Genomic DNA, 57470 nt, shown 5'->3' with positions numbered 1-57470 from the left:
TTTTTGTGTCGCAGTTAATTTATTGTAAAATTGTCGATTGATATTATTATTTGTTAAATACAACAATGGATATGCATTATCAGAGTGAGTTATTGTTTGACCATTAATCGTTTTATTATTGTCAGCAATATAAGAATTAGGTGTTAATGTACCTGGATTTTCAAATCTATCGGCCACACCCAATAGGTTACTAAGCACGTTTCTAGAATCTAAATTACCAGTGATGTCGTTTGGGTTAGCAGTGCTAATATTTAAGGAAGCTAGCCCTTCGCCAACGGCACCATTTTGTAATGACCAATAACTTTCGATATTATTTAATGGACCATTGATGGGTAAATTTGTCGCAGGTGCAATACCAGTCATGTTATTTAGTTGATTATCTACATAAGATCTTGTGAATGAGCCTGGTTTATTCTTAGGATATTCTTTTTGCTGTGCTAGTAATTGTTTTACAGTATCATTTGATAATAAATCCGTTTTAGCAGGGTTAGTATTATTCGTATGATTTCTGGCGGTTATGAAAAAAATATTGATCAATACTAAAATAACTAACCATACTGGTCTAAATCCGGATACGGATTGGCTAAACCACAACATAATTAATGTGACAAAATAAATAGCAATAATCATACCGAACTGCATATTCAAGTTGAAGTTACTGGTGATAAGTAATGAAATAGTGGCAACAATACCAATTATGAAAAATGATAGATAATCATGAAGTGTTAATTCTGATAGGTGCTCAAGCATTTGAAAAAGCATGACACTAATTGGTAAGGATAACATAAATAGCCAACGATTAGATGGAGATGAACCACCATTTAAAATTGCTGCAAATAAAGGCGTACAGCATCCTAAAAAGGTAATAATCCATAAAATATTGAATAATTGATAACGGTGCCAGCGACGTAGTGAAAAAATAATGACCATAACACTAATAGCACTAAAACCACCAGTCAACCAAAATGACGGAGTAGTGAGGTTAGCAATTAAATTACCAGGTAATGCCAAATAATAATACAGTGGGTAAATTGTTAAGCCATTGGCTAGCCCAGAGTTCGTACGGGCCGAATTTAACACGGCATCAACACTAGGGAAAAATAATGGTGCTGCTAGCATAAGGGCAATGATTCCTGCCACAAGAATTTTGAGATGCGATTGCCAGGCTAGCCAAGTTTTGTGCTGATAATGATAGCCTATCCAGAATACAATAAGACCAATTATTAACATAAAAGCAAAATAAAAATTATTCCAAATCGTCCAAAAAGCCATCAAAATAAGAGGAGAGTATTTATTTTTAGTCAATGCATAATGCATTGACCAAATAAGTAATGGAAAAATGATCAATGGATTAATAAAAAAAGGATGCTCAAAAGCAGAAAAAGCAGTGTATCCAGAAAAAACATATGTTAATGCGGCTACTTGATATTGCCAAGTGTGGGATGGTTTAAACCAATGTTGGATAAACATTAAGCAAGCTAAACCGGCAAAATATAATCTAATAATAATCATTACATTATAGTAAGTTAATAAATGCTTTTCTGAAATAAAAGCAGTACCATATGTGAAGATGTCACCTAAGGTGTAGTAAGAAAAAGTTTGGTAGTAATCATTACCAAGACCTAATTGCCAAGACCAATTAATTGGGAATTTATGATTAAAAATAATGTTTTTAAGATCAGATTGCCATTGTACTAAGGCGGGATAATGTTGGGCAATTCCATCAGATTGCCAAATTAATGATGTATTGGTGAAATAATAAGGTGCAAATATACATATTGCTAAAATAAAAAATAAAAATGTGTAAGTCATAACAAGTTTAGATGACTGTTTAAGTTGCCTGGGCATGTTTGATACCTCCAAAAGACTATCAAAGTATTATATCATTTTCAGGTATTTTCTAACCAAAAAAAAAGGACTAAAAAAAATAACTGTCCCGATTTCTAAAGTACAACAAAAGGCATTACTGCAACCGTTTACAAGGACATACAATATAGTTTATAATAAAAGACGTACAAAACTTTTGTACGTTGAATTAAATATATATATATTAAGGAGCGTGGCAATTATGGTAAATTTCATTATTGCTAGTCATGGTGAATTTGCTGCGGGTATCCGACAATCTGGTCAAATGATCTTTGGAGAACAGGAAAATGTTCAAGTTGTAACATTTATGCCGAATGAAGGTCCAGAAGATTTGATGAAGAAGTTCGAAGATGCTTTAGCAACATTTGAACCGGAGGGACAAGTTTTGTTCCTTGTTGATTTATGGGGAGGTTCACCATTTAATGCTGCATCTCGTATTCAAGCCGTACAGGAGGACCGAATGGCCATTATTACGGGTCTAAATTTGCCAATGTTAGTAGAAGCTTATGGGGCTCGTTTCACAATGGAAACAGCTGCTGAAATTGCAAGTTACTTGATGCCAGTTGCACGAGATGGTGTTAAAACTCTACCCGAAACCAAGGACGCAGCAGTAGAAGTTTCAAAAAGTGCTGATGATGAGCCAGTTGTTGAGGCAGGCAATGTGGATGAAGTCATTCATACTGGATCGGCAACGATGGACATTCGCCTAGCACGAATTGACTCACGTTTGTTGCACGGACAAGTTGCAACAGCATGGACTAAGTCAGTATCGCCAAATAGAATTATTGTTGTGTCAGATAGTGTATCAAAGGATGAACTACGTAAGACTTTGTTAACACAAGCTGCACCAGTAGGGGTTAAGGTTAATGTTGTGCCGGTGCAAAAATTGGCTGATGTTTGGGATGACCCTCGTTTTGCTACTGTTAAAGCTTTACTTTTGTTTGAAACACCACAAGATGTTGCCAAAGCAGTTGAAAGTGGCGTTAAATTAGACAAAGTGAATATTGGTTCAATGTCTCATTCTGAAGGTAAGCGTATGCTAACAAATGCAGTTGCCGTTGATGAAGAAGATATTAAAACTTTAGAGTACCTACGTGATAATGGTATTACGTTTGATGTTCGAAAAGTTCCTGCTGATCAAGGCAAGGACGTTTTTGACTTATTGAAAAAGTCATAATTACTTTTTATAGAAAATTATTCGGGAGGATAACGCATGATTTCAGCGTTTTTCGTAGTTCTATTTGCATTCCTAGCAGGAATGGATGGGATTTTAGATCAATTTCAGTTTCACCAACCATTAGTAGCTGCCACATTAATTGGGTTAGCTAATGGTCATTTGACTGAAGGAATTATTCTTGGTGGAACATTACAAATGTTGGCGTTAGGTTGGATGAACATTGGAGCTGCTGTCGCACCCGATGCTGCCTTAGCATCAGCTGTTTCAGCTTACTTGGTTACTGGTCCAGCACAAGTTAGCGTTGATACTGGTATGGCAATTGCTATTCCCTTAGCTGTAGCTGGTCAAGTTTTGACAATTGGTGTTCGTACATTGACAGTTGCTTTGGCTCACGTTGCTGATAAGCAAGCTGAAAAGGGAAGTTTGCGTGGGGTTGAAACAGTTCACTGGACAGCCTTGAGTCTACAAGGATTGCGTATTGCAATTCCTGTTATTATCGTCATGGCTGTTGGTGCTGGTCCTGTTAATGATGCATTGAACGCAATTCCTGACGTGATTACTAAGGGATTGGCTGTAGCCGGTGGCTTTATTGTTGTTGTTGGATATGCAATGGTTATTAATATGATGGCTACTGCTGAACTTTGGCCATTTTTCTTCTTGGGATTTGCTTTGTCAGCAGTTTCAGAGTTGAACTTGATTGCCATGGGTATGATTGGTCTTGTGCTAGCTTTGATTTACCTACAATTATCACCACGATTTAATGGTGGTTCAGGTAAGGGCGGTTCAGGAAGCGGCTCAAACGGTGGCGATCCAATCGATACCATTTTAAATAATTACTAGGCTTGGAGGAAAGTACATCATGAGTGAAGAAACAAAGAATGAAGTTCACTTGACTAAAGGTGATCTTGTTAATACTTGGTGGCGTTCAACTTTCTTGCAAGCTGCATGGAATTATGAACGTATGCAAAACGTCGGATGGGCATTTTCAATGATCCCTGGTATTCGTCGTTTGTACAAAACAAAAGAAGATCGAGCTAGCGCTTTAAAGCGTCACTTGGAATTCTTTAATACGCACCCTTATGTTGCATCACCTATTTTAGGTGTCCAATTAGCAATGGAAGAACAACGTGCTAATGGTGCAGAAATTAACGATGAAGCCATCAACGGTGTGAAGGTTGGAATGATGGGACCTTTGGCTGGTGTTGGTGACCCAATTTTTTGGGGAACTATGCGTCCTGTTTTGGGGGCCTTTGCTGCTGGTATGGCTCAAGGTGGCTCAATTATGGGTCCAATTATTTTCTTCGTTGTTTGGAACCTTATTCGTATGTTGTTCTTATGGTATTCACAACAATTAGGATACCGTGAAGGAACTAACATTACGCAAGACTTGGCTGGTGGTGCCATGCAAAAAATTACCACTGGTGCCTCAATTCTAGGTATGTTTATCATGGGAGTGTTGGTTCCTCGTTGGACGACGATGAACTTCCCAATCGTCATGTCAAAGGTTAAGGTACAAGACGGTGCCGCAGCAGACATTCCAGGTTTGGCAACGGCGATTAATGGTGGTGATGTTTCAGCCTCAAAGATTGCCGATGTTGTTGGTAAAATTCAAAACGGTCAATCGTTAACAGCTTATCAAGTAACGACTTTGCAAGATACATTAGATCAATTATTGCCAGGTTTGGCACCATTATTGTTGATGTTTATTGTATTGTGGTTACTACGTAAGCGTGTATCAGCTATTACGATTATCTTTGGTTTGTTCTTTGTCGGTATTTTGGCATATGCTTTTGGTATCATGGCATAATAAACTAATTTTAAATAAATTTGTTAAAATAAAAGATGAGACAGTGAATGATAAGCTGTCCCATCTTTTTTTATTAAATGGGAGAAATAAAATGGTGCAAGGATTAAATTCAAATATTTCATTAACAGGTAATGCTAATGCCATGATGTCACCTGTCAACATTCAGCAAGGGCGAATATTTTATGGAGATCGTGGAATGGAATTTCGTGCTAACACTGGCGGTGGATACATTCAAATTCCATGGCGTAATGTGGAATCTATTAGCATGGAAATTATTTTAAATTTCTATTATCGTGGCTTTTTTGTAAAAACAACGGATGGTAAAACGTTTGAATTTGTTGGTGGAAAAGCAAAACAAGCCATTGGTTTGTTTAGAGAGCATTTACAAGCCAACCAAATATTGCGACGTAAAGGCATTATGGAACGTAAACGAAAGTGATTGTTGCAAAGTATAGGGGGGAAACATTATGAAGACGTTGCATTTATATGTTGTTCGTCATGGGAAGACATACTTTAATCGCTATAATAAATTACAAGGATGGGGTAATTCACCACTAATGGCAGAAGGTATTAAAGATGCTCAGATGGTTGCACAAGCCTTATCTAATGTGGACTTGAAAGCAGCGTATAGTTCAGATACCACGAGGGCAATGGATACAGCAAAAATAATTATTGATGGTAATAAAAATAAACAGCATTTACAATTAATTACAGCATCAAATTTTCGTGAAGAATTTTATGGCAGTTTTGAGGGCGTTAACATGGATGTCGCGTGGACAAGCGCAGGAGCTTCGGTGGGGTTAAAAACGTATAAAGAAATTGTTGATGTATATGGTGTAGATAAAACTAAAGACTTATTAAAAGAAGCTGATCCGTGGCATGATGCTGAAAATAGTGAAGAATATTGGCGACGCGTAAATCAAGGTTTTAAACGTATTTTAAATAATCCAATATTGGATGATGGTGATAGTGTTTTGTTAATTAGTCATGGCAATACTTTAATTTCTTTAGCTGATCGTTACGGAGAGGGTAAAATTCAAGTTCATGAGCGCCCATTAAATGGATCAATTGCACGTATGGAATTAAGTTTGGATGGTTTAACGATTCTGACGTATAACAATCAACCTGTTCAAAATTAAGTGAATTAAAATAGGAAGGACGTAATAACTTTTTATGACGTGATATACTTATTCAGGTTATAAAAAGGAGATTCATATGGCACGCAAGAAAAAACAACGAACAAAGACAGTATCAATTAGCACCGTTGTATTGGTTATTATCGTCGCTATTTTGCAACAGACAGGCGTTATTTCTGATCTTGATAATAAGCTACAGCCTTCGGAAAGTAAGAATAGCGTATCAAGTCATAAGATTAATCAGGCTACAGTTAATCTTAAAGATGGCATCAATTATGGTGCTGTTTCTGATAAATATCCAAGTGAATCGTTAAGCAAGACTGTTTTAACGAGTGACGTGGTTGCACAATTAAATGCGAATAAAGTAAGCTTTAATAACACTGGTTCATATATCATTGATGATGATAAAACAGATTTAAATGCCAATGTTAATGTGGCACCATATGTGCAATTATCAGTCCAAGATAGCCTAGGTCGCCCAGGGGTTGCGAATGCCTACTTAAACAAGAGTAGTCGCCAATATCGTTCAAGAGATGAAACGGGAAATTCAAAAACAATTAATCCAGTTGGCTGGCAGCAGGTAACGATTGGCGGAACTTATCACACTTTGTACAATCGCGGTCATTTAATCGGCTATGCTTTGGCAGGTAATATTAAAGCTTTCGATCCATCTGAGGCAAATCCACAAAATATAGCAACACAGACTGCTTGGGCTAATCAAGCGTCAAATGGTAATGCAGAAAACACTGGTCAAAATTATTACGAGACACAGGTTCGTCGGGCGCTAGATAGTAATAAAAGAGTTCGTTATCGCGTAACGCCGATTTATAGTAGTAATAATTTAGTGCCTTCTGGTAATCACATGGAAGCTAAGTCAAGTGATGGTCAACTACAGTTTAATGTGTTTGTCCCAAATGTCCAACAGGGTGTCAAAATTGATTATGAAACGGGCGCAAGTACACTGGTTGAATAAGCCGTTAATTAAATAATTCATTAAATTATGAAACAAATTAAAAAGCATCGATAGCAAAATATCGATGCTTTTTAAATGTAACACGGAGGACTAAAAACTGGCCAAATCAGTAAAGATTTAGTCAGTTAATAAGTTCGGCACTAATTCGGCACTAATATTAATTAAAATGCCCTTAAATCAACGTTTATAGCACTTACAATATGGACCTGGGGGGAATCGAACCCTCATCTCCGGAACCGGAATCCAACGTGATATCCATTACACTACAGGTCCACAACAAATAATAATTATAAACTAATAGATTCGTATTAGCAATAGAAATAAAATGCTTAACTAACTGTGGTTAGGTTAAACCTTGCAGTTGGTTAAGTTTACCTTTATAATATAAAATATAATAGTATAAATTAATAACAGAAAAGGTGAGTACAATGGCATCATCAGAAGGAAAGGCCACGATGGGCCGAAACATTAAACGTTATATTAAACAAAATGAGATAACGGCAGCACATTTGGCCGAAATAATTGGCGTATCAACAGCAACAATTTCGGATTGGTCAAATGGTAAAACATATCCAAGAATTGACAAGATCGAAGCGATGGCCGAATATTTTAAAATTGCAAAATCAGATCTTGTTGAAGAACCAAGTCAAGTTTCAAAAACGATGATGACAGATGAGCCAGTATTAATGGCAGCACATTGGGGAATAGATATTTCGGGTTTACCAGATGAAGAACGAGCACGTGTCATTGATCGTGCTAAATCATATATTGAGGGCCTGATTGCTAATTATGAGGATCGGAATGGGAACAGATAGTTATGATAATCTCTTAATAAGAGTGGAAAATGATTTATTAGATTTGGGGATGACGCCAGTTATTTTAGATACAATGCCTTTAAAAGAAAATTCGGGATTAGATGGCGTCGCCTATCTTAAGGAAGATAAAGCGTATATCTTTATTGATAAAACACTACCTATTTTTGAAAAGGCGCGTACTTTGGTAGAAGAATTTCATCATGCGATTTCAGATATTGGAAATCATTTAGATTACAATGCAAATTTAGCGCATAACGATGAAGTTGTTGCTCGTGAGGCGGTTATTAAGTATATGACTGGTGAAGAAACGATGATAACAATTGCAAAAGAATACGAAAATCAGCCATTTGAAGCTTGGATGTTATGTGAGTACTTAGGTTACCCTTTAGATTTTGCGCAAGAAACCGTAGATTTATATCGGCATAACGGACTGTTAAATTAAACCTAATAAAACTATTGATTTTAGTTTTAATCTAATATATACTTAGTTTATTCCTAAGGTAAGACACTTAGGACTTTAATTAGACATATTAGTTAAGTTTAAACTAACAGGAGGAGTGGCTATGGGTAATGCAATGATTGCGTTTTTAATTGTTTTGGGGATATTTATGTGTCTGTGGATTGTGGCATTAACAATTGTAACTATACTTGAAAATTTATTCATGGGAAAATTACACCGATATGTTAGGGGAATAAATTTATTAATGCGATATGGATTGATCAGGTTAGGTGGAGTAGATAATAAAGAAGCTCACCGACTTGTGCTTGAAAAATAGATTGTGAATTTTTTATTAATCAATGATAAATAATCGTTATATAACTAGCTAGAAGATTCAGGAAATTGTTGCTTGTGAGTGTTTATTTTGAAGCTTAAATCAGCTCGTAAACATAATAATATATTGTTAAATAAGCTTTTTGTAATCGATCTAATATATTTTTTTTGAAAATAAATTTGGAAAGTAAACATTAGTTCAAAGGTTTACTTTGTTTGCGAAAATATAAGTAAAGTCGTATAATATATCATGTAGGAACGTAACAAAAAAACAATTTTTTGGGAGGGATCTTAATAATATGACTGTTAAGATTGGTATCAACGGTTTTGGCCGTATTGGTCGTTTAGCATTTCGTCGCATCCTTGAATTGAAGGATACTGCAGATGACATTGAAGTTGTTGCAATTAACGATTTAACAAACCCTGCTATGTTGGCATACTTGTTGAAGTATGATTCAACACATGGTACTTTGGCAGCTGAAGTTTCAGCTGATGAAGAGGGCATTATCGTTGACGGTAAGAAGATCCGTGTATACGCTGAGCGTAACGCAGCTGACTTAAAGTGGGTTGCTAACGATGGTGTTGAAGTTGTTTTGGAGTCAACAGGATTCTACACTTCAGCAGAAAAGTCACAAGCTCACTTGGATGCTGGTGCTAAGAAGGTGTTGGTTTCAGCACCTGCTGGTAACATTCCAACAGTTGTGTACGGTGTTAACCAAGATACATTGACTGCAGATGATAACATTGTATCTGCTGGTTCATGTACTACACAATCACTTGCACCATTGGCAAACGCCTTGGACAAGGAATTTGGTATTGAACTTGGATTAATGACTACTGTTCACGCTTTCACTGGTACTCAAATGATTTTGGATGGTCCTAAGGGTAAGAAGATGCGCTCAAACCGTGCTGCTTCTGTAAATACTATTCCTCACTCAACTGGTGCTGCTAAGGCTATTGGTTTGGTTGTTCCTGAAGTTGCTGGTAAGTTGGATGGTCATGCACAACGTGTTGGTGTTGTTGACGGTTCAGTTACTGAATTGACAACGGTGTTGTCAAAGACTGTTTCAGCTGAAGAAATTAATGAAGCTGTTAAGAAGTATGGAAATGATTCATTTGGATACAATGCTGATGAAATTGTTTCATCAGATATCATTGGTGACACACATGGTGCTGTGTTTGATCCAACTTTGACTAAGGTTATCACTGTTGGTGATAAGCAATTAGTACAAACTGCTGCTTGGTATGACAATGAGTATGGTTTCACTTCAAACATGATCCGTACTTTGTTGCACTTGGCAACACTTTAATAGTGAGATAACTATTATTGAAAACGGGTGGTTTAGTAATAGTCTGAACCACCCGTTTTTTATATAAATTTCTTAGTTATTTTTAGTAGAGAAAAGAGGGATTTTATGACAAAATTAACAGTTGATGACTTAGAGTTAAAAGGTAAAAAAGTATTGATGCGTGTTGACTTCAACGTTCCACTAAAAGAGATTGATGGTCAACAAGAAGTTGCTAATGATAATCGTATTGTAGCAGCCTTGCCAACTATTAAGCATGTTTTGTCAGCAGGTGGACGTGCAGTTTTGTTTTCACACTTAGGTCGTGTTAAGAGTGAAGATGATAAGCCAGGTTTATCAATGAAGCCTGTTGCACAACGCCTGGCTGATTTACTGGGTCAACCTGTAACTTTTGTTCCTGCAATTGAAGGTCCTGAACTAGAAGCGGCCATTAACCAATTAGAAGATGGTCAAGTATTAATCTTTGAAAACACACGTTATGCCGATGTTGTTAATGGTGAAGAAGTTAAACGTGAGTCAAAGAATGATCCTGAATTAGGTGCTTACTGGGCTTCATTGGGTGATGTATTTGTAAATGACGCATTTGGAACAGCTCATCGTTCACATGCGTCTAATGCAGGTATTGCAGCTAATATTGAACAAACAGCAGCTGGGTACTTGATGGAAAAGGAAATTAAGTTCTTAGGTGGTGCAGTTGAAAAACCAGAACGTCCATTTGTTGCCATTATTGGTGGTGCAAAAGTTTCTGATAAAATTACAATTATCCAAAATCTATTAGCAAAAGCTGATAAGGTTATTGTTGGTGGTGGAATGGCTTATACTTTCGCTGCCGCTAAAGGTGAAAAAATTGGTAATTCATTATTTGAAGCTGATAAGGTTGAACTGGCAAAGCAATTGATTGCTGATGCTGGCGATAAGCTAGTGTTGCCTGTTGATGCTGTTGCAGCTGATAACTTTGCAAACAATGCAGAGTCATATGTTGCTGAAGGCGATATTAAAGATGGGTACATGGGACTAGATATTGGTCCTAAGTCAATTGAATTGTTTAAGTCAGTTCTTGCGGATGCAAAGACAGTTGTTTGGAATGGACCTATGGGTGTATTTGAAATGGAAAACTTTGCTAAAGGAACATTAGCTATTGGTGAAGAACTTGTTAAAGTGACTGAAAAGGGCGCAACAACCATTGTTGGTGGTGGTGATTCAACCGCAGCTGTACAACAATTAGGTGTTGCTGACCAATTAAGCCATATTTCAACCGGTGGTGGTGCTTCATTGGAATACTTAGAGGGTAAGACTTTGCCTGGAATTGCTGCTATTTCTGAAAAATAAATATCTCATATTTTAAAAAGTAGTAAGTTACCAAGTTTGGTGATTTACTACTTTTTTTAACGTGAATAAATTTGTTTATTTATTATAGATTTAAACAGGAATGCTAATTTAAATTAAGATATTTTAAACACTTTTAATATTATTGAAATGCCATACAGTCTATAATTGTGATAAACTATTCCAAATAGTAATGTATAAGGAAGCCTATTATGGATATTCATAAACTTAATGTGTTTTTAGACTTAGCTAAAACAGAAAATTATTCTGAGACAGCTAGAAGATTATATACGACACAAGGGAATATTTCTAAACAAATATTAGCCTTGGAAAAAGAATTAAAAACAAAATTATTTATACGTGGACACCGCCGTATTTCGTTAACTGAATCAGGCCGTATTACAGAAATGTATGCTAAAAAAATTATTCATGAATTTGATGCATTACAACAAACTTTAAATCAGCATAATATTGAGTCGGACAATGTCTTAACAATTCATACGATGGCAGCTTTTTCAAATTACGAAGGGTTTGCATTGATGAGTGCTTTTCATCAAAATTTTCCAGAAGTCACATTACATTTTTCTGAAACTAAAGATCTTGTGCTGGTTGACTCATTATCAGACAATCAAGCGGATATTATCTTTGGCCAATATACGCCAGGATTAAACAATAATCTTGAAACGTTGTTGACAGATCAAGATAATTTAGTTGCTGTGTTACCAGCGAATCATCCATTGTCAGCTAAAAATGTACTCTCAATAAATGATATGTTACAGGAAGATATTTTGGTGTTGTCGGGTGAAGAATCATTAGTATTTAATAAACTTAGTATGATGGTTGAAGGCCAGCAGCTAAAAACAGCTGTTGCTTATCGTGGAAAGCGCATTGATATAATATTGAACATGGTTTCGAATGGTATGGGAATTGCTTTGGTGATGGATAAGCGTGTTGATATTAGTAACGACAATCAACTTATTAAGCGCAAGGTGCGACTAAATACGACCAGTAATTTCGGCTTTATGCGGTTAAAACAAGAGCATGAGTCTAATGCTAGCAATTTATTTTGGGAATATATAACACAAGCTATTAATCAACACATGAATTAGCCAGTATTTTGATGATTGTTGTGTTATGATAGTAATATAATAGAATATTAATCACAAAGGGGAGCCGATTATGGCTGAGAAAGAGTATTACTCTAGACCCTTCGTACCTGTTTTAGTTATTTAAGCGTAGGAATTGTGAAAATACCAATATGAGTAATTGTATTTATAAAGGCTTTTTTGTAATTTTTTATTGCAAAAAGGTCTTTTTTGTTGCTTTGATTTAATAGGCTTTAAAAGTTTTTAGGAGAATTAAGATGAATTCAAAAGTTAGAAAGATAACTTACTTAGCAATGATGATTGCTTTGGATGTTGTATTGTCACCTATTTTACGTATTGAAGGTATGGCACCCATGTCTAGTGTTATTAACATTTTAGCTGGTGTTTTAATGGGACCATTATATGCAACCATTATGGCTGTATGCTGTGGTATTATTAGGATGCTTTTGATGGGCATTCCACCATTGGCACTAACCGGGGCTGTCTTCGGTGCATTGTTAGCGGGTGTTGGTGCACGTCTAACGCGAAATGTTTATGGTTCAATTATTGGTGAGATTATTGGGACAGGGATTATCGGCTCATTAGTTTCTTACCCGGTAATGGTATTATTTACAGGTACAAAAACAGATTTGTATTGGTTATTATATACACCAAGATTTTTAGGAGCAACATTAATGGGGGCAGTAGCTGCTTGGTTAATCTGGCAACAAGCTAAGAAAATTTCTTTGTTTAAAGATATGATGCAAGTGTTTAATGGGAGAAGGGTGATCCGATAATGCAAAAAGTAACAATACCATTAACTACTGCCCCGTTAGTTCATTGTATAACGAATACAATTTCCGTTGAAACGGTTGCCAATGCATTACTTTATGTTGGTGCAAAACCAATAATGACGGAAGATGTTCGTGCCTTTTCAGATTTGGCAAAACAAACAAATAGTATCTTGTTAAATTTGGGTAGCTTATCCTTAGCTAAAGAAGAAAGTTTGTTGGCTGCAAGTAAGCTGGCTTATCATGATAAACCGTTTGTTTTAGACGTAGTAGGTGTAGCAAGCGCTAGTACAGCGATGCATATAGCGCATGCTATTATGAATTATGAGCCAACTATTGTACGTGGTAATATTTCAGAAATGCGGGCTATTGCAGGTTTGAAGACTAACGGTCGTGGTGTAGACGGCAATTTAATCGATCAAACACCGGCAGCTTTTACAGAATTAATAACTGCGCTTAAAACATTACCAACTACTTCAATTTATGTTGCTACGGGAGCAAAAGATATTATTGTGGCACAAAATAATGTCTGGATTTTAGAGAATGGTGTTTTAGAATTAGATCGTTTTACCGGTTCAGGTGATGTATTAGGGGCCCTTTTGGCGGCTTTATTAGGTGAGCAAAAAGTACCCGAAACTGCTGCTGTTTTGGCCATTAGTTATTTAAATATTGCTGGTGAACAAGCTAAAATGATTGCACCAACAACAGGGATTGCTGATTTTAGACAACAATTCCTAAATCAATTATCAATATTGGGTGAAAAAAACCCAAACTGGATGGAGCAAATAAAGGGGACTATTAATGGCAAAAGAATTATATTTAGTGACAGCACGCTACGGTGAGGATGAGGAAACATTTTTGGAACGCGTTAACATAGCATGTGCAAATGGGGTAACCTTCGTACAATTACGTGAAAAAAATTTGACGACACGTGCGTACTATGAACTGGCTGTTAAGGTTAAAAACATAACAGATGAGTATCATTTACCGTTAATTATTGATGATCGTATTGATATTTGCTTGGCAATTGATGCTAGTGGCGCTCATATTGGTGATGATGAATTACCGGTTGATGTAGTGCGTAAATTATTGGGCCCAAATAAAATCTTGGGTGTATCAGCCAAAACGGTTGCACGTGCGATTGAAGCAGAACAACAAGGGGCTGATTATTTAGGAACAGGGGCAATGTTTCCAACGCAGACAAAAGTTATTACAAAGCCAACAAGTAAACAAACGCTAAAAGAGATTACGGAAACTGTTAATATACCAGTTTTTGCAATTGGTGGTATTAAAGAACACAATATCGATACCCTAACAGGTACTAATGTCGTTGGTGTGGCCGTTGTTAGTGAAATTATGCAAGCAGCAGATATTGCAGCTAAGGTAAAACAATTAAAAAAAGCAATTAGTTTGTTGTAATCAATTTGAGACTGGGGTTTTATTTGCCCAGTCTTTTTTATATACTATGGTAAGCAGTATTGAAATGAGTTAAAACATATAAAATGAAAGGAATATAACTATGATTGTATTTGAGGATGTTGTTAAAATGTATCAAAATAAACAAGTTGTTAATCATCTTAATTTAACGATTGCATCTGGTGAGTTTTTTGTGTTAGTTGGTCCAAGTGGTAGTGGTAAAACAACCATCCTTAAAATGATTAATCGATTAACACAGCAAACTCATGGGAAAATTTTGATAGATAATAAAGATATAGCAAGTGCTAGTACTGTAGTTTTAAGGCAACATATTGGTTATGTCTTACAAAATATTGCACTCTTTCCAAATCTTACGATTAGTCAAAATGCTGGTATTTTGTTAGAAGCCAATGGTGTTAAACGTGAAAAAAGGCAGCAATTGGTCAAAGCATTATTACATAAAGTTGGTATGCCATATGAACAATACGGATCACGCATGCCTAGTGAACTATCAGGTGGGGAGCAACAGCGTGTGGGAATTGTCCGTGCGCTGATTACTAAACCAGAAATTATTTTAATGGATGAGCCTTTTAGTGCATTGGACCCATTATCACGTAAACAATTACAAGATTTAATACTATCTTTATATGAAGAATTTAAACCAACAATTGTTTTTGTGACACATGATATGCAAGAAGCCTTACGCTTGGGATCAAAAATTGGTGTATTGGTCAATGGTGAGCTACAACAAGTCGGTAAGCCACAAACAATTATTAACCAACCGGCTAATGCGTTGGTATCATCATTATTTAACAATCAACGGATCACGTTAATTAAGGACTTATTGGAAGCTGGCTTAGGACAGAAAATTACGGCTGATATGTCTATTGAGGCACCACATCTAAAAAGTACACAAACTCTCCAAGAGCTAGCAGCTGAACTGTATAGTCAAGATAGTGTTATTATTGACCAACAATATATCATTAATCAGCGTCATTTATTAATGTATATTAGCAAATATTAAGGAGCGTAAAATGTTAAATGATTTATTGCATTTTGTGATGACACATGCAAACGACATTATTGTAGCCCTAGAAGAACATATACTACTTTCCTTGGCTGCCATCTTAATTGCGGCAGTGATCGCAATTCCGTTAGCAATCACCTTAATGAATTATCGACGAGCAGGTGAAGTTGTTTTACAAATTGCAGGTATTATTCAAACGATACCTAGTTTAGCTGTGCTGGGTGTTTTAATTCCCTTTGTTGGTATTGGAACATTTCCCGCCATTATAGCATTAGTGTTATATGCAATTATGCCAATTTTTCAAAATACGTATGCAGGATTAACACAAATTGATGCAAATTTATTGGAAGCAGCTGAAGCTTTCGGCTTTTCAAAATATTTTAAGTTATTTAAAATTCAGTTACCTTTAGCCATGCCATTGATTTTATCAGGATTGCGCATTGCAACGGTTATGATTATCGGAACAGCTACTTTAGCCGCATTAATTGGTGGTGGTGGATTAGGTTCATTTATTATGATTGGTATCCAGACAAACGATAACGCCCAGTTATTATTAGGTGCAATTTTATCTGCTGTTTTGGCGCTGGCTTTTTCATGGTTAATTAAAATAATCGGTAAATTATCTTTGAAAAAGATGGGTATCTTAGTGGGGGTTGCAATTATACTGCTTGGTGGTTATTTTACTGGTAAGGCATTAACACAGCCTAAAGGGCGCATAGCAATTGCTGGTAAATTAGGTGGTGAACCAGAAATTTTAATCAATATGTATAAAGAATTAATTGAATCAGATAATGCAGGTTTAGATGTACAGTTGAAACCTGATTTTGGTGGCACAACATTTATTTATAAAGCGATTAAGAGTGGTGATGTTGATATTTACCCGGAATTTACCGGCACGGTTTTACAAAATCTTATAAAGGGACAAACTGTCAGCCACCAACCAGAACAAGCCTATCTTGATGCAAGGGCAGCCTTACACGAACAAGCTGATTTAGAATATTTAGCGCCGATGCGTTATCAAAATACATACGCATTGGCAGTACGACAAAGTGATGCTAAGAAATATCATCTAAAAACAACTAGTGATTTAACTAAAATGTCATCACAATTAACAGCAGGATTTGACCATGATTTTTATGAATTAAAAGATTCCTATCCAGGCATGAAAAAGGCTTACGGCTTACAGTTTAAAGATGTGAAAAGTATGTCCTCTAGTTTACGTTATAATGCATTAGCTAATGGTCAAATTGATGTGACGGATGCTTATACAACAGATCCACAATTGAAAGCTGATAAATTAGTAACCTTAGTTGATGATAAAAAGTATTTTCCGCCTTTCCAAGGGGCTCCATTGGTCCGGGGAGATATTTTGAAAAAATATCCAAGTGTCAAAAAAAGTTTGGAACGCTTAAATAATAAAATAACAAATCAAGATATGATTAATATGAATTATCAAGTCACAGTCCAACACAAGGCTGCTGATAAAGTTGCACATTTGTATTTGAAAAAGCATAATTTATTAAAGTAACCTTTTAATTTTAATGTTTGATATATTGTTGGCATATAAACCTGATAGAATAAAGACTATCATTCAAAAGGAGATGGGTTATGGCTGAACATTGGTTGATGATATTAATTGAAATCATCTTCGTAGTTAATAGTTTTGCAGCTATTTTAACGGTATTTAGAGATCGTTATCGTGATATTACTTCTATTTGGGCGTGGATGCTTGTTTTATTGTTGTTTCCTGGAATCGGATTTTTAATTTATTTTTTGTTTGGTCGGAAATTATCAGGGCATCATATTTTTAATATGCAAACACAAGAAGTTTTAGGTATTGATAAAATTGCTGATAATCAGCAAAAAGAAGTGATCGCACTATCTGATCCAGAACGTTATGTGGAAGAACAAGCGTTTATTCGCTTATTTTTACAAAATGAGCAAGCTATATTTTCGAATCAAAATGAAGTAAACATTTTAACAGATGGTCATGAAAAATTTGAGCAATTATTTATTGATATTAAAGCAGCTAAGCATCATATTAACGTTGAATATTATACAATTTATGATGATAAGTTAGGGAATGAATTTGTTGACTTGTTGACTGAAAAAGCTAAAGAAGGCGTACGGATTCGTGTTATTTATGATAGCTGGGGATCTGGTGGTAAAAACAACAAATTATATCAACGATTGCGTGAAGCAGGCGGCCATGTAGAAGCATTTTTAATGCCAAAATGGCAAGTTATGTCTTTGCATGTTAATAATCACGATCACCGTAAGTTAGTCATTATTGATGGTGATATTGGTTACATTGGGGGCTTTAATATCGGTGATCAATATTTAGGTCGTTTAGACAAATTTGGTTATTGGCGTGATACGCATTTACGTGTTGTTGGTGATGCTGTCTTGGCTATGCAAAGTCGTTTCTTTATGGACTGGAATGCCACTAATAAATACCAAAAATTGAAGTTTGGTGAGGAATATTTTCCGTCACATGATACGGGTGGCGATGTTGCCATGCAAATTGTTTCTTCAGGTCCAGATTCAGATATGAATCAAATATATCAAGGGTACCTGCGTATGATTTCAATGGCTCATGAAAGTATTACGATTCAATCACCTTACTTTATCCCGAATCAAGCAATTATGGACTCGCTTGCAATTGCAGCTAAGTCGGGCGTACATGTTAGAATTATGATTCCATCAAAACCTGATCATATGTTTGTTTATCGGGCAACGGAATATTATGCAAGTGTTTTAGCTAATGAGGGAATCGAAGTTTACGCATATAACAAAGGGTTTTTACATGCTAAAACAATCGTAATTGATAATCGTATTGTCTCAGTTGGTAGTGCTAATATGGATATTCGTTCATTTTCTCTGAATTTTGAAGTTAATGCGTTTTTGTATAGTGAACGGGTAGCATTAGAAATGGAAGCTATCTTTGAAGAGGATTTGCTGGATTCACAGCTTTTAACGTCAGAGTATTTTGCAGCACAATCATCATGGAAACGATTTAAGCAATTTTTCTCAAGATTATTAACACCGATTTTGTGATTAATAATTGCTATAAAAAGGCAGCCTCACTGAGGCTGCCTTTTTGGTTGAAAATATTTATTTGTCATTGTTTAAGTTGTTTTTATGACTAAAAAAACTAACAAGCAAGAAGAAAATACCCAATAGGTCAGTATAAACACCTAAAATAATTTGCATATTGTGAGGTGTATAACCTGTAAATAATACTAAAAATAGTCCTAAAGCAAGACCAACAACACCAATAATCAAGCCAACTAAGCGTTGCCAACCAATTAATAGTTCGGGAACCCAAGTTTGGGCTAAATTACTGGTGGCATTAAATAGAATCCAAAAGCCGAATACCAAACCAATAAAATCTTGTGTGAAATCTTGACGGAATAACAAAACAAGGCCCATCACAGCACTTAGTAGGGCGCTCATTAAATGGGCCCCGCGCAGATAAACACTATTGCTAAATAGCATAAGATCAATAAAAGCAATAAAAATTGAAAAAAGGCCAAAAATAATCGACACTGCAAGTAACCATTCCGTATTAAAAACAAATGCAAAAATTCCTAAAATAATTGAAATGACACCGGCAGCGGCTAATAATTTACGAACAAAATAAGAAATAACAGGTTTTTGTGATTGTTGTGGTTGTTTGGAAAGTCTTGACGGTACCACGTCCTCGTCGTTGATCGTTTCATGTTTTATTTCTGGCAAATTAGCCATAAGAATGTCCCCCTAATAGGTTGTTTAAATTGAGTGTAATTGAAAAAGTTGTAAAATACAATTGAAGCGTGAATTAAAACAAAAAATATTAACTATTTAGCAAAGGAGAACAGGAAAAATGCTTAAATGGATTATTATCATTATTTTGTTGGTAGGTTTTATTTATACACAATATCGTCAAAAAAAATTCAATCAATCTGTCGATGAAAAAGCCAAAAAAATGACCGATAAGTTAAATAAAAAATAATGGATCAGGGAGTACTACCATGATATTAAGAATACTTGTATAATGGTATGGACAGAATAAATACAACACAGGAGCGCAAATAATGAATATAGAAGAAATGCAGGCGCGCCAAAACCATATACGTAATTTTAGTATTGTGGCTCATATTGATCATGGTAAATCAACAATATCAGATCGTATTTTGGAAGCAACACACACAGTTACTGAGCGTGAAATGCAAAATCAGTTACTAGATACGATGGATTTGGAACGTGAACGTGGTATTACAATTAAAATGAATGCCGTTGAGGTGCATTATAAGGCTAATGATGGTGGAACTTATATTTTCCATTTAGTTGATACACCAGGGCATGTGGATTTTTCATATGAAGTATCACGTTCATTAGCTGCCGCTGATGGCGCTATCTTGGTCGTTGATGCTGCTCAAGGAGTTGAAGCACAGACATTAGCGAATGTTTATTTAGCAATTGAAAATGATTTGGAAATTTTACCAGTTATTAATAAAATTGATTTACCAGCTGCTAATCCAGAAGCTGTGAAAACTGAAATTGAAGATGTCATCGGTATTGATGCGTCTAATGCTGTGTTGGCATCAGCCAAAAAAGGAATTGGTATTCCAGAATTATTAGAAAAAATAGTTACGGATATTCCAGCGCCAGAAGGTAGTTTGACAGATCCATTACAAGCACTAATCTTTGATTCGGCATATGACTCATATAAAGGAGTTATTTTAACGGTTCGTGTTAAAACAGGTATTTTAAAACCAGGTGAAAAAATTAAATTTATGAATTCTGGTGCCTCATATGAAGTAACAGAAGTCGGTGTGAATTCACCAGCGCCTATTAAACGTGATTATTTGATGGCAGGGGATATTGGATATGTAGCAGCATCTATTAAAAATATTCGCGATGCGCGACCGGGCGATACAATAACACATGTTAAGCAACCTGCAGAAAATCCATTGCCGGGATATCAGCCAATGACCCCAATGGTATACTCGGGACTATATCCAACGGATAATGCGAAGTATAACGACCTGCGTGATGCACTTGAAAAATTACAATTAAATGATGCTTCTTTGGAGTTTGAACCTGAAACTTCACAAGCATTAGGATTTGGCTTTCGAACTGGGTTCTTAGGTCTATTACACATGGACGTTATTCAAGAACGCCTTGAACGTGAATTTGACTTGGATTTGATTACAACAGCGCCATCAGTTACCTACCATGCGTTTACAACTGATGGTGAGATGGTTGACGTTGCTAATCCATCCGAACTACCAGATGTTGCTGAGATTAAAACAATTGAAGAACCATTTGTGCATGCCCAAATTATGGTACCAAATGATTATGTTGGTGCCGTTATGGAGCTGGCACAAGCTAAGCGTGGTGAATTTGATACGATGGATTATTTAGATGAGACCCGTGTGAATGTGAAGTATTACATGCCGCTATCTGAAATTATTTTTGATTTCTTTGATAAATTAAAATCAAATACGCGTGGTTATGCATCATTAGATTATGATATATCAGGGTATCGTCAATCTGATTTGGTGAAGATTGATATTTTGCTAAATGGAGACAAAGTTGATGCGCTTAGTTTCATTGTCCACCGTGATTTTGCGCAAGAACGCTCACGTGTGATTACGAAGAAATTAAAAGAGATTATTCCACGTCGTAATTTTGAAATCCCAGTGCAAGCTGCAATTGGTTCTAAAATTGTGGCACGGTCAACTATCAAGGCTTATCGTAAAGACGTTACGTCACGTATTCATACGGGTGATCCTGATCGTCGTGCGAAATTGTTGGACAAGCAAAAACGTGGTAAAAAACGGATGAAATCTGTTGGAACTGTTGAAGTTCCGCAGGAAGCTTTTATGGCGGTTTTGAAGGCTGATGAAGAATAAAATAAAATGATAGCTTTTAGTGAAAAACTATCATTTTATAAAATTTTATGTTAATATAGTTTAGTTAAATAAACTGACTCTGATTTTTATAAATTCAGGGCGATAAGGAGAAAATAATGAAGGCTGAAATTCATCCAGATTACCACCAAGTGGTTTTCGTTGACTCAACTACTGGTTACAAGTTTGTGTCAGGTTCTACTCGTACTTCTGACGAAACTATCGAATTTGAGGGTGCTACTTATCCAATGATTCGTGTTGAAATTACTTCAGATTCACACCCATTCTACACTGGTAAGCAAAAGTTTACTACTGTCGACGGTGCTGTTGATAAGTTTAACAAGAAATATGGACTTGCTTAATCACAAATCCTTACAAAAGCCGTTGTATAGCGCTAAATGCCTATATGACGGCTTTTTTGTGTGCTTTTTTAAGTGTTTTACAGTGTTGTTAAGTGTTGCAAAGTAGCATGTTTTATCCACCTTTTGTCCACTGCGAACCATATTCGAACCATTTTTCAAATTAAAAATCCGCATATTTTAAATTGCTAGTTGACACCTTACTAATAGGTGCGTACAATAATCCACATTGGTAGAACATTTCATTGTATGTCAGAGAAGCTACGGTAGCTGTGAGTAGCGCAGGTGGAATGATTGAACTATTTAAACATTGTAAATATCTTAAAGAGAGTTAGTTTTTGCGTACTAACTAATTTTTGGGTGGTACCGCGGAAACTTTTCGTCCCAGCAATGAGTCAATTGACTTGTTACTGGGGCTTTTTTATTGCTGAAAGGAGCAAAACATTGGGGTATTAAAACATATCAATCACGTTGGTGGACTTAGTCGTTATCTCTTTTGAGGATAATTGTTTAACAGGTAAGTAGCAATGAAGGAGAGAATAAATATGAATAAGTCAGTAACGTTTAAACAAAGTATGGTTTTATTAATTACGGTCATCTTAATTTTTAGTATTAGTATTTTAGGTTTTGGATTATCACCCAATGTACCGCTGGTGATAAGTCTTATTTTTGTCATGTTATACGCCAAAAAGCGTCAAACATCTTGGCAAGATATTCAAGGACAATTGTTAAAAGGGATTGAGCAAGCGTTAGCACCGTTATTTTTGTTCTTGCTAATTGGTATGTTAATTGGTCTTTGGATGGAAACCAATACAATTCCCACGCTACTATGGACAGGCTTGAAGTTAGCTAATGTAGAATGGTTTTTACCTAGCACTGTTTTGATTATGGCAATTATGGGTACGATGGTTGGCTCTGCTTTTACTACTTTAGCGACCGTGGGGGTGGCGTTGATGGGTGTTGGGACAGCCATTGGATTTGATCCCGGGATTGTTGCTGGAGCTGCCTTGTCTGGTGCGATTTTTGGAGATAAGAGTTCACCACTATCGGACTCAACTAATTTAGCATCATCAATTGCTGGTACGGATTTGTTTACTCATATTAAAAACCTGATGTGGACGACTATTCCAGCATTACTTGTCTCATTATTGCTTTTTACGTTTCTAAGCAAACAAATAAAAGTTGCTAGTGATGTGCACGAATTACAACACTTAGCGTCATTATTATCACCAAATTGGTGGTCAATGGTGCCGTTAATTTTGTTGGTTGTTATGGCCTGGCGTCATGTGCCAGCAATTCCAACATTGTTAATGAACATTGCAGTAACGGGCATCATATTTATGTTTAATCATTCAATACAGCAGTTTTCGGATGTAATTATGAATGGTTCAACAACAACAATCAAAAATGAAATGCTCGCTAGTTTGTTAAATCGTGGTGGCATGTTATCAATGATGCCAACAGTAATTATTATTATGTTGGCCTTAGCTTTAGGTGGACTGTTAACGCAGCAAGGAATTCTTAGTGCTTTTATGACCCCGTTGGTAACGCGCATTAAGACACAAGCGGGCGTGATTACAGGCACGGTCATTACAGGAATTTCAGCTAATTTTTTGATTGGTGAGCAATACTTAGCTACTATTTTGCCTGGTCAATTGTGGAAGGAAAGTTTTGTACGCTTAAAAATTAACCCATTAACTTTAGGGCGATCATTAGAAGATTCAGGAACAGTTATTAATTACTTGGTACCTTGGGGTGTTGCAGGGAGTTTTGCAGCACAAACGTTAGGTGTTTCAGTAACTTCGTTTGCGCCATTTACTTTCTTTGCCTTGTTGTCACCGATTTGCTCGTTAATTAGTGCTTGGACAGGCATTGGACAGATTAAGCGTGATGAATAGCCTGCCAAGCGAGTTGGTGAGCACCATGATTTTGTTTTTCTGGAATCCAGTTGGCAATTAAAAGTTGGTAATAATCTTGTTGTATTAACAACTGAGTTAATTGTTCACTAAAATGTTTGGCGTAACGTTTCTTAATACTATCGATAACTAATTTAGAATCTGCATAGTACATGATAGTGTCATCATAATTAGCAATTTTGGCTAATTCTTCAAATGTCCAGATAGCTGCTGCAAACTCAGCTTCGTGATTAGACATAATACCAAGATAGTGATGTTTTTGAATTTGTTGACCGTTGTATAAAATAACAAGGCCAGCGCCACTACGACCAGGATTACCTTGACTAGCAGCATCAGAATATATTTTGATTAACATGACAAGCACCTCTAAGTTTATTATACTAAAAGACAGAGATATTATGAGATGATTGGTCGATAATGCACAAATCAGAAAGGATTTCAGAATGAAAGGGTACTATCAACCAGCTGGTTTATTAGGATTAATTAATTGGCTATGGATTATCATGATTGCAATGTTTGCTCTGATTATGCAACTTGAAGTAACACATTTAAATAGTTGGACGATTGTGGCAATGATTGTGTTCTTATTCATTGCGTTATTAACGTACTTCAGACGGCGGGTTAGATTGTCAGCAAATGCTATTTTAATCATACCCATGTTTGGTGTCCATACAGAAAAAATTCGTTTTAAGGAGATGCAACATGTTCAATTTACTAAAAGAACAGTCATCTTTAGTTACGAAGACGAAAGATATAGTTATTGGATGAATAAAAAATTCTTAAATCAACTACAAAAGGAAATTGAAGGTAAGTAAATGACTGAGGAAACATTGACGATTGCAGATCAGACTGGTCGTCTGGATAAAGTAGTAGCAGATACCTTTGCTGACTATACACGTACGCAAATTTCAAAATGGATTGATGATGGTGTGCTAAAAGTTAATGGGGATGAAAAGAAGGCAAAGTACAAGGTTCATGAAGGTGATGTTATTACATTTACTGTTCCAGAACCAGTTGTATTAGATGTTAAGCCAGAAAATATTCCTTTAGATATTGTCTATGAAGACGATGATTTATTAGTAATCAATAAGCCACAGGGGATGGTTGTTCATCCAGCTGCAGGTCATCCAGATGGTACGTTAGTAAATGCTTTAATGTACCATACACATCTTTCAACTATTAATGGGGTTATCCGTCCAGGAATTGTGCATCGTATTGATAAAGACACATCTGGTCTTTTGATGGTTGCTAAAAACGATAAAGCGCATGAAGCATTGTCAGCCGATTTAAAAGCTAAGAAAAACTTACGTCAATATTATGCACTGGTACATGGTGAATTTACGGAAAATAGAGGGACAATTACTGCACCTTTAGGTCGGTCAAAAGCCGATCGTAAAAAACAAGCAGTTGTGTCTGGCGGCCGTGATGCCGTAACTCATTTTGAAGTGGTTAAACGTTTTGTTGGGTATACCTTGTTGAAAGTGACCCTAGAAACGGGACGGACCCATCAAATTCGCGTGCATATGGATTATATTGGTCATCCTGTTGCAGGTGATCCTTTATATGGCCCTAAAAAAACACTTGCGGGAAATGGTCAATATTTGCATGCAGCCACCCTTGGTTTGACACAACCAACGACACAAGAAGCATTGCAATTTGAAGCACCATTACCGGATGATTTTGAATACATGTTAAGCCAACTACAACCGTATGCAGAATAAGTAAATCATTTGTTCGCAAATAGTGCTTAACATGATAAAATGAGATATACAAAAATTGAAACTTTCTTAAGGTAGTTCAGCGAGATTGCTAGAAGGTAATGTGATAAATAAAGCTAACGAGACGTTACCCTTTTAGATTAGGAGAGTAGTGTCTCTTTTTTATTAGGTGTGAATAATGAGAGAAAAGGAATAAATTATGGCAAAAGAGATTGTTGATGCAATGGCGATGCAACGAGCACTTACAAGAATTACTTATGAAATCATTGAAAAAAATAAGGGTATCACAAATCTGGCAATTGTTGGTATTAAAACACGAGGTGTCTTTATTGCGCAACGAATTGCTGAACGTCTACAACAATTAGAAGGTGCAACAATTCCGGTTATTCCATTAGATATCACTCATTGTCGTGATGATGATAATCAAAGTACAGGAGAAAAAATATCATTTGAGGAAAATATTGATAATAAACGCATTATTTTAGTTGATGATGTTTTGTTTACTGGTCGTACAATTAGAGCAGCTTTAGATGCCATCATGGATAATGGTCGTCCAGCAGCCGTTAATTTAGCCGTATTGGTTGATCGAGGTCATCGTGAATTACCAATTAGAGCAGATTTTGTCGGCAAAAATATTCCGACAGCAACTTCTGAAAGTATTCGAGTAAAAATGAAGGAATTTGATGGCATGGATGGTATTGAAATTCAGTAATTTTGACCGTTAACCGGGAAGGAGGAATCGTTTAGTATTCTGACTAAACGATACCAACGTCATGACAACACGTTATTTAATTTTACAAGATGGTACTGTGTATGCAGGTGAAGCTTTCGGGGCGCCTGCAACGACTTTTGGGGAATTAGTATTTAATACAGCTATGACCGGGTATCAAGAAATTATCACGAATCCAATTTATTACAATCAAATTATAATGTTTACAACACCAACTATTGGTGCTGCAGGGATTAATCACTATGCGGATGAGTCAATTGTACCTTCTGTAAAGGGGGTTGTAGTTCGTGAAATAGCCGAAATATCAACTAATCGTTTACGAACACTAAGTTTAAATGATTATTTGAAACGGCATAATGTACCTGGTATTTCGCAAATTGATACCCGCGCTTTAACACGTCATTTACGTGAAACTGGTATACAAAAGGCATCAATTGTTGATCAACCTGATGATCATGCTTTTGACCAATTGCGAGCAATGGTGTTAACAAATCAACAAGTGGCGCAACTTTCAACACCAAAGGCTTACGCTAATCCAGGGCGAGGCGCCAATGTTGTTGTGGTTGATTTTGGGCTGAAAAGCGGAATTTTAAGAATGTTAAGTGATTTTGATGCAAATGTCACTGTTTTGCCTTATTTGGCAACAATTGATGAAGTTGCTAATCTTGATCCAGATGGCATTGTGATTTCATCTGGACCAGGTGATCCAAATCAAGTACCAGAAACTGCTCTTGAGATTATCCGTGAGTTTGAGCAGCGAATTCCTTTATTTGGAATTGGATTGGGTCATGAATTATTTGCTATTGCTAATGGGGCCAAAGTTGCTGAACTAGCATCAGCACATCATGGGATGAATCACCCGATTCGGGAACAAATTACAAGTGATATTATCTTTGCAACGCAGGGGCAAGCGTATTATGTTGATCATACTTCTATTAAAGATACGCCCCTGTTTGTTACACATATTGATATTACGGATAATCAAATTCAAGGGTTACGACATCGCGATTATCCAGCTTTCAGTGTGCAATTCTTCCCAGATGCTGCCCCAGGCCCATTAGAAGAAACACAGGCATTTGCTGAGTTTATGGAAATGGTGATGGCTCGACGTGGAGGAGGTGGCATATGACAGAACGAGTGCTTATTATAGGTGGATCAGCTAATGATTTTGGTCGTGAAACTGAAGGTGATGTTGCAACGTTTCAAGTTGTTGATGTTATCAAAAAATATGGTCATGAAGTAGTTATTGTTGATGACAATCCGTATGCGTTTACGACTAGTCGCCACGATATTCAAGTCATTGAAAAAGCATTAACGATTGATAATCTGATGGCGGTTATTGCCAAAGAACATATCACAGCCATGGTAACGTCAGTGGGTGGTTCAACAGCAACGCGGCTAGGGGCTGATATTTTAAAGTTAATGGGCAACGGTGCACCTAAAGTTTTAGGTTTGTCACTACCAGTGATGCAAGCCACACAAAATACAAAATATTTACATGAGCGATTGCAACAGCTAAATATTCCAACGGTTCAATCACGTTTAGCTAGTAATGTTAGCGAAGCTTTTGATGCCGTTAGAGACTTCGAGTTGCCAGTTGTTATTCGACCAATTGCGCCAATGGGACAGACACTGCGGTTGCAAGTCACTGATATTGATGATTTAGAAGAAGCTGTTGAAACAGGGCTTAACCGGTCAATTACGCATCAAGTTAATATTGATAAAAGCATTCGTGGCCATCAAGAAATATCGATGCTAGTAATCCGTGATAAAAGAGATACCACTGTCTTGATTGGTGGCGTCGAAGACATGGATCCAGTCGGTATTCATTCTGCAGATTCAATTGCGATTACGCCTATTCAAACTTTGCCAGATCCGGTCTATCAAAAATTACGGTCAGCAGCGTTTAAAGTTATCCGTGGTTTTGATGTTATTGGGTTATTAGAAGTTAGATTTGCAGTTGATCCTAAAGTTGATGATTATGTTATTACCCGTGTCACACCATATTTTGATCGAACTGCGGCTTTATTAGTTGCAGCGACAGGGTATCCATTAATTCCAGTGGTCACGCGATTGATTTTAGGCGAGACGTTAGAAGCAGTTCAAACACCGGTGATTGGGGCTAATCATACAGCATTATTGGAACCAACAATGGATCATATTGTTATTCGCTTTCCAATCTTTTCATTTGGTGATTTTGAATCTAATGGTGTTAAAACAGAGCACCGGTTAAATACAGTGCAAAAATCAGTTGGTACGACAATTGGGGTGGGACGTAGTGTTGAAGAAGCGTTGGAAAAAGCCATTCGAGCAGCTCATTTCAATAATCGTAACTTCTCACCAACCGTGATGAACGCTCTGACAGATAATGGAATTATTGAACAACTTATTCATCCTCGTGATAATCGCATTTTTGTTCTCTTGGAGGCATTAAGGAGAGGTTATACAGTTGATGAATTGGCTGAAATGACTAAAATTAATGCGTTTTATTTTTATAAGTTAAGACAAATTAACAAATTAGAAGAAACAGTAAAAAATAAGCCTTGGCAAATGGATGTGGTTAAGTTAGCAAAGTATTATGGTTTGTCAGACGGGTTAATTGCGCGTTTGTGGCATGCAAAATATGAAGAAGTTCGTCGTTATCGATGGGATAATGGTATTTTGCCAACTTATAAAGCGTTTGAGCCATCCGCAGGTGAATTTGAAGAAGCTGCTAATCAGTATTATTCAACTTTTGAATCAGAAAATGAAAGTATACGGTTAGGAAAGTATACTGCCTTAGTAATTGGGGCAGGTGGTTTTCGTTTAGGGGATGGTGCGGCCGCTTCTTACGTTATGGCAATGGTAGCTGCAGAATTGCAAGCACAAGGTATTCAAACGGTGTTAATGAACAATAGTCCAACTGACTTAATGTTTATGCCACAGTTAGGAAACAAGAAGTATTATGAACCATTAGAGATTTCTGATGTTATGAATGTTATCGAAATTGAACAGCCTATGCAAGTTTTTGTGCCAGGTAACCGTATTAAATTAATTAATAGTTTGCGACAAAATGGTATTGATGTAAAAGTTATTGCAAAAGAAAAATATTTGCCAAGTAGTATTGTAGATGATACATCACGAACAGTCGTTAATTACTTTTATGATGGTCAAACTATTTACTTAATTGGCATGGGTAGCCAAAGTAATGATGGTATTATTTTGGATCAATCTGTGATGACAGAAGCACTTTGGGATAAAATACCACGTCCACAAATGAGTTCGGAAACACCGGGTTTATATCAAATGTTGATTAAACATCAACCTAGTCATAATGATGAACCATTGATGGTCGTTCGACCAATGCCATTTACAATGGTGGCTTTTTTGGATAAAGTGACAGGGATTGACTGGATGCGTTTGGTAATTCGTTATATGTTGAATCGTCAAACCCATGTTGAACAACAGTTTTTGGCACAATTAAAATCATTACAATGGCGTATTCCTAAAGCGCAATTGACCTATTGGCATGCAGATTTTGAGGAACATATGGAAATTGATCAGATGTTAGATAATGGGCGCTATGCGATTGGTGCAACGTACCATTTAATTTAAGTATCGGTCGTATTTATATGATAAACTAGAAAAGTTGTATTATTAATATTAAGAAAGAGGGCACTACCCATGTGGAAAAAAGTATTAGGTGTGCTAGTAGCAGTTGCTGTAGCAGTTGGTCTAGCAGCCTGGGGAATCGGTCCCAAATCAATCGTAACGACTGATGCGGGTAACGTTTCACAAGCTGAGTATTACAAAAATCTGAAGAAGTCTCCAGCAGGACAACAAGAACTAGCCAACATGATTATTCAAAAAGTTTTGAATGATAAGTATGGTGATAAAGTTTCAAAGAAGTCTGTTGAAAACCAATTCAAGGATGCCAAAAAGCAATATGGTGAGCAATTCTCACAAACATTGTCACAAAATGGTATGGATGAAGATAGTTTCAGACAATCATTAGAAATTCAAGCATTAGAAAAGCAAGCGGTTATTGCCAATGAAAACTATTCAACAAAGCAATTACGTAAAACTTATAATGATTACCAACCTAAAACAAATGTTTCTGTTATTTTAACAGAGTCAGAAGATGATGCTAAAAAGGTCATTAATGATTTGAATAAGGGTGGCGATTTTGCTAAGTTAGCAAAAGACAAGTCAATTGATACTAATACCAAGAAAAATGGTGGTAAGATGACTGCCTTTGATTCAACTGATGCTAATTTAGAGGATGATTTTAAGTCAGCTGCCTTTAAGCTTAAGAATGGTGAGTACACGAAGACGCCAGTACAATCACAATCATCACAAGGATATTTTATTATCAAGAAGAATTCTCAAGCTTCAAAGAAGTCATTTAAGACCCTTAAGCCAAAGATGAAGATGATTTTGGTTGATCAAACAATGTCTGATACTAATAAAGTCCAAGCAATTGTGGGAGAAGAATTAGGTAAGGCGGATGTTAACATTAAGGATTCAACCTTGCAAAATGTTTTGTCAACTTATACGCAAGCTGCCGCAACAGCAAAAGCAGCCAATAGTAGTAGTTCACAAGATAATAAATAGTGAAATTATAAAAACTGCAGTCAATAATGATTGCAGTTTTTATTTGGAAAACAGCTGAAAATAATTCGTATTTACGGTACAATAATTAGTATAAATAATAATTCGTTCGCGTTTTAAAAAGGCATAAGGGGATAAAAAATGATTGATCGTTATACTCGTTCTGAAATGGGACGTATTTGGTCGCTTGAAAATCAATACCAATCATGGTTAGATGTTGAAATTGCAGTTACGGCAGGCTGGGTGTCAGTGGGGCACGTACCAGCAGAAGATTTAGAAGCAATCCGTCAAAATGCAAAATTTGATGTTGATCGCATAGCTGAAATTGAAAAAACAACACGTCATGATGTTGTCGCGTTTACAAGAAATGTCTCTGAATCACTTGGTGATGAGCGAAAGTGGATTCATTATGGATTAACGTCTACTGATGTTGTTGATACAGCGCAGGGATTACGGTTACAACAAGCAAACCAAGTAATTAAGGCTGATTTACAAACGTTAAAAGAAACGTTAGCACAATTAGCATTAAAGTATAAAGAAACTGTTATGATGGGGCGTACGCACGGTGTACATGCCGAGCCAACAACGTTTGGTCTAAAAATGGCACGTTTTTATCAAGCAACGGTACGTAATATTGAACGTTTTGATAATGTTGCCAAGGCAGTTGAGACTGGTAAATTATCAGGGGCAGTGGGGACGTTTGCGAATATTCCACCACAAGTGGAAGAAGTTGCAATGAAAGAGCTAGGACTAACGCCACAACTAATTGGTTCACAAATTTTACCACGTGATTTGCATGCAGATTATATGACAACGTTGGCAATTATTGGTTCAAATTTGGAAGAAATGGCAACTGAGATTCGTAGTTTGCAACGTTCTGAAATTCATGAGGTTGAGGAAGGTTTCCGTGGTGGTCAAAAGGGATCATCAGCAATGCCACACAAGCGTAACCCAATTGGCTCAGAAAACGTTGTCGGCTTGTCACGCGTTTTGCGTGGTTATTCAGTCACTGCTTTAGAAGATGTCACACTATGGCATGAGCGTGATATTTCTCACTCGGGTGCAGAACGTATTATTTTGGTTGATGGTACAACAGTTGTTGATTATATGTTGCACCGTATGACAAATATTTTGCAGAATTTGCAAGTATTCCCTGAGACAATGAAACAAAATATGACACGTACGTATGGGTTAATTTATTCACAACGCTTATTGCTGAAATTAGTTGATGCTGGTCTATCACGTGAGGCTGCATATGATACCGTACAACCACTAACAGCCCGTTCATGGGATGAGCAACGTCAGTTCCGTGAATTAGTTGATGCGGATGAAACGATTACCCAAAATCTAACAGCTGCCCAAATTGATGATGCTTTTGATTATCATTGGCATTTAAAGCACGTGGATGATATTTATAAGCGTTTAGGGTTAAGCTAATCAAAAAAAATAGGCACTATAAAATTAGTGCGTAAAACGACCACGATGATATCTATTAAAACCATCAATCTGCCAAACTAAAAGGGTGAGATTGGTGGTTTTATTTATATTTAATCATTATTTAAAATATTTATGTGACGCTATGTATCAAAAATTTATTAAAAAAACTTTAAAAACATCTTTTTTATTAAATTTTTGTATTAAATAATAAAATGATACGTATTGTTTGCAATATAAATTAATATTAGTTAAGATGGACTTACTATTAATAGGGGGGATTTTAATTATGGCAATTGAAGATGATTTAAAAGGTAAAGTAGACGAAACTTCAGGTAAGGTTAAAGAAGTTGCTGGTGCTGCAACAGATGATGAAAAGCTTGAAACTAAGGGTAAGGCACAAGGCTTAGCTGGTAAGGCGCGTGGTGCCTTTGGCGATGCTAAGGATAAAGTTGAAGATGCAGCTGAAGATTTGAAGGATAAGGCTGAAGATGCAATTGACAATTTGAAGTCTAAGTTTGATAAGTAATATAAGATTTAAAAATAGCAGATCACCAATATATTGGTGATCTGCTATTTTTTTAGATTTAGCCGCCTAAATTAGTGCGCGTTAATAATTGCTTGTAAAGTGGCTAGTATCACGCTTGTTTATTGAATAAAAAACATAAGTGTGTTTAATAAGTTGACATTTCAGCTAAAAAGAAATAAGATTTGAATATCGAATATTTCGATGTTCGAAATAAATTTTGGAAGGAGAATAACTGTGGCAGTTCTATCTACGACAGAAATTATGGATTTAATTCCTAATCGCTATCCTATTTTATATATGGATTATGTTGATGAAATGACTCCTGGAGAATCATTGGTTGCAACTAAAAACGTCACAATCAATGAACAGTTTTTCCAGGGGCATTTCCCAGGTAATCCGGTAATGCCAGGTGTTTTGATTATTGAATCATTGGCACAAGCCGCTTCAATTTTAATTTTGTCATCTCCACAATTTGTTGGTAAAACAGCTTATATGACGGGAATTGACAATGCTAAATTTAAAAATATGGTTCGACCAGGTGATGTTTTAAAGTTACATGTTGCGTTTGGTAACTTACGTGAAAATATGGGAACGGTAAAAGTAAAGGCAATGGTTGATGATAAGTTGGCTACAAGTGCTGAGCTTATGTTTGTCGTTTCACCTGAAGAAAAAACAGCTAATAGCGCGGAGAAATAAGTATGAGTGCACATGAAGAGCGTTCTTTTGAAAAAATGAATGAAACATTAGTAGATGTATTTAATAATGTGATGTGGATTGAGGAAGCTTCTCTGCGTAAATCACGATTTAAAGATATTACTATCAAAGATATGCACACGATTGCAGCGATTACGATGTATGACACACGCACAGCTTCTCAATTAGCACAAACGATGCATTTGACACCTAGTGCCATGACGAGCGTGATTGATAAACTTGAAAAAAAAGGCTATGTCGTACGTAATCGAGACACAAAGGATCGCCGCGTGGTTCGAATTGGGTTAACACATAAAGGTCGTACCGTATTTCGAGCTCATGAGGCATTTCATCGTGGTATGACACATTCATTGTTTGATTCATTAGAAAAAAGTAAGGCCCCGGTAGTTGAAGAAGCTATCGAAGACTTACAAGAATATCTTCATGAGCTAATACAGTTTTAATTGAGGACGATATGGAACAATTTACAATTGTTGAGTCTGCCCACGTGGTACCACAGCGAGTCGTAACAAATGATGAATTGGCAACGTTTATGGATACATCTGATGATTGGATTTATCCTCGTACAGGTATTCATCAACGGCACGTTGTTAACGATGAAAACACAAGTGATTTAGCAACCAGCGTTGCAAATGAATTATTGGCAAAATCGGGTATAACGGCGGACCAACTTGATTTTATTATTGTCGGTACCATGTCACCGGATAATTTGACACCAAGTGTTGCACAACAAGTACAGGGTAATATCAAAGCAAATAATGCTTTTGCTTGGGATTTATCTGCTGCATGTTCTGGTTTTGTTTATACAATCAGTATGGCAAGTGCTTTGTTAGCCACTAAGTATCAACGTGGTCTAGTGATTGGTGCTGAGGTGCTTAGCAAGTTAGTTGATTGGCAGGATCGTTCAACAGCGGTGTTATTTGGTGATGGGGCAGCCGGCGTTTTGTTAGAAAAAACGTCAGCCCAAGTTGGCCTATTGGCCGAATCATTGAAGACGTATGGTGAGCAATCAGAATTTTTAACTGCTGGTCATCAACGCAATAGTAATTATTTTACTGGTGAGTTATCACAAGCAGATCCTTACTTCCATATGAATGGGCGAGAGGTCTATAATTTTGCAACACGCCAAGTACCAGTAGTTCTATCTGAGGCCTTAGACAAAGCCAATTTAACAGCTGATAGCATTGATGTGTATTTATTACATCAAGCGAATGCTCGCATTATTGCTAGTATTGCAAAACGATTTGGGCAACCAATCGAAAAATTCCCGATTAATGTCGCTAACTATGGTAACACTAGTGCAGCAAGCATCGGTATTTTGTTAGATGAATTACGCATAGAGGGCGTTGTTCATGATGGACAAAGAATCGCTCTTGCTGGTTTCGGTGGTGGGCTAACTGCTGGCGCATTAATCATTCAATTATAATTAATAACAAAAATTAAAAGACAGAAAAAAGAGGATAATAACATGACTGAAACAGAAATTTTTAACAAAGTAAGCGAAATCTTGATTGACCAATTCGATTTGGAAGAAGACGAAGTTAAGCTAGCCACTAACATGAGCGAAGATATCGATGCTGATTCACTAGACTTGTTTGAAGTTTTGAACCGTGTTGAAGATGAATTTGATATTAAGCTAGCTGTTGCAGAAGAAGTTCAAACTATTCAAGACTTGGTTAACAAGGTAGCAGAACAAGTAAACGCATAAGCAACACTGTTAGTTAGAAGGGACGATATTATGAGCTTTGAGCTAAAAAAACCACTTTTTGAGAAGTTGGGCATGAAGTATCCAATTATTCAAGGTGGAATGGCTTGGGCTGGTACGGGTCACTTGGCTGGATCCGTTTCAGAAGCTGGTGGATTAGGCATTATTGGTACAGGATATTGGAAAGCTGATAAAGTTCGTGAAGAAATTCATCGTGCACGAGAAGTAACGGATAAGCCTTTCGGGGTTAATGTCATGCTATTATCACGACACATTCGTGAAGTATTTGATGTCATTATCGAAGAGGGCGTTAAGGTCGTTGCAACTGGCGCTGGCGATCCATCGCCATTTATTGAAGAATTACACAGTCATGACATTTTTGTTATTCCAGTTATTCCATCAGTTGGTCTAGCTAAAATGATGGAGAAAAAAGGTGTCGATGCTGTTGTTGCAGAAGGTATGGAATCCGGTGGACATATTGGTAGTTTAACAACCATGACTTTAGTACCACAAGTAGTTGATGCGGTAGATATTCCGGTTATTGCTGCTGGTGGTATTGGTGATGGTCGTGGTGTTGCTGCTGCCTTTATGCTAGGGGCTTCAGGTGTGCAAATGGGTACGCGCTTTTTGGCATCTGAAGAATCAGAAGTTCACGATAACTTTAAAAATGCTGTGGTTAAGGCGAAAGATATTGATACATTGATTACTGGTGAAATTATGGGTAATCGTGCACGTGTCTTGAAGACAAAGATGTCAAAGAACTTTGTTAAACAAGAACGTATTGAAATTCAAAAGCCTAAGCCAGATGATGATGCGATTGAAGATCTAGAAAATGGATCATTACGTCGTGCCGTTGTTGATGGTGATAAGACAACAGGTGCCTTCATGGCTGGTCAAATCTCAGGCTTGATTACTGAATTAAAACCAGTTGCTGATATTTTAGAAGACACTTGGTCACAAGCAGAAGACCTTTTGAATTAACTTTTTTTGGAGGACATATGAAACTTGGAATTTTAATGAGCGGGCAAGGAGCTCAAAAAGTTGGCATGGGTGCTGATTTATACGAGCAAGTACCTGTTTATAAAGAAACCATTGATGAAGCCAGCAAGGTGTTGGGTTATGACATTATGTCTACCATTGTTAATGATGAAGAAAATGTTAAGCAAACACAATATACACAACCAGCTATCCTAGCAATGAGTACGGCAATTTATCGGTCATTAGCTGATGTTATGCCAACACCTCAGGCAACGCTTGGACTAAGTTTGGGTGAGTATAGTGCTTTAGTAGCGGCTGATGTTTTAGATTTTGATCAAGCAATGGCAATTATTAAAGATCGTGGTGCGTATATGCAAGCTGCTGGTGAAGGAAATCCTGGTAAAATGGTTGCCGTTATGACCGATGATCAAGACCTTGTCGTTGATACAATCAAAACATTACAAGTAGCTGGGGGAAAAGTTTATCCAGCTAATTACAACACTTTTAATCAATTAGTTATTGGTGGTGTTGCGGATGATGTCAATCAAGCAATGCAAGCTTTAACTGAAGCAGGTGTTGCTCGGATGGTTGAATTACCAGTTTCTGGACCATTTCATACACCATTGATGGATCCAGCTGCTAATCAGCTAAAAGAACGCTTGGCAGACGAACAATTTGCGCCAATGGCATTTGATGTTTATTCAAATACAACAGGTCAAAAGTTTACGAACGTTAAAGAGACTTTATTGGAACAAATTGTTTCACCAACTTATTTTGCGCAAGCATTGCAAGCGATGGTGGATGACGGTGTTGATACTTTGATTGAATTTGGATCAAGCGATACATTATACAAATTTGCTCGCAAAATTGTTGGTAAGGACGTTAAGCGTTACAAAGTAACTGACTTTAAAACGTATCAAGAAGTACGTGAAATGCTAGCAGCAACAGAATAGGAGACGCAGTAATGAATCTCGAAGGAAAAACAGTGTTAGTAACGGGTTCTACTCGTGGTATTGGGTTGGCAATTGCACATGCTTTTGATGCAGCTGGCGCAAATGTGATTTTGCATGGGCGTTCAGCTCCAAAGGCAGAAGTTTTAGCAGACTTTAGTGAAAATACAATGGCAATTACAGCAGACATTGCAGATGATGCCAGCGTGCAAAAAGCATTAGACGGTTTATTTGCTGAAATTAAAAACATTGATATTTTAGTTAATAATGCAGGAATTGTTAATGATAAATTAGCCATGGGAATGAAACCAGCCGATTTTGCACAAGTTGTTAATACGAATTTAAATGGTACGTTTAATGTAACGCAACCAGTATTCAAAAAGATGCTTCGTGCACGAACTGGTCAGATTATTAATATTGCGTCTGTTGTTGGATTAATGGGAAATGTTGGTCAAGCAAATTATGCTGCTTCAAAGGCTGGTATTATTGGATTAACAAAAACATTAGCTAAAGAAGGTGCCATGCGTGGCATTCGTGTTAATGCGATTGCACCAGGGATGATTGTCTCTGACATGACTGACGCTTTATCTGATAAAGTAAAAAATCAAGTGTTGGAAGCAGTACCATTGAAACGTTTTGGTGAAGCAACTGAAATTGCAAATACAGCTGTTTTCTTGGCTCAAAACGATTACATCACCGGCCAAACAATTACGGTTGATGGTGGTTTATATATTTAAAGCGACTTATACGTATGTTTTGCACTTATTTTATATTTTTACTTACTTTTTTCATACGTATGGCGATGCTAACAAATAAAGGAGAACAAGATGACTCGAGTTGTTATTACAGGTTTAGGGGCTGTTACCCCTGTTGGAAATAGTACTGAAGATTTTTGGAACGGTATTTTTAACAGTGAAGTTGGTATTGCACCAATTACAAAATTCGATGCAACTGAAACAGGTATTACGGTAGCTGGTGAAGTGAAAGACTTTGATCCATCTGCCCGTGTTGGTAAGCGTGAATCACGTAAAATGGATTTGTTTTCACAATATGCCGTGCATGCAGCTGGTGAAGCACTTGAACAAGCTGGCTTAGTAGATGGTGTTGATGATCCTGCCCGCTTTGGTGTTATTATGGGAACAGGAATTGGTGGTTTAACAACCATTGAGCAACAAGTGATTAAGATGCATGACAAAGGGCCAAAACGTGTTAGTCCAATGTTCGTACCTAATGCAATTCCAAACATGGTGTCAGGTAACGTTTCAATGCGTTACGGTGCACAAGGAATTAATTATACAGTTTCAACTGCTTGTGCAAGTGCTACGAATGCGATTGGTGAAGCTTTTTGGCGAATTCAATCAGGTAAGATGGACGTTATGATTACTGGTGGTGCTGAAGCTTCTGTTAATGAAATGGGGATTTCAGGATTTGCTGCGCTAACAGCACTTTCAAACGAACCAGATCCATTAAAGGCTTCAACACCATTTGATGTTAACCGTCATGGTTTCGTTATGGGTGAAGGCTCAGGGGTTCTTATTTTAGAGTCACTAGAACATGCTCAAGCACGTGGTGCAGAAATTATTGCTGAAGTGGTTGGTTATGGTTCAAATTCTGATGCTTATCACTTAACGAGTCCTACACCTGATGGATCTGGACCTGCTGGGTCAGTTAAATTAGCACTAGCAGATGCTGGTATTCAAGCAAGTGATATTGATTATGTTAATGCTCATGGAACTGCTACTGGTGCCAATGATGCTGCCGAATCAAAAGCCATGGAATTAGTTTTCGGTAAAAATGGTGTCTTGGTTTCATCAACTAAGGGGATGACTGGTCATTTACTAGGAGCCGCTGGTGCGATTGAAGCAATTGCTGCTATTGGTGCCATTGTTCGTGAACAGTTACCAGTTAACGTTGGCTTAACTGAGCAAGATCCAGATACGATGGGTGTGACACTTGTTAATGACGCAAACAAGCACGTTGCACCAAATTATGTGCTATCAGCTAACTACGGTTTTGGTGGCCATAATGCAGTTGTTATTTTTAAGAAGTGGAGCGAGAAGTAATGGATTTGCAATTAGATGAAATTCGTACTTTGATGCAAGATTTAGAGAATAGTTCATTACGTGAATTTTCACTACAAGCTGAAGATTTTAATTTGCATTTAAGTAAGAATGAGGTGTCACAACCAGTTGTAGGAACCACGCAATCAACTGTTGCACCACAACCAGTAGCTGTAGCAGAATCAAAATCAACTGAAGGAACGGCTGATTTAGGGACTGACAACAGCGTCTTAATTGAAGCAGCATTGGTCGGAACGGTTTACTTGAAGCCTAAGCCAGATGCTGCCGCATTTAAAGAAGTTGGGGATCACGTTAATATCGGTGAACAAGTTGCAATTATTGAAGCGATGAAGTTAATGACACCGGTTAAAAGTGAAGTGGCAGGAACAATTAAGGAAATCTTGGTTGAAGAAGAAGATGTCGTGGATTATGGACATGCTTTGTTCCGTATCCAGCCTGATGCATAAGGAGACCTTGAAATGTCAGTATTAAATACACAACAAATTCAAGAAATTTTACCTCATCGTTACCCAATGTTAATGTTGGATACTGTAGAGGAATTAGTTCCTGGTGAAAGTGCCGTCGCTATTAAAAATGTTTCAATTAATGAAGAGATTTTTCAAGGACATTTTCCTGGTGACCCGACATTCCCGGGTAACTTAACAATTGAAGCTTTAGCACAAACTGGTGCCGTTGCTTTACTTTCAATGCCTGAATATAAAGGAAAAACTGCCTACTTTGGTGGTATTAAAAAAGCACGTTTTCGTAAGATGGTTCGTCCTGGCGATCAAGTGCGTTTGGAAGTGAAAATTACACGTTTGCGTGGCCCAATTGGCGAAGGTAAAGGAACGGCGTATGTCAATGGCAAACGTGTTACGACAGCCGACTTAACGTTTATAGTTGGAGATTAATATGTTCAAAAAAGTTTTAGTGGCAAATCGTGGTGAAATCGCGGTTCGTATTATTCGAACGCTGAAAGAAATGGGCATCCAATCTGTTGCCATCTATTCTTCAGCTGATGCGGATAGCCTACATGTGCGACTAGCTGATGAAGCAATTGCTGTAGGTGGTCCTAGATCAAAAGATAGTTACTTAAATATGAAAAATATTTTAAGTGCAGCGCTTTTGACTGGTGCCGAAGCGATTCATCCTGGTTATGGTTTCTTATCAGAAAATGAAGCCTTTGCCGAGATGGTTGGGGCAGTTGGTATTAAATGGATTGGTCCAAGTCCTAAAGTTTTGGAATTAATGGGTAACAAGGCTAATGCGCGTGAGTCTATGCGTGCAGCTGGTGTACCGGTTATTCCTGGGTCGGAAGGATTTATTCATAACGCTGATGAAGCTCAAAAAATTGCTGAGCGCATTGGATATCCTTTGTTATTCAAAGCTGCTGCTGGTGGTGGTGGTAAAGGGATGCGTTTTGTTTATGCTGAAGATGAACTAGCGGATAAATTTGATGATGCGCAACATGAAGCCAAAGCAGCTTTCGGCGATGGGCACATGTATGTGGAAAAAGTCATGACGAATGTACGCCATATTGAAATGCAAGTCATTCGTGATCAACAAGGACAAGTTCTGTATTTCCCAGAACGTAACTGTTCATTGCAACGCAATAATCAAAAGGTAATGGAAGAAAGTCCAGCCGTTGGTGTTACACAAGCCATGCGTGATGAATTAGGTGGCATTGCAACTCGCGCTGTTGATGCTTTGGACTATGAAAATACTGGTACCCTTGAATTTTTGGAAGATCATGATGGTAATTTCTATTTTATGGAAATGAATACACGTATCCAAGTGGAGCACCCTGTTACAGAAATGGTAGCAGATGTTGATTTAATTAAGATGCAAATTCAAGTGGCAGCTGGTGAATCGTTAACAATGCAACAAGCCGATATCAAAGTTAATGGTCATGCGATTGAAGTACGTTTGAATGCTGAGCAGCCTGAGCGTAACTTTGCGCCTAGTGCCGGTAAATTGAACTTTGTCTTTTTGCCAACAGGTGGCCCAGGTATTCGAATTGATTCAGCTGTTTATTCAGGTGATATTGTGCAACCGTTCTATGATTCGATGATTGGGAAATTGTTGGTTCACGGTGTAACTCGTGAGGAAGCTGTCATTAAGATGAAGCGTATTTTGAATGAAATGGTTATTGATGGCATTAACACTAATGCCGATTTCCAAGAAGTTTTGCTAAATGATGCGGGCGTTGCTGGAGGTCTGTTTACAACGCAATACTTAGAACAAGAATTTTTACCAGCATGGCAAAAAACATTAACAGCTGACAAGTAGGGAGCAAGAGATGGATTTATTTAATCAAGCGAATGTCAAACTACCTAAAATTAAAAAAGATGCACATGTTGATGCTCAAATACCTGATGGTTTGTTTTTAGCATGTCCTTATTGTGGTGAACAATTGTATTCTAAGCAATTAGGTAAAGCACGCGTTTGTCCTAATTGTGGTTATGGGTTCCGTTTGCAAGCATATGAACGTGTTAATTTAATGACTGATGATTTTCAAGAATGGGATGCCGATTTAACATTGGCTGATCCAGATTTCCCAGGTTATGCTGATAAATTAGCACGTGCTAAGGCACAAACTGATTTGAAAGAATCTGTTTTAACTGGAAAAGCAGTGTTAGATGAGCAAACTGTTGCGTTAGGTATTATGGATTCTTATTTTATGATGGGATCTTTAGGAACCGTCACTGGTGAAAAAATAACACGTTTGTTTGAAGCGGCTACGAAACAAAAATTGCCAGTTGTATTATTTGCTGCTTCAGGTGGTGCTCGTATGCAAGAAGGGATTAACTCATTGATGCAAATGGCGAAAGTTTCAGCTGCTGTTGCAGCTCATCAAGAAGCTAATTTGCCATACTTTGTCGTTTTGACTGATCCAACTACTGGTGGTGTAACAGCTTCTTTTGCAATGCAAGGAGATGTGACATTGGCAGAGCCCCATGCGTTAGTTGGGTTTGCAGGTAAACGAGTCATTGAACAAACAATTCATGAGAAGGTCCCTAAAGATTTTCAACGTGCTGAAACAGTATTAGAAAATGGATTTATTGATGCCGTCGTGCAACGCCAAGATTTAACGCACGTTTTATCACAACTTGTTAAGTTTCATAAACCACAGGGAGGTCGTTAGTCATGGTAAATTTATTTAGACGTGAGTTAACACCTGTACAAATTGTAAAACGATCACGTGAAGATCGGTTTATGGCGCGTGAAATTATTAATGGTATTTTCACTGATTTCTTTGAATTACATGGTGATCGACATGCGGGTGATGATGAAAGTGTTATTGGTGGACTGGCTAACTTAAATGGACGACCAGTTACTGTTATTGCAATTGATAAAGGGACTGATATCAGCGATAAGCTTGCGAAGCGTAATGGTTCACCAGAACCGTATGGCTATCGTAAAGCAACCCGTTTGATGAAACAGGCGGCTAAATTTGGTCGTCCAATCATTACGTTTGTTAATACGCCGGGTGCCTTTCCTGGTAAAACAGCTGAAAATCAAGGTCAAGGGGATGCAATTGCCCAAAGTATTCTTGAAAGTTTAAAGTTACCAGTGCCAATGATTGCGATTATCTATGGTGAAGGTGGCTCGGGTGGTGCGCTAGCATTGGCAACAACCGATCAAGTTTGGATGTTTCAAAATGCAACGTATTCAATTCTTTCACCAGAAGGTTTTGCTTCAATTCTTTGGAAAGATGCTAAGCGTCATGATGAAGCGGCTGCAGTAATGGGATTAACCCCCAATGATTTATTAACCAAACATATCATTGAATACATTATTCCAGAAAGCCGTTCACATTCACGTGTGTTCTCATTGATTCGGGCTAAATTAGATGAAGAAATAATTAAATTAGTAGATATGCCAGCTGAAAAATTGCTCGCACAACGTCGGGCACGTTTTAGAAAATTTTAAATCAAAAAGTATTAATGATGAGCTTGCGATATTTATAACATAAATATGTTCCACAAGGCTGACACAGCAAATCACGTTATACAACGGCTTTAAAACGATTTTTTTGTTCTCTTTTGAAGGAAATGGTGTGAAGGCGGTTGTTGCAAAGCATAATAGTGTCTTGAAAACATAAAATATTTTGGGGTATGTATAGAGTATCAATTTACCACTTTAAAATGGTTAAATTGATACTCTTTTTTTGTATCTTTTTAAAGTATTTAACTTTAAAATAAAAGTATTAGGGGACAATTAGGAGAACATAGATATGCTAAGTAAACAGACGTTATATAAAAAACAAGCTGGGGAATATGCTGCTACCTTAATTGAAGATAATATGGTTGTTGGGTTAGGCACTGGCTCAACAGTCCGCTTTTTTATTGAAATGCTAGCGAAACGAATTAATACTGAAGGTTTAAATATTGTTGGTGTGACAACATCATCTAAAACGTCAGCATTAGCAAAATCTTTGGGTATTAAACTATCGTCAGTAGACGAAGTTCCGTATATTGATATAACGATTGACGGTGCTGATGAGGTCGATTTAAATTTTAATGGCATCAAAGGTGGTGGGGCCGCTTTATTATTTGAAAAAATTGTTGCGTTAAATGCACATAAAAATATTTGGATTATTGATGAGTCTAAGTATCATGATGTAATTGGTCAGTTTCCGCTACCAGTTGAAGTTGTACCTTACGGGAGCTATCAGCTTTTAAAGCGGTTTGAAGAGGCTGATTTGAACCCATCATTTAGGCGTACTGCAACGGGGAGTCGCTTAACAACAGATGTAGATAATTATATTATTGATTTATCTTTAGAACAGATTGATCATCCTAAAAGTTTAGCTTATTTTTTAGAGCAAATAATTGGCGTCGTTGAGCATGGGTTATTCTTAAATATTGTAGATGAAGTGATTATTGGTGGCGAGCAACTAAAAATAATCACAAAATGATGGTAGCGTTTTTTGTTCAGTAAATAAATATAATCATCCTATGGTACAATTAACTTTAGCTATGTTGGGGAATGTGAAACGAATAAAGGAGATACATTTAAGATGACTTGGCAAGAAAATTATCAAGTATGGGCAGAACACACGGATTTGCCAGAATATTTGCAAACAGAGATGATGGCTTTAGCGAATGACGATAATCAAGCAGAGGATGCTTTTTATCAACCATTATCATTTGGAACTGCTGGTATGCGTGGCTTGTTAGGGGCGGGTATTAACCGTATGAATATTTATACGGTTCGTCAAGCAACTGAAGGACTGGCTACTTTGATGGATTCCTTGAATGATGATGTGAAGCAACGTGGGGTTGCCATTTCATATGATTCACGTCATTTTTCACATGAATTCGCAATTGAATCAGCAAAGGTTTTAGGGGCACATGGTATCAAAGCTTACGTCTTTGAATCATTGCGACCAACACCTGAATTATCATTTACGGTACGTCATGTTAATGCATATGCAGGTATCATGATCACGGCATCGCACAATCCAAAAGAATATAATGGGTATAAAATTTATGGTGAAGACGGTGGTCAAATGCCACCAAAAGAATCTGACATCATTACGGCATCTATTCGTCAAGCAGATATGTTTGCTGTACCCGTTAAGTCACAAGAAGAGTTGGCAGCAACAGGTTTACTAGTAACAATTGGGAAAGACATTGATAATGCCTATTTGGCTGAAATTAAAAATGTGACAGTCAATCAAGAACTTATTGATGAGGCTGGTCATGATATGAAATTGGTTTATTCACCATTGCATGGAACTGGTGCTTTAATTGCTGGTCAAGCGCTAGCAAATGCTGGGTTTAAAAATGTGACGATTGTGCCAGAACAAGCACAACCAGATGGTGATTTTCCAACAGTGGCATTGCCAAATCCTGAAGATCCTGCTGCTCTGGCTATGGGGATTGCTTTGGCTAAGGAACAAGGGGCTGATGTTGTCATTGGGGTTGACCCAGACGCTGATCGGATGGGAACAGCCGTACGCTTACCATCAGGTGAATACCAACTATTAACAGGAAACCAAATTGGTGCTTTACTATTAAATTACCTACTAACAGCTAAAAAGTCAGCAGGGACATTACCAGCTAATGGTGTATTGGTAAAGTCGATTGTATCTTCAGAATTTGCGGCTGATATTGCAAAGAGTTTTAATATTGAAACCATCAATGTTTTAACTGGATTTAAATATATTGCTGAACAAATCCAAAACTATGAAGAAACACATGCGCATACTTTCTTGTTTGGCTTTGAAGAATCATATGGTTACTTAGTAAAGCCATTTGCACGCGATAAGGATTCAATCCAGGCAACTGTTTTGTTGGCAGAAGTAGCTGCGTACTATAAGTCACTAGGTAAGACTTTGTATGACGGATTACAAGATTTGTTTAATGAGTATGGATACTTTATTGAAAATACACAGTCATTAACTTTTAAGGGGATTGACGGCGCCGACAAGATTGCTGATTTGATGGCTAAGTTCCGTTCTGAACAACCCGTAACATTGGGTGATATTGTGGTTAATGAAGTAGCTGATTTTGCGTTACAAGTAAAAACAGATACGCAAACTGGTGTTGAAACAACACTAACATTGCCTAAGGCTAACGTGTTGAAGTATTGGTTAGCGGATGGTTCATGGGTAGCCGTTCGTCCTTCTGGTACTGAGCCAAAAATAAAACTATATGTTGGTACTAAAGGGGATACACAAGTTATTGCTGATGAAAAATTAGCAGCTATTCAAGCATCGCTTGCAGAATACGTTAAGTAAAAAAATCATTTAAATAATCAAGGAAGTCGAGACAGAGATGTCTCGGCTTTTTATGAATAAAAAATTTAAAAATTTCATGTATTTTTTATACATGGTACAATATATTTAAATAAAGTAGTGTATGAAGCTAGTTTATCAAGATAGGAGAAAACGATGATTGGATGGATAATTTTCGGTATAGTAGTAGTTTTAATTCTATTGTGGGTGGGAATCTATAATGGACTTGTGCAAGCACGTATGCGGACACAGGAATCATGGAGTCAAATTGACGTACAATTAAAGCGACGTAATGATTTAATTCCAAATTTAGTAGAAACGGTAAAGGGTTCAGCTAAATTTGAACAAGGTACTTTAGAAAAGGTGGTTAGTTTACGTAATGCAATTACGCAGACACCAACAAGTGATCACCAAAAAACAATGGCATTGTCTGACCAATTAACAAATGGTTTGAAGTCTATTTTTGCAGTAGCTGAAGCATACCCTGATTTGAAGGCATCAAATCAGTATAATAAATTAATGGAAGAACTAAGCAATACAGAAAATAAAATTGCTTATTCTCGTCAATTATTTAATACAACTACGGCAAACTACAATACAAAGTTGCAGTCTTTCCCAACAAATTTGATTGCTAAACTACACAGTTTTAAGCCAAGTGAATTCTTAGAGACACCGGCTGAAGAACGTGAAGTTGTTAAGGTGTCATTTAATGACCAAGGACTATAACGAGGTAATTAGCAATGTTATTTGAACAAATTGCAAAAAATAAGCGCAAAACAATTGTGCTATTTGTTGGTTTCTTTTTGTTCATGGGGATTGTTGGTGCTGCGCTAGGGTATTACTTGTTAAGTGCGTGGATTCCTGGCGTAGTGATTGCACTAATTACAGGAATTGTTTATGCCGGTTATATGTTTAGTCAGTCAACTGATGTTGTGATGAGCATGAATCACGCACAAGAAATTACCAATTCAGATCAAGCACCTGATTTATGGCACATTGTCGAAGATATGGCCTTAGTCGCAAATGTGCCAATGCCACGAGTATTTATTATTGATGATCCAAGTCCTAATGCATTTGCGACAGGTAATGATCCAGAGCATGCTGCAGTCGCAGCAACGACGGGTATTTTATCGGTATTAACACGTGAAGAGTTAGAAGGGGTTATGGCGCATGAGATGACCCATGTGCGCAATTATGATATTCGATTGCAAACCATTGCTGTGGCAATGACATCAGCAATTGCCATGCTTGCCAATTTTGGGACGCATTTTTGGTATTTCGGTGGCAATCGCCGTAGTAATGATAAAGAAGGTAATATTGTGGCGATGGTTGCTTCAATTTTGGTGTTGGTTTTAGCGCCAGTTGCAGCCACGATGGTGCAGTTAGCTATTTCTAGAAATCGTGAATTTTTAGCAGATGCTGGGGCAGTAGAACTAACACGAAATCCACAAGGCTTGATTCAAGCATTAAATAAGATTTCTAATAGTGAGCCTATGTCAGATGAAAATGTTTCACCTGAAAGTGCAGCACTCTATATTTCAAACCCCTTACAAACAAAAAAACTAACGAATTTATTTTCAACCCATCCACCAATGACAGAACGGATTGCGGCACTAAAAAGGATGTAGTTTTTAAAACACTTGACTATTAATTGGTAGTTAAGTGTTTTTGTTTGTAGTTGCCTGTGATACAATGAAATGATTGTTGGTCGTCGCAAAGGCCAAAGAAGGAGAAAGTAATGAAGAAGAAAGCCCCAGTGGTTAAAAATCAAGAATTTGATGCTGAAGTTATTGACTTAACATACCAAGGTAACGGTGTTGTTAAAGTTGATGATTTCCCCATCTTCGTAACAAATGCAGTACCTGGAGAAAAAATTCGGGTAGGCATTACCAAAGTTGCGACTAATTATGCTTTTGGACGTGTTGTTAAGACACTGGAAGCATCACCAAACCGTAATAATGATGTAAATAGTGCAGCCTTAACAACAGGGATTGCGCCATTAGCGCACTTGAAATATGATGCGCAATTAAAATTTAAGCAACAACAAATCAGTGAACTATTCCGTAAACAACACGTTGATGTGAATGTTGCGCCAACAATTGGGATGGAAAATCCAACTGGTTACCGTAACAAAGCGCAAATTCCAGCACGTGAAATTAAAGGTCAATTGACGACTGGATTTTTCCGTCGCGGCTCACACCGTTTGATGCCGATTGAAGATTTCTATATTCAAGATCCAGAAATTGATAAGGCAATTGTGATTATTCGTGACATCTTACGTAAGTTCCATGTGGCTGCTTATGATGAAGTTCACCACAAGGGTGTTATTCGTAATATCATGGTCCGTCGAGGTTACTACTCACACGAAATGATGGTTGTCTTGGTAACGCGTTCAAAGCGTATCCCAGGTGCAAATATTATTATTCCAGAGATTAAGAATGCATTACCTGAAGTAACGTCTATTATTCAAAATGTGAATCAAGATAAAACAAATGTCATTCTAGGGGATGTTAACCATGTCCTATGGGGAAACAAGGTTATCAAAGACACTTTGTTTGATAAGACCTTTGCAATTGGACCAAATTCATTCTATCAAGTTAATCCACAAACAACAGAAGTGTTGTACAAGTTGGCAGCTGATAAAGCTGAACTAACTGGTGATGAAACCGTTATTGATGCCTATTCAGGTATTGGAACAATTTCATTGACGATTGCTGATAAAGTTAAGTCAGTTCTAGGTGTCGAAGTTGTACCTGCTGCAATCGATGATGCTAAGCGTAATGCAGATTTAAACAATGTGCATAATGTTAAGTTTGAACTAGGTAAAGCTGAAGAAAAAATGGTTGCTTGGCAACAAGATGGTTTGCAACCGGATGTTATCTTCGTTGATCCGCCACGTAAAGGATTAACCCCTGAGTTAATTGATGCTGCTGCAAAAATGGCACCAAAGAAGATTGTTTATATCAGTTGTAACCCAGCGACATTAGTACGTGATATCGTGCAATTTGAAGAAAATGGATATGCGATTAAGGGTGATGTAAAACCTGTTGATCAATTCCCACAAACGACACACATTGAGTCAGTTACTGTGCTTGAACGTCAAAATTAATCGTGTGTGATTAGAGACGGGATAAAGTTGCTTCTAACGATGTTGTTATCATGGTTACTGCAGTAGAGTCCAATCTTTAAAAATATTGAAGGCTGTCAAGTATGCCATTTTTAGTGGTGGTCGCTTGATGGCCTTTTTTAATACCTAAAGCAAAGATGTTTTTACGCTTAAAAGCGTGGTACAATCAATACACGTGGGGTGACAAGACATGGCAAAAACACTACTAATTATTGATTATACAAACGATTTTGTTGATGATAAAGGTACTTTAACTTGCGGTAAACCAGGTCAAGTTTTAGAACCATATATTTTGGAGCAATCACAAAAATTTCTAGATAATGATGATTATGTTATTTTGCCTACTGACGGGCATTTTGAAAATGATATTTATCACCCAGCGCATAAGATATTTCCCCCACATAATATTGTGGGCACATGGGGGCAACAATATTACGGCCGCTTGCAGGATTGGTATGTAGCAAATCAAGATAATGAAAAAATTTATCGTTTTGACAAAAATCGTTACTCGGCTTTTCAAAATACGAACTTAGATATTTTTTTAAGAGAGCGAAACATTGATGATTTATGGCTTGTCGGCGTATGTACAGATATTTGTGAGCTACATACAGCAATCTATGGGTATAATCTAAATTATAATTTGACAATTCCGCAAGCTGGCGTAGCGACTTTTACTAAACAGGGTCAGGAATGGGCTTTACAACATTTCAAAAACAGTCTTGGCGCAACCGTTATTTAAATGGCGGTGGTGTTAGTTGCTTTTTATCATTTATATGATTTAAGGCAACTTTTTTTATTGCTGTAAATGGTATAATAAACAGTGGCTAATCGTACAGAACGGATTAAAAGGAGATGGATTATGACATACAAACTGGGAATCATTGGCACAAATTGGATCACGAAGCAATTCGTAGAAGCAGCTAATGAGTCAGGTCAATATGAATTAACAGCTATTTATTCTCGTCGCGAATCGACTGGTCAAAAATTTGGTCAAGATTTTAATGTTGACGCGGTTTATACTGACTTAGAAACTTTTTATAACAGCGGTATTGATGTTGTTTACATTGCTTCCCCAAATAGTGTTCACTTTGAACAAGTTAAGACAGCTATTGTACATGATATTCATGTAATTGTAGAAAAATCAGCGTTTTCAAACCCAAATGAATATGCACAAATTATGCAATTACTTGCAGAACATAAAAATGTGCGCTTGTTTGAAGCAGCGCGTCATATTCAACAACCTAATTTTAAAATTATTGAAGAGCAAGTCGCAAAAATGCCCAAAATTTCTGGGGCAACTTTTGTTTATGAAAAATATTCATCACGTTTTGACGAATATTTAGCAGGAAATGAACCTAATGTTTTGAGCCGTCAATTTAGTGCGGGTGCTTTAACCGATTTAGGAATCTATCCAATTTATGCAATTATTAAATTGTTTGGAAAGCCACAAGCCAGTCATTATTTTGCAACGCCATTACGTAATGGCGCCGATGGTCGTGGGATAGCCATCTTACGTTACCAAGATTTTGATGTCACAGTCGAATTTGGTAAAGGATCTAATAGCCATTTGAATTCAGAAATTTTAGGATTACGTGATACATTAGTGATTGGTGATATTGCCGAAGTATTAGATATTACTTATTACGATGCAGATAAGGTTGCGCATGAATTAAGCCAAGCACCTGCGACAAATCCAATGATTTCCGAGGCAGAGCTATTTGCTGATATGATGACCAATAAAACTGAAACTAAGACAGCTTACGAAACATTATTGACACTAAGTCAAACTGTTAACCAAGTACTATTTGACTTACGCCAAGATGCAGGTATTGTATTTCCTGCAGACAAATAGCACACTGGTTAGATATTAAGGAGAAAAGATGGATTCCCGTTTTGAAGAACGTTTAACAAGTGTTGGATTTACAACTTTAACACCGATACAAGAGGCAGTTGCTAATCCTTTAGCCGAAGGACAATCAATTGATGCTTTGGCACCAACTGGAACTGGTAAAACATTAGCTTTTACATGGCCATTATTGCCGAAATTAGTACCAAATGATGGTGAACAATTATTAATTTTAGCACCATCGCAGGAACTAGCCATGCAGACCACAAGAGTTGTGCGTGATTGGGCCAATATTTTGTCACTAAAGGTATTGTCACTAACTGGTGGTGCTAACGTTAAACATCAGTTAGACCGGTTAAAAAAGCATCCTGAAATCTTGGTGGGGACACCAGGCCGGGTTAGCGAACTCATTGGTAACGGTAAATTAAAGCTAAAGCGTTTACGGACGGTGATTCTTGATGAAGCTGATGAATTATTACGTGACGATACGGCCAACCAAATTGATCAAATTTGGGATACAATCGCAGACGAGGACGTCCAAGTTGCTTTGTTTGGTGCAACTGAAGTTGACACGACAAAAGCAAGCGGCCTTTTTGAACGAGATTTCTTGCGTATTGATCAGCGACATGTAGAAATTCCAACCGCAATTAAGCATGAATTTTGGCCAACCGCACGTGATCAACGCCAAAAGCGGTTACGTCAGTTAGCTACGCAAAAACATTTTCAAGCAATGGTATTTTTTAATACGACAAAGCAACTAAAAATTACAGCTAGTTTCTTAGCCCATGAACATGTGGCAATGGCAACGTTGGTGCGTGGTGACTCAAGTACGACACGTGCTAAATCATTGGATAATTTCCGTAAGGGGACAGCCAAGTTCTTATTAACGACTGATGTGGCAGCGCGTGGTCTGGATATTCCAGATTTACCAGCAGTTATTAATTTTGATTTACCACGTGATGGTGAAACCTATACACATCGTGCAGGTCGTACTGGCCGTATGGGTAAAGCAGGGCTAGTAATTTCATTTGGTAATGATCATGATCAACGTGACTTAAAGAAAATGGTCGCTGTTGAGATTAAAACGGTTACGGGTGTTAAAACGGTCGTATCACATAAAGCGAAACCACAAACTTCATCAGCCGATAAGGCACATAAGGTTTATAAAACAAAAAATACAGTTAGCGACAATGCCCGTAAAGTAGTTAGTGATGCAAATGATACTGGTGAGGCACCCCAAAATAAACAGTCAAAGAAGACCGTTAAGAAGGCGCTTAATACGCAACCAACAGTATCACGACAAGATCGATTAGCCAAAGAAAAGCATGCGAAAAGGAAACACCGTAAGAATAAAGGAAAGCCAAAACATTAAGCAATAGGTATACCAATTTGAAGAAACCGTTTACAAAATAAAGCCTATTTGTGAATTATTAATTGTTATTTAGTTCACAAAAATCACTGCATGTGTTATGATAATAGGTAGTATTGGTTTCACAATGTTATTTTTTGCTTGTGAAACTTGTTAAATTTTGAAAAAAGAGGTCGAACCAAATGGTTGAACATGATATTCCTAAAGCAACGGCAAAGCGATTGCCAATTTATTATCGGTATTTGAATTTGTTGCTTGATTCTGGGACTGTTCGCGTTTCATCAAACGAATTATCTGAAGCGGTAAAATTTGATGCCGCAACAATTCGACGTGATTTTTCTTATTTTGGCGCATTAGGTAAACGTGGGTATGGGTATGATGTTGAAGCTTTGATGAATTTCTTTGGTGAAATTTTGAATCAAGATACGTTAGCTTCAGTTGCATTAGTTGGTGTTGGAAATCTTGGGCAAGCATTATTGAATTTCAATTTCCATCAGAGTTCTAATGCACGTATTGCAGCAGCATTTGATGTTAAGCCAGAAATTATAAATACCATTCAATCAGGTATTCCAGTTTATAGTTTAGCCGATTTGGAAAGTCAAATAATGGATCAACGTATTGATGTTGCAATTGTAACAGTACCAGCAGATGTGGCACAAGATGTTGCTAATCGTCTAGCTAATGCAGGAATTCGTGGAATCTTGAATTTCACGCCACTACGTTTAGATGTCCCTAATAATGTACGGGTACAAAACGTGGATCTAACAAATGAGCTGCAAACGCTATTGTACTTTATCAATAATTTTGGCGATAAATAAGTAGAAAGTGTTATGGAATAAATCCGTGATCTATCAAGTAGATGAATAAACGGTGTTAAAAAAGGACATTAAGCGACCAAATTAGCTTAATGTCCTTTTTGTCTATAATTGTTGGTTAATCATTAACATAAATGAAGTCGGCTGCATGTTGTGTTACTTGTAACGTTGTATCATCTGATACTAGCACTAATGGTCCGTCAAATGGTAAACGTTCTTTAATTGACCAAACTGTATTAAGTCCTAACTTAAGTGTCTCTGTATATTGCAAGAGTTCTAAGTCTTCAGTGAAACTATTAATTTTAACAGTTTCACCATCATTAGCTTCACGTAATGATCGTAATGATTTAGGTGAATAGTGGTGCTCAATGTCGGGGATAACGAGACCATGTGGGCTTAGGTTTGGGGAACCTAAGTATTTATCAAGCGCATTAATGAATTGATCATCAGCATCGTGGTCTAGGTTATCTGCATTTGAATGCGCTTCAGAAATTGATAATCCTAATTTAGTTGCACCAAAAGTTTCTATTAGTCGATGTGAACGAATTAAACGTAGGGCAGTTTCACGACCGGGTTTTGTTAAAGTGACCCCATAATAAGGAATAACATTAACCTCACCAGCTTCTTGTAATTTTGCTAACATATTTGATACGGATGAAGGGGTAACATTTAAGTGTTCAGCGATTTGGTTATTTGAAATTTTGGTTGATTCATCGCCACCACTTAATTCTAATATGGTTTGTAGATACTGTGTTTTCGAAATGGATTCGGTCATAGTGTAAAAATTCCTCGTTTTGTAAATTGATTAATAGGGTTAATTATACCATAAATTCCCATTAATATTCTTTTCAATGATGAATATTTTTATATGCTTGAAAAAATAAAAATGATTAGTTATGATAAAAATATAGAATTAATAAGCATCAGTTGTTAGTAAAATAGTTGGAGGTTAATAATGTCGGAAATTAAAACAAGTCATCATCATAAGTCACACGGATGTGCAGGTATTCGTCATTTACTGAAGAATACACGAGATATTCCAGATCATTTGGTCGAGCAATTAGTAAGGGCATTAGAAAATACGTTAACATGTCACCCCGAAATATTTGTTGGTCAAGTGTATGATAGTTGCGTTTATCGAATTGGTTGTGGTGATATTTATACTGAAACCAAATTGCTGTTTGCAACACCAGATGTGCGCAATAAATTTGCCAGTTCATTTGAAGCAGCGTGTTGTCATGTGGGGTTCACCGTACATCGAAGTTACTAATAATAGGTTAAAAACTATTTCTAATTTCTATAATTAGTAATTTTGATGATTGTTATGATGTAAATGTTTTTAGAACATATTAAAAAGCAGTAAATTAACCGAAAATAAATTGGTTGATTTACTGCTTTTCTAAATTAAGATAGCCAAGGGTATCTTAATGATTTTCGTATTAAATTTTGCTATGTAACGTTTCAATTGTTTTATTATTAAGTAATAAAAATAATAGGATACTTTGGATTGGCCAAAAGACGATTTGTTTGATAATACGTAACCAAATTAAAGACAAAATCGTTTCTGTATTATGAATATTACCAATTAATGTGACCCATAGTGTATTGAGAATCACATTGACGATGAGTAATACGAAGAAAACAGTAATCACAACACGAAGGATCGAAATAGTTTGACGATTATAAAAAGAAAAGCCATATATACCAGCTGCAATGATAGCTGAAATCGTGAAGCCCCAAAAATAGCCGTAACCGTTCATCAAGCTACTAATAACATCCATAAATGTTGCAACTAACATCCCCCAGTAGGGGCCGTACCATTTAGCAATGATACCAACAATCAAGAAAGTAAAACCAACTTTGATGGTTGCAGTACCAAGCGAAAAGCGGCTAATGACAAGCTGTAATGCCATTAAAATGCCTAACATGGCAAGTTGCTTTGTGCGTAATTGTGATAATCCATATGATAATGTTTTCATTCGAAAACACCTCCTTTTAAATTGGAGGGTTTCACTTGTTGCAGTGAATGTGATTAAGATATCGCGGAAAAACCTTCGTCTGTGGCCCACATTCCGTTTCCACAACACTTGACGCATCTTAACCTACCCTGAGTGACTTACAAGAATATATTATACTGTTCTTTTGTTTAAAGTAAACAAGTATTGTTAAATAAAAAGTTAAAAAGGTTTTTAAATGGTTTAAACGTTGGTAAAATGTTTTAATATATATTAGCTAAATTTAAAAATAATCCATTGTTTTTAATTGTAAAAAAATGGCTAGTCGCGCTACAATTTAATTAATGGAATAGAGGTGTTTAAATGGGAAAAGTGTCAATTAGAGATGTGGCCAGTTTAGCTGGCGTATCTATTGCTACTGTTTCACAAGTTTTAAATGGTAAAGGTGGCCGCTTTTCTGAAAAAACAAAGGCCAAAGTATTGGCTGCTCGTGATGAAATTGGGTATGTCCCAAATGCTAGCGCACGCAGTTTAAAACAAGGTGCTAACATGCTGATTGGTGTGGTAGTCCCTAGTTTACAGATACAGTTTTTTGGGAATATTGTGCAAAAAATGCAAGAACATTTACCTGAAAATACGTCATTATCAATTATGACGGCTGATCGAGGGGCGGCTGATCAAGCGGTTGAAACGTTGGTTAATTCAGGCGTTCATGGGATTATTGTTGTTAGTCAATTGACGCAACCAGTGGCTATTGCACAGAGCTTGAAAAGGCGTGGGGTTGCGCTAGTCGTATTAGAAAACCATGATGAATTATCTGATGCTGATGCTGTTTATGCCTCAGATAAAATCGGGGGGCGTTTGGTAGCACAGCATCTAATATCGTTAGGCCATAAACATGTGGTGCTATTAGGTAATCAACTATATACTGATAATCTACTTTATCGAACAGCCTCTTTTAAAGAAACTATGCTGGCTGCAGGTGCAAAGGTAAGTGAGGTGACGACACGTAATTTAACCAAACATGCGGGTCGAGCAGCCGCAATGGCAGTCTCGATTACACAAGCAACGGCGGCTTTTGCACTCAATGATGAATTAGCAGTGGGCTTAATATCTGGTTTAAATGCACATGGTATTCGGGTACCAGAAGATATATCCGTTGTTGGCTATGATGATACAGATTATGCCGAATTCTTTACACCAGCGTTAACAACAGTCCAACAACCAGTTGAATTAGTGGTTAAAGCAGCAATAAAAACAGTTATAGAGCGCATTAAACAACCAGATATGACACGTCAAGTAACGGCTTTTGATACAACATTAGTTATACGTTCATCAACTGCACCGTTAAAGTAAAATATGGTAAGCTATTTGTAGCGAGGAGGTCATTTTGTAATGACAGGATTGTTTAAACGAACGCGAGAATTAATAAAGTCACCAAATGGGGTGGATAAGCGTCGAACGTTAATGACAGCTACTTTATCGACGCAAACAACGCATCTAATGAATGATGGTTGGCTACCTAAATCAATTGCAGCGTATGTTGATGAAATTTTTAATAATGAACAATTAAGTGATGAAACTATGCAAGCTATTTTATCAAAAGCATGGTTGGAAGCTCATCGTGTTGGCTCTCATTTATTTACGAAGATGTATGTTGCTGGCTTCCATCGTGGTGGTGTGCCAGCAACGGATCGTTTAGAGATGTTATATGCTATTTTGGGGATGACGGTTAGTTCAGCAAACTTTGTAAAAATGACAAAATTAGGCCATTGGCCCACTCGATTTGAAAATAAAAATGCAGACTTATATTACTTGCATATCGAAAATATGGCAGAATGTCAGGATTATTTAGAATTTGTTAAACAAGTTGCTTTTATGATGCGATTAAAGCATCATACTTGGAATGGGATTCGTTCTAAATATGAAACAAGCCATCAATTGGATAAAGTGATTGATAATCAATTGCGTTATTATTTAAGTAAACCGGTGGTTGACTTAGTCAAACGTGATCAGTTGACACAAGGTGATGTTGCTGAAAAAATTGTACAATTAACGGGTACACCAGTTTCATATCCAAAGGCTAACTTCCATAATCGTGGTGTCGTTGATAATAGTCATGTCAAAATGGCCATGCCAGGTTATCATTTAGAATTGATTTTTAATGCCCAAGGTGACATTATATCGATGTGGCCAGCACTTGAAGCGCATCAAACAGTGACGAAAAGTGGTGCGTTAGTATTCTCAGAAGAACAAACAGATTATTCATTGTCTGAATTACAGATGATTGCAAATACAGAGTCAACTAATTATGCTAATGCAGGGGGCCAAATTCATCAATCATTAGATGTAAAACCGGCTAATCGGCATGCTGGTCTAGAGTCAGATCTGCGTAATTATGCCAAGAGTAAATTTTAATAAACCGTAACATTTTAAAAAGTCGCAAACTGCCAAAATTATGGCTCTATGTCAAACAGCGTGAAAATCGTGAAATTGACTTAAAGAGTTTGTGAAATATAGCTTGCGAATCTGACA

The 57470-nt window shown here is 37.0% G+C and carries 60 protein-coding genes, 1 tRNA gene and 2 riboswitches (1 of these 63 running past the window's edge); of the genes, 55 read left to right on the top strand and 6 right to left on the bottom strand.

The genetic code is table 11. The annotated features are described in order from the left end of the window. Positions 1–1848: the 5' portion of a YfhO family protein gene (locus FFM61_RS07665; RefSeq protein WP_074427956.1), read on the bottom strand. Its footprint begins 954 nt before the window's first position; only the first 1848 of its 2802 coding nucleotides appear in the window; its start codon is at positions 1846–1848; its stop codon lies beyond the left edge, outside the window. Positions 1849–2068: 220 nt separating this feature from the next. Here FFM61_RS07665 and FFM61_RS07660 point away from each other — a divergent pair, with 220 nt between their 5' ends. The 6 genes from FFM61_RS07660 to FFM61_RS07635 all read left to right on the top strand — a co-directional run bounded on the left by FFM61_RS07660 (position 2069) and on the right by FFM61_RS07635 (position 6959). Beyond that, positions 2069–3043, top strand: coding sequence for a mannose/fructose/sorbose PTS transporter subunit IIB (locus tag FFM61_RS07660; protein ID WP_074427955.1), 975 nt, complete (start codon positions 2069–2071; stop codon positions 3041–3043). 36 nt (positions 3044–3079) lie between these two features. Continuing rightward, complete coding sequence (locus FFM61_RS07655; RefSeq protein ID WP_074427954.1) at positions 3080–3883, top strand: PTS mannose/fructose/sorbose transporter subunit IIC; 804 nt, start codon at positions 3080–3082, stop codon at positions 3881–3883. Between the two features lie 19 nt (positions 3884–3902). Next, positions 3903–4850, top strand: coding sequence for a PTS system mannose/fructose/sorbose family transporter subunit IID (locus FFM61_RS07650; RefSeq protein ID WP_074427953.1), 948 nt, complete (start codon positions 3903–3905; stop codon positions 4848–4850). 91 nt (positions 4851–4941) lie between these two features. After that, entirely contained in the window at positions 4942–5289 is a 348-nt protein-coding gene (locus tag FFM61_RS07645) for a DUF956 family protein (protein ID WP_074427952.1), read from the top strand. Between the two features lie 28 nt (positions 5290–5317). Continuing rightward, on the top strand, positions 5318–5989 hold the full coding sequence (locus tag FFM61_RS07640) for a histidine phosphatase family protein (RefSeq protein WP_074427951.1): 672 nt from the start codon (positions 5318–5320) through the stop codon (positions 5987–5989). Between the two features lie 76 nt (positions 5990–6065). Beyond that, positions 6066–6959 carry a DNA/RNA non-specific endonuclease gene (locus FFM61_RS07635; protein WP_074427950.1) on the top strand — a complete coding sequence of 298 codons (894 nt, stop codon included), beginning with the start codon at positions 6066–6068 and terminating at the stop codon, positions 6957–6959. Positions 6960–7160: 201 nt separating this feature from the next. Here the strand turns inward: FFM61_RS07635 and FFM61_RS07630 are convergent. After that, positions 7161–7232, bottom strand: a tRNA-Arg gene (locus FFM61_RS07630). A gap of 155 nt (positions 7233–7387) precedes the next feature. Between FFM61_RS07630 and FFM61_RS07625 the strand changes: the two genes are divergently transcribed. The 12 genes from FFM61_RS07625 to cls all read left to right on the top strand — a co-directional run bounded on the left by FFM61_RS07625 (position 7388) and on the right by cls (position 18555). Next, positions 7388–7774 carry a helix-turn-helix transcriptional regulator gene (locus FFM61_RS07625; RefSeq protein WP_042492733.1) on the top strand — a complete coding sequence of 129 codons (387 nt, stop codon included), beginning with the start codon at positions 7388–7390 and terminating at the stop codon, positions 7772–7774. Continuing rightward, entirely contained in the window at positions 7761–8216 is a 456-nt protein-coding gene (locus FFM61_RS07620) for a hypothetical protein (protein WP_074427949.1), read from the top strand. The genes FFM61_RS07625 and FFM61_RS07620 overlap by 14 nt, the downstream gene beginning before the upstream one ends. 121 nt (positions 8217–8337) lie before the next feature. Then, entirely contained in the window at positions 8338–8550 is a 213-nt protein-coding gene (locus FFM61_RS07615) for a hypothetical protein (protein WP_074427948.1), read from the top strand. Between the two features lie 295 nt (positions 8551–8845). After that, positions 8846–9856: a type I glyceraldehyde-3-phosphate dehydrogenase gene (gene gap / locus FFM61_RS07610; protein ID WP_074427947.1), complete on the top strand. Its 1011-nt coding sequence runs from the start codon at positions 8846–8848 to the stop codon at positions 9854–9856. A 105-nt stretch (positions 9857–9961) separates the two neighbouring features. Further along, the gene (locus tag FFM61_RS07605; RefSeq protein ID WP_074427946.1) at positions 9962–11182 is read left to right on the top strand and encodes a phosphoglycerate kinase; all 1221 of its coding nucleotides are present in this window, start codon (positions 9962–9964) and stop codon (positions 11180–11182) included. A gap of 209 nt (positions 11183–11391) precedes the next feature. Beyond that, positions 11392–12288: a LysR family transcriptional regulator gene (locus FFM61_RS07600; protein WP_074427945.1), complete on the top strand. Its 897-nt coding sequence runs from the start codon at positions 11392–11394 to the stop codon at positions 12286–12288. 47 nt (positions 12289–12335) lie between these two features. Then, positions 12336–12438: riboswitch (TPP riboswitch) on the top strand. A gap of 104 nt (positions 12439–12542) precedes the next feature. Continuing rightward, a complete protein-coding gene (thiW, locus tag FFM61_RS07595; RefSeq protein WP_074427944.1) occupies positions 12543–13061 on the top strand; it encodes an energy coupling factor transporter S component ThiW in 519 nt (172 codons plus the stop codon). Beyond that, a complete protein-coding gene (gene thiM, locus FFM61_RS07590) occupies positions 13061–13897 on the top strand; it encodes a hydroxyethylthiazole kinase (RefSeq protein ID WP_074427943.1) in 837 nt (278 codons plus the stop codon). The genes thiW and thiM overlap by 1 nt, the downstream gene beginning before the upstream one ends. Next, a complete protein-coding gene (thiE, locus tag FFM61_RS07585) occupies positions 13857–14474 on the top strand; it encodes a thiamine phosphate synthase (RefSeq protein WP_074427942.1) in 618 nt (205 codons plus the stop codon). The genes thiM and thiE overlap by 41 nt, the downstream gene beginning before the upstream one ends. Positions 14475–14574: 100 nt before the next feature. Next, a complete protein-coding gene (locus FFM61_RS07580) occupies positions 14575–15495 on the top strand; it encodes an ATP-binding cassette domain-containing protein (protein ID WP_074427941.1) in 921 nt (306 codons plus the stop codon). 10 nt (positions 15496–15505) lie between these two features. After that, complete coding sequence (locus tag FFM61_RS07575) at positions 15506–17026, top strand: ABC transporter permease/substrate-binding protein (RefSeq protein ID WP_074427940.1); 1521 nt, start codon at positions 15506–15508, stop codon at positions 17024–17026. A gap of 80 nt (positions 17027–17106) precedes the next feature. Further along, positions 17107–18555, top strand: a complete 1449-nt coding sequence (cls, locus tag FFM61_RS07570) for a cardiolipin synthase (protein WP_074427939.1) — start codon at positions 17107–17109, stop codon at positions 18553–18555. Between the two features lie 57 nt (positions 18556–18612). Here the strand turns inward: cls and FFM61_RS07565 are convergent, their stop codons facing one another. Then, entirely contained in the window at positions 18613–19245 is a 633-nt protein-coding gene (locus tag FFM61_RS07565) for an HdeD family acid-resistance protein (RefSeq protein WP_074427938.1), read from the bottom strand. Positions 19246–19363: 118 nt separating this feature from the next. On the opposite strand from FFM61_RS07565, the gene FFM61_RS09215 reads away from it, so the two are divergent. From FFM61_RS09215 to FFM61_RS07550, 4 genes are all read left to right on the top strand, one after another. Beyond that, the gene (locus FFM61_RS09215; RefSeq protein ID WP_255313617.1) at positions 19364–19492 is read left to right on the top strand and encodes a hypothetical protein; all 129 of its coding nucleotides are present in this window, start codon (positions 19364–19366) and stop codon (positions 19490–19492) included. Positions 19493–19574: 82 nt separating this feature from the next. Further along, the gene (gene lepA / locus FFM61_RS07560; protein ID WP_074427937.1) at positions 19575–21398 is read left to right on the top strand and encodes a translation elongation factor 4; all 1824 of its coding nucleotides are present in this window, start codon (positions 19575–19577) and stop codon (positions 21396–21398) included. Between the two features lie 116 nt (positions 21399–21514). Next, a complete protein-coding gene (locus tag FFM61_RS07555; protein WP_074427936.1) occupies positions 21515–21757 on the top strand; it encodes a type B 50S ribosomal protein L31 in 243 nt (80 codons plus the stop codon). Positions 21758–22299: 542 nt separating this feature from the next. Then, entirely contained in the window at positions 22300–23652 is a 1353-nt protein-coding gene (locus tag FFM61_RS07550) for a Na+/H+ antiporter NhaC family protein (protein WP_074427935.1), read from the top strand. Here the strand turns inward: FFM61_RS07550 and FFM61_RS07545 are convergent. Next, positions 23636–24025, bottom strand: coding sequence for a ribonuclease HI family protein (locus FFM61_RS07545; RefSeq protein WP_074427934.1), 390 nt, complete (start codon positions 24023–24025; stop codon positions 23636–23638). The two genes, FFM61_RS07550 and FFM61_RS07545, sit on opposite strands and share 17 nt — an antisense overlap. An 88-nt stretch (positions 24026–24113) precedes the next feature. Between FFM61_RS07545 and FFM61_RS07540 the strand changes: the two genes are divergently transcribed. The 30 genes from FFM61_RS07540 (at position 24114) to FFM61_RS07395 (ending at position 52983) form a co-directional block, all read left to right on the top strand. Then, on the top strand, positions 24114–24485 hold the full coding sequence (locus FFM61_RS07540) for an EbsA family protein (RefSeq protein WP_074427933.1): 372 nt from the start codon (positions 24114–24116) through the stop codon (positions 24483–24485). Next, the gene (locus FFM61_RS07535) at positions 24486–25391 is read left to right on the top strand and encodes an RluA family pseudouridine synthase (RefSeq protein ID WP_074427932.1); all 906 of its coding nucleotides are present in this window, start codon (positions 24486–24488) and stop codon (positions 25389–25391) included. Between the two features lie 196 nt (positions 25392–25587). Beyond that, positions 25588–26100 carry a bifunctional pyr operon transcriptional regulator/uracil phosphoribosyltransferase PyrR gene (pyrR, locus tag FFM61_RS07530; protein ID WP_074427931.1) on the top strand — a complete coding sequence of 171 codons (513 nt, stop codon included), beginning with the start codon at positions 25588–25590 and terminating at the stop codon, positions 26098–26100. A 61-nt stretch (positions 26101–26161) separates the two neighbouring features. Beyond that, positions 26162–27247, top strand: a complete 1086-nt coding sequence (locus tag FFM61_RS07525; RefSeq protein WP_074427930.1) for a carbamoyl phosphate synthase small subunit — start codon at positions 26162–26164, stop codon at positions 27245–27247. Then, positions 27244–29712: an ATP-binding protein gene (locus FFM61_RS07520; RefSeq protein ID WP_074427929.1), complete on the top strand. Its 2469-nt coding sequence runs from the start codon at positions 27244–27246 to the stop codon at positions 29710–29712. The genes FFM61_RS07525 and FFM61_RS07520 overlap by 4 nt, the downstream gene beginning before the upstream one ends. A gap of 69 nt (positions 29713–29781) precedes the next feature. Continuing rightward, complete coding sequence (locus FFM61_RS07515; protein WP_074427928.1) at positions 29782–30711, top strand: peptidylprolyl isomerase; 930 nt, start codon at positions 29782–29784, stop codon at positions 30709–30711. A 138-nt stretch (positions 30712–30849) separates the two neighbouring features. After that, positions 30850–32145 carry an adenylosuccinate lyase gene (gene purB / locus FFM61_RS07510; RefSeq protein WP_074427927.1) on the top strand — a complete coding sequence of 432 codons (1296 nt, stop codon included), beginning with the start codon at positions 30850–30852 and terminating at the stop codon, positions 32143–32145. A gap of 286 nt (positions 32146–32431) precedes the next feature. Next, complete coding sequence (locus FFM61_RS07505; RefSeq protein WP_074427926.1) at positions 32432–32671, top strand: CsbD family protein; 240 nt, start codon at positions 32432–32434, stop codon at positions 32669–32671. A gap of 234 nt (positions 32672–32905) precedes the next feature. Beyond that, positions 32906–33367: a 3-hydroxyacyl-ACP dehydratase FabZ gene (gene fabZ / locus FFM61_RS07500; RefSeq protein ID WP_074427925.1), complete on the top strand. Its 462-nt coding sequence runs from the start codon at positions 32906–32908 to the stop codon at positions 33365–33367. Positions 33368–33369: 2 nt separating this feature from the next. After that, complete coding sequence (locus FFM61_RS07495) at positions 33370–33828, top strand: MarR family winged helix-turn-helix transcriptional regulator (protein ID WP_074427924.1); 459 nt, start codon at positions 33370–33372, stop codon at positions 33826–33828. Between the two features lie 11 nt (positions 33829–33839). Further along, positions 33840–34811, top strand: a complete 972-nt coding sequence (locus tag FFM61_RS07490) for a beta-ketoacyl-ACP synthase III (protein WP_074427923.1) — start codon at positions 33840–33842, stop codon at positions 34809–34811. A gap of 42 nt (positions 34812–34853) precedes the next feature. Continuing rightward, on the top strand, positions 34854–35093 hold the full coding sequence (locus FFM61_RS07485; protein ID WP_074427922.1) for an acyl carrier protein: 240 nt from the start codon (positions 34854–34856) through the stop codon (positions 35091–35093). A 30-nt stretch (positions 35094–35123) separates the two neighbouring features. Then, positions 35124–36071, top strand: coding sequence for a DUF561 domain-containing protein (locus tag FFM61_RS07480; protein ID WP_074427921.1), 948 nt, complete (start codon positions 35124–35126; stop codon positions 36069–36071). A 17-nt stretch (positions 36072–36088) separates the two neighbouring features. Beyond that, positions 36089–37021 carry an ACP S-malonyltransferase gene (locus FFM61_RS07475; RefSeq protein WP_074427920.1) on the top strand — a complete coding sequence of 311 codons (933 nt, stop codon included), beginning with the start codon at positions 36089–36091 and terminating at the stop codon, positions 37019–37021. 11 nt (positions 37022–37032) lie between these two features. Further along, complete coding sequence (locus FFM61_RS07470; RefSeq protein ID WP_074427919.1) at positions 37033–37755, top strand: 3-oxoacyl-ACP reductase family protein; 723 nt, start codon at positions 37033–37035, stop codon at positions 37753–37755. A 90-nt stretch (positions 37756–37845) separates the two neighbouring features. Then, positions 37846–39081: a beta-ketoacyl-ACP synthase II gene (fabF, locus tag FFM61_RS07465; protein ID WP_074427918.1), complete on the top strand. Its 1236-nt coding sequence runs from the start codon at positions 37846–37848 to the stop codon at positions 39079–39081. Then, a complete protein-coding gene (locus FFM61_RS07460; protein WP_074427917.1) occupies positions 39081–39545 on the top strand; it encodes an acetyl-CoA carboxylase biotin carboxyl carrier protein in 465 nt (154 codons plus the stop codon). The genes fabF and FFM61_RS07460 overlap by 1 nt, the downstream gene beginning before the upstream one ends. 12 nt (positions 39546–39557) lie before the next feature. Further along, positions 39558–39989 carry a 3-hydroxyacyl-ACP dehydratase FabZ gene (gene fabZ / locus FFM61_RS07455; protein WP_042492788.1) on the top strand — a complete coding sequence of 144 codons (432 nt, stop codon included), beginning with the start codon at positions 39558–39560 and terminating at the stop codon, positions 39987–39989. 1 nt (position 39990) lies between these two features. After that, positions 39991–41367, top strand: a complete 1377-nt coding sequence (locus tag FFM61_RS07450; RefSeq protein ID WP_074427916.1) for an acetyl-CoA carboxylase biotin carboxylase subunit — start codon at positions 39991–39993, stop codon at positions 41365–41367. A gap of 10 nt (positions 41368–41377) precedes the next feature. Next, positions 41378–42223 (top strand): acetyl-CoA carboxylase, carboxyltransferase subunit beta, encoded by an 846-nt coding sequence (accD, locus tag FFM61_RS09210; RefSeq protein ID WP_074427915.1) that lies wholly within the window; start codon positions 41378–41380, stop codon positions 42221–42223. 2 nt (positions 42224–42225) lie between these two features. Further along, positions 42226–43011: an acetyl-CoA carboxylase carboxyltransferase subunit alpha gene (gene accA / locus FFM61_RS09205; protein ID WP_074427914.1), complete on the top strand. Its 786-nt coding sequence runs from the start codon at positions 42226–42228 to the stop codon at positions 43009–43011. A gap of 304 nt (positions 43012–43315) precedes the next feature. Continuing rightward, positions 43316–43999, top strand: coding sequence for a ribose-5-phosphate isomerase RpiA (rpiA, locus tag FFM61_RS07435; RefSeq protein ID WP_083194533.1), 684 nt, complete (start codon positions 43316–43318; stop codon positions 43997–43999). A gap of 102 nt (positions 44000–44101) precedes the next feature. After that, a complete protein-coding gene (locus FFM61_RS07430) occupies positions 44102–45826 on the top strand; it encodes a phospho-sugar mutase (RefSeq protein ID WP_074427912.1) in 1725 nt (574 codons plus the stop codon). A gap of 153 nt (positions 45827–45979) precedes the next feature. After that, on the top strand, positions 45980–46549 hold the full coding sequence (locus FFM61_RS07425) for a LemA family protein (RefSeq protein ID WP_074427911.1): 570 nt from the start codon (positions 45980–45982) through the stop codon (positions 46547–46549). 14 nt (positions 46550–46563) lie between these two features. Beyond that, entirely contained in the window at positions 46564–47451 is an 888-nt protein-coding gene (htpX, locus tag FFM61_RS07420; protein ID WP_074427910.1) for a zinc metalloprotease HtpX, read from the top strand. 110 nt (positions 47452–47561) lie between these two features. After that, positions 47562–48932, top strand: a complete 1371-nt coding sequence (rlmD, locus tag FFM61_RS07415; RefSeq protein WP_074427909.1) for a 23S rRNA (uracil(1939)-C(5))-methyltransferase RlmD — start codon at positions 47562–47564, stop codon at positions 48930–48932. A 208-nt stretch (positions 48933–49140) separates the two neighbouring features. After that, a complete protein-coding gene (locus FFM61_RS07410; RefSeq protein ID WP_074427908.1) occupies positions 49141–49689 on the top strand; it encodes a cysteine hydrolase family protein in 549 nt (182 codons plus the stop codon). Between the two features lie 120 nt (positions 49690–49809). Next, positions 49810–50802 (top strand): Gfo/Idh/MocA family protein, encoded by a 993-nt coding sequence (locus FFM61_RS07405; protein ID WP_074427907.1) that lies wholly within the window; start codon positions 49810–49812, stop codon positions 50800–50802. Between the two features lie 28 nt (positions 50803–50830). Continuing rightward, a complete protein-coding gene (locus FFM61_RS07400; RefSeq protein WP_074427906.1) occupies positions 50831–52168 on the top strand; it encodes a DEAD/DEAH box helicase in 1338 nt (445 codons plus the stop codon). A 179-nt stretch (positions 52169–52347) separates the two neighbouring features. After that, a complete protein-coding gene (locus FFM61_RS07395) occupies positions 52348–52983 on the top strand; it encodes a redox-sensing transcriptional repressor Rex (protein WP_074427905.1) in 636 nt (211 codons plus the stop codon). 115 nt (positions 52984–53098) lie between these two features. On the opposite strand, the gene FFM61_RS07390 is transcribed toward FFM61_RS07395, so the two are convergent. Beyond that, on the bottom strand, positions 53099–53755 hold the full coding sequence (locus FFM61_RS07390) for a metal-dependent transcriptional regulator (RefSeq protein WP_074427904.1): 657 nt from the start codon (positions 53753–53755) through the stop codon (positions 53099–53101). Positions 53756–53935: 180 nt separating this feature from the next. Between FFM61_RS07390 and FFM61_RS07385 the strand changes: the two genes are divergently transcribed. After that, the gene (locus tag FFM61_RS07385) at positions 53936–54250 is read left to right on the top strand and encodes a hypothetical protein (protein ID WP_074427903.1); all 315 of its coding nucleotides are present in this window, start codon (positions 53936–53938) and stop codon (positions 54248–54250) included. Between the two features lie 169 nt (positions 54251–54419). On the opposite strand, the gene FFM61_RS07380 is transcribed toward FFM61_RS07385, so the two are convergent. Beyond that, the gene (locus FFM61_RS07380) at positions 54420–54959 is read right to left on the bottom strand and encodes a folate family ECF transporter S component (RefSeq protein ID WP_074427902.1); all 540 of its coding nucleotides are present in this window, start codon (positions 54957–54959) and stop codon (positions 54420–54422) included. A gap of 39 nt (positions 54960–54998) precedes the next feature. Then, a riboswitch (THF riboswitch) is annotated at positions 54999–55092 on the bottom strand. 206 nt (positions 55093–55298) lie between these two features. Between FFM61_RS07380 and rbsR the strand changes: the two genes are divergently transcribed. Together rbsR and FFM61_RS07370 are read left to right on the top strand one after the other, a co-directional pair. Continuing rightward, on the top strand, positions 55299–56291 hold the full coding sequence (rbsR, locus tag FFM61_RS07375) for a ribose utilization transcriptional repressor RbsR (RefSeq protein WP_074427901.1): 993 nt from the start codon (positions 55299–55301) through the stop codon (positions 56289–56291). Positions 56292–56330: 39 nt separating this feature from the next. Further along, entirely contained in the window at positions 56331–57353 is a 1023-nt protein-coding gene (locus tag FFM61_RS07370; protein WP_074427900.1) for a DUF3114 domain-containing protein, read from the top strand. The last annotated feature ends 117 nt before the right edge of the window (positions 57354–57470 follow it).

This window comes from Weissella hellenica, assembly GCF_005405545.1.
GTDB lineage: Bacteria > Bacillota > Bacilli > Lactobacillales > Lactobacillaceae > Weissella > Weissella hellenica.
This window is presented reverse-complemented; position numbering and strand designations above follow the sequence as displayed.

What these genes read in the sequence shown, in the direction of transcription:
- FFM61_RS07660 (WP_074427955.1), top strand. Translation starts at nt 2,069, where the DNA reads ATGGTAAATTTCATTATTGCTAGTCATGGTGAATTTGCTGCGGGTATC.
- FFM61_RS07655 (WP_074427954.1), top strand. Translation starts at nt 3,080, where the DNA reads ATGATTTCAGCGTTTTTCGTAGTTCTATTTGCATTCCTAGCAGGAATG.
- FFM61_RS07650 (WP_074427953.1), top strand. Translation starts at nt 3,903, where the DNA reads ATGAGTGAAGAAACAAAGAATGAAGTTCACTTGACTAAAGGTGATCTT.
- FFM61_RS07645 (WP_074427952.1), top strand. Translation starts at nt 4,942, where the DNA reads ATGGTGCAAGGATTAAATTCAAATATTTCATTAACAGGTAATGCTAAT.
- FFM61_RS07640 (WP_074427951.1), top strand. Translation starts at nt 5,318, where the DNA reads ATGAAGACGTTGCATTTATATGTTGTTCGTCATGGGAAGACATACTTT.
- FFM61_RS07635 (WP_074427950.1), top strand. Translation starts at nt 6,066, where the DNA reads ATGGCACGCAAGAAAAAACAACGAACAAAGACAGTATCAATTAGCACC.
- FFM61_RS07625 (WP_042492733.1), top strand. Translation starts at nt 7,388, where the DNA reads ATGGCATCATCAGAAGGAAAGGCCACGATGGGCCGAAACATTAAACGT.
- FFM61_RS07620 (WP_074427949.1), top strand. Translation starts at nt 7,761, where the DNA reads ATGGGAACAGATAGTTATGATAATCTCTTAATAAGAGTGGAAAATGAT.
- FFM61_RS07615 (WP_074427948.1), top strand. Translation starts at nt 8,338, where the DNA reads ATGGGTAATGCAATGATTGCGTTTTTAATTGTTTTGGGGATATTTATG.
- gap (WP_074427947.1), top strand. Translation starts at nt 8,846, where the DNA reads ATGACTGTTAAGATTGGTATCAACGGTTTTGGCCGTATTGGTCGTTTA.
- FFM61_RS07605 (WP_074427946.1), top strand. Translation starts at nt 9,962, where the DNA reads ATGACAAAATTAACAGTTGATGACTTAGAGTTAAAAGGTAAAAAAGTA.
- FFM61_RS07600 (WP_074427945.1), top strand. Translation starts at nt 11,392, where the DNA reads ATGGATATTCATAAACTTAATGTGTTTTTAGACTTAGCTAAAACAGAA.
- thiW (WP_074427944.1), top strand. Translation starts at nt 12,543, where the DNA reads ATGAATTCAAAAGTTAGAAAGATAACTTACTTAGCAATGATGATTGCT.
- thiM (WP_074427943.1), top strand. Translation starts at nt 13,061, where the DNA reads ATGCAAAAAGTAACAATACCATTAACTACTGCCCCGTTAGTTCATTGT.
- thiE (WP_074427942.1), top strand. Translation starts at nt 13,857, where the DNA reads ATGGCAAAAGAATTATATTTAGTGACAGCACGCTACGGTGAGGATGAG.
- FFM61_RS07580 (WP_074427941.1), top strand. Translation starts at nt 14,575, where the DNA reads ATGATTGTATTTGAGGATGTTGTTAAAATGTATCAAAATAAACAAGTT.
- FFM61_RS07575 (WP_074427940.1), top strand. Translation starts at nt 15,506, where the DNA reads ATGTTAAATGATTTATTGCATTTTGTGATGACACATGCAAACGACATT.
- cls (WP_074427939.1), top strand. Translation starts at nt 17,107, where the DNA reads ATGGCTGAACATTGGTTGATGATATTAATTGAAATCATCTTCGTAGTT.
- FFM61_RS07565 (WP_074427938.1), bottom strand. Translation starts at nt 19,245, where the DNA reads ATGGCTAATTTGCCAGAAATAAAACATGAAACGATCAACGACGAGGAC.
- FFM61_RS09215 (WP_255313617.1), top strand. Translation starts at nt 19,364, where the DNA reads ATGCTTAAATGGATTATTATCATTATTTTGTTGGTAGGTTTTATTTAT.
- lepA (WP_074427937.1), top strand. Translation starts at nt 19,575, where the DNA reads ATGAATATAGAAGAAATGCAGGCGCGCCAAAACCATATACGTAATTTT.
- FFM61_RS07555 (WP_074427936.1), top strand. Translation starts at nt 21,515, where the DNA reads ATGAAGGCTGAAATTCATCCAGATTACCACCAAGTGGTTTTCGTTGAC.
- FFM61_RS07550 (WP_074427935.1), top strand. Translation starts at nt 22,300, where the DNA reads ATGAATAAGTCAGTAACGTTTAAACAAAGTATGGTTTTATTAATTACG.
- FFM61_RS07545 (WP_074427934.1), bottom strand. Translation starts at nt 24,025, where the DNA reads ATGTTAATCAAAATATATTCTGATGCTGCTAGTCAAGGTAATCCTGGT.
- FFM61_RS07540 (WP_074427933.1), top strand. Translation starts at nt 24,114, where the DNA reads ATGAAAGGGTACTATCAACCAGCTGGTTTATTAGGATTAATTAATTGG.
- FFM61_RS07535 (WP_074427932.1), top strand. Translation starts at nt 24,486, where the DNA reads ATGACTGAGGAAACATTGACGATTGCAGATCAGACTGGTCGTCTGGAT.
- pyrR (WP_074427931.1), top strand. Translation starts at nt 25,588, where the DNA reads ATGGCAAAAGAGATTGTTGATGCAATGGCGATGCAACGAGCACTTACA.
- FFM61_RS07525 (WP_074427930.1), top strand. Translation starts at nt 26,162, where the DNA reads ATGACAACACGTTATTTAATTTTACAAGATGGTACTGTGTATGCAGGT.
- FFM61_RS07520 (WP_074427929.1), top strand. Translation starts at nt 27,244, where the DNA reads ATGACAGAACGAGTGCTTATTATAGGTGGATCAGCTAATGATTTTGGT.
- FFM61_RS07515 (WP_074427928.1), top strand. Translation starts at nt 29,782, where the DNA reads ATGTGGAAAAAAGTATTAGGTGTGCTAGTAGCAGTTGCTGTAGCAGTT.
- purB (WP_074427927.1), top strand. Translation starts at nt 30,850, where the DNA reads ATGATTGATCGTTATACTCGTTCTGAAATGGGACGTATTTGGTCGCTT.
- FFM61_RS07505 (WP_074427926.1), top strand. Translation starts at nt 32,432, where the DNA reads ATGGCAATTGAAGATGATTTAAAAGGTAAAGTAGACGAAACTTCAGGT.
- FFM61_RS07495 (WP_074427924.1), top strand. Translation starts at nt 33,370, where the DNA reads ATGAGTGCACATGAAGAGCGTTCTTTTGAAAAAATGAATGAAACATTA.
- FFM61_RS07490 (WP_074427923.1), top strand. Translation starts at nt 33,840, where the DNA reads ATGGAACAATTTACAATTGTTGAGTCTGCCCACGTGGTACCACAGCGA.
- FFM61_RS07485 (WP_074427922.1), top strand. Translation starts at nt 34,854, where the DNA reads ATGACTGAAACAGAAATTTTTAACAAAGTAAGCGAAATCTTGATTGAC.
- FFM61_RS07480 (WP_074427921.1), top strand. Translation starts at nt 35,124, where the DNA reads ATGAGCTTTGAGCTAAAAAAACCACTTTTTGAGAAGTTGGGCATGAAG.
- FFM61_RS07475 (WP_074427920.1), top strand. Translation starts at nt 36,089, where the DNA reads ATGAAACTTGGAATTTTAATGAGCGGGCAAGGAGCTCAAAAAGTTGGC.
- FFM61_RS07470 (WP_074427919.1), top strand. Translation starts at nt 37,033, where the DNA reads ATGAATCTCGAAGGAAAAACAGTGTTAGTAACGGGTTCTACTCGTGGT.
- fabF (WP_074427918.1), top strand. Translation starts at nt 37,846, where the DNA reads ATGACTCGAGTTGTTATTACAGGTTTAGGGGCTGTTACCCCTGTTGGA.
- FFM61_RS07460 (WP_074427917.1), top strand. Translation starts at nt 39,081, where the DNA reads ATGGATTTGCAATTAGATGAAATTCGTACTTTGATGCAAGATTTAGAG.
- fabZ (WP_042492788.1), top strand. Translation starts at nt 39,558, where the DNA reads ATGTCAGTATTAAATACACAACAAATTCAAGAAATTTTACCTCATCGT.
- FFM61_RS07450 (WP_074427916.1), top strand. Translation starts at nt 39,991, where the DNA reads ATGTTCAAAAAAGTTTTAGTGGCAAATCGTGGTGAAATCGCGGTTCGT.
- accD (WP_074427915.1), top strand. Translation starts at nt 41,378, where the DNA reads ATGGATTTATTTAATCAAGCGAATGTCAAACTACCTAAAATTAAAAAA.
- accA (WP_074427914.1), top strand. Translation starts at nt 42,226, where the DNA reads ATGGTAAATTTATTTAGACGTGAGTTAACACCTGTACAAATTGTAAAA.
- rpiA (WP_083194533.1), top strand. Translation starts at nt 43,316, where the DNA reads ATGCTAAGTAAACAGACGTTATATAAAAAACAAGCTGGGGAATATGCT.
- FFM61_RS07430 (WP_074427912.1), top strand. Translation starts at nt 44,102, where the DNA reads ATGACTTGGCAAGAAAATTATCAAGTATGGGCAGAACACACGGATTTG.
- FFM61_RS07425 (WP_074427911.1), top strand. Translation starts at nt 45,980, where the DNA reads ATGATTGGATGGATAATTTTCGGTATAGTAGTAGTTTTAATTCTATTG.
- htpX (WP_074427910.1), top strand. Translation starts at nt 46,564, where the DNA reads ATGTTATTTGAACAAATTGCAAAAAATAAGCGCAAAACAATTGTGCTA.
- rlmD (WP_074427909.1), top strand. Translation starts at nt 47,562, where the DNA reads ATGAAGAAGAAAGCCCCAGTGGTTAAAAATCAAGAATTTGATGCTGAA.
- FFM61_RS07410 (WP_074427908.1), top strand. Translation starts at nt 49,141, where the DNA reads ATGGCAAAAACACTACTAATTATTGATTATACAAACGATTTTGTTGAT.
- FFM61_RS07405 (WP_074427907.1), top strand. Translation starts at nt 49,810, where the DNA reads ATGACATACAAACTGGGAATCATTGGCACAAATTGGATCACGAAGCAA.
- FFM61_RS07400 (WP_074427906.1), top strand. Translation starts at nt 50,831, where the DNA reads ATGGATTCCCGTTTTGAAGAACGTTTAACAAGTGTTGGATTTACAACT.
- FFM61_RS07395 (WP_074427905.1), top strand. Translation starts at nt 52,348, where the DNA reads ATGGTTGAACATGATATTCCTAAAGCAACGGCAAAGCGATTGCCAATT.
- FFM61_RS07390 (WP_074427904.1), bottom strand. Translation starts at nt 53,755, where the DNA reads ATGACCGAATCCATTTCGAAAACACAGTATCTACAAACCATATTAGAA.
- FFM61_RS07385 (WP_074427903.1), top strand. Translation starts at nt 53,936, where the DNA reads ATGTCGGAAATTAAAACAAGTCATCATCATAAGTCACACGGATGTGCA.
- FFM61_RS07380 (WP_074427902.1), bottom strand. Translation starts at nt 54,959, where the DNA reads ATGAAAACATTATCATATGGATTATCACAATTACGCACAAAGCAACTT.
- rbsR (WP_074427901.1), top strand. Translation starts at nt 55,299, where the DNA reads ATGGGAAAAGTGTCAATTAGAGATGTGGCCAGTTTAGCTGGCGTATCT.
- FFM61_RS07370 (WP_074427900.1), top strand. Translation starts at nt 56,331, where the DNA reads ATGACAGGATTGTTTAAACGAACGCGAGAATTAATAAAGTCACCAAAT.